Source organism: Paractinoplanes durhamensis, from assembly GCF_016862175.1.
Classification (GTDB): domain Bacteria; phylum Actinomycetota; class Actinomycetes; order Mycobacteriales; family Micromonosporaceae; genus Actinoplanes; species Actinoplanes durhamensis.
In genome coordinates this window covers 56,189-112,610 of sequence record NZ_BOML01000057.1, presented here as the reverse complement: position 1 = coordinate 112,610, position 56,422 = coordinate 56,189, and the positions used below count along the sequence as shown (strand labels likewise).

Here is a 56,422-nt window from a genome sequence, read left to right as displayed (position 1 = left end):
GCCGTGACGGCCCTGCACGAGCTGTCCGCCACCGCCCTGGCCGCGCTCATCCGGGCCGGGTCGGTGACGTCGGCCGAGGTCACCGTGCATCACCTCGACCGGATCGCCCGGCTCGACGGCCGGCTCGGCGCGTTCGCGACGGTGACCGCGGAGCTGGCGCTGAGCCAGGCCCGCCGGGCCGACCGGGTGCTCGCGGCGGCCGGCCCGGAGGGGGTCGGCCCGCTGCACGGCGTTCCGGTGGCGGTCAAGGACAACATCGACGTCGAGGACGTGCCGACCGGCTGGGGGAGTGCGTCCCGCGGCGACGAGGCGGTCGGCGACGACAACGTGGTCACCCGCCTGCGCGCCGCCCACCTGCCGATCCTCGGCAAGACCCACCTGCCGGAGTTCGCGCTGCCCTGCCACAGCGAGAACGCGGTCGGCGCCGCCACGGTCAATCCCTGGCGGTCCGAGTTCACCCCGGGCGGCTCCAGCGGCGGCTCGGCCGCCGCGGTCAGTGCCGGGCTCGCGCCGATGGCGCTCGGCACCGACGCCGGCGGGTCGGTGCGGACGCCGGCGTCCTGCTGCGGGCTGATCGGCGTACGCCCGAGCAACGGCACGGTCAGCAACGGCCCGTCCGATCCGGCGGTCACCGGGCTCTCCACCCCGGGGGTCCTGACGCGGACGGCGCACGACGCGGCCGCCCTGCTCGCCACGATCGCCGGGTCGGTGACCGGCGACATGACCGCTCCGCGTCCGTACGCGGAGCCGCCGTCGCCGCTGCGGATCGGCCTGTCCACCGAACCGATGCTGCCCGACCTCGAGGTCGACCCGGACTGCCGCAAGGCGGCCGAGACACTCGCCGCCCGCCTGGCCGAGGCCGGGCACGAGGTGATCCCGGTCGACCTCGGCAAGGACGTCGCGGTCGCCGACGCGTTCCGGGACGCCTGGTCGGTGGTGGCGGCCGCGTTCGAGGTCGACGACGAGGACGACCTGGAGGCGTTCACCCGCTGGATGCGCGAGCGCGGCCGGGGAGTCTCCGGCGAGCGCCTGCACGAGTGCCTGACCATGTTCCGCGGCGTGGCCCGGATGCTCGACGAGATGGTCTTCGACGCGGTCGACCTGCTGGTCACCCCGACCCTCGGCCAACCGCCGCAACGCCGCGGCGCGTTCCGGGCGTCACCCGACGAGGCGGTCAACTTCGACGCGATGACCCGGTTCATGCCGTTCACCCCGATGTACAACATCGCCGGCATGCCGGCCGTCAGCGTCCCGGTGCTGGTCGCCGACGGCCTGCCGATCGGCGCGATGCTCGGCGGCCGGCACGGCAGCGAATGGCACCTGCTGCGCGAGATCGCCCTGGTCGAGGCGCGTGCGGGCGGCCCGGGCGGGCCGGCGCCGGGATGGGAGTGACCCCACCGGCGGCGGGCGGGGCCGTGCTGCTGCACGGCTTCGCCGGCTCGCCGGCCAGCATGACGCCGTTCGCCGAGGCGCTCACCCCGCACCTGGCGGCGACGCTTGCGGGGAACCGCAAATCCACCTCGGACCATCGACGTGGCCGGAAGTCGATTCCTATGGTGAAGCCCGCAACTCAATGAGGTTGCAGACTCACTCACGGTATCGGGGGATCCTATGTCACGTCTCACTCGTGGCCGGCTGTCAAGACTGCTGGCGGTCGTCGTTGCGCTCACCGGGCTTGCGCTTGTGCCGGCCACGGCCGCACAGGCCGCTACCGTCTGCAAGGACAAGTACGGGTCCTACTGGAACCGCGGGCCCTACACGTACGCCGGGCTCAGTGCCAGCCTCAACCAGGGCCGAAACATGTTCCTGGATGCGGCCTCGCCGTATCCGACCACGGCGCCGGGCAATGTGCACCTGTGGCATGACAACGGGCCCACCACCAACCAGCAGTGGTGTCTCGGGAGGTTCACCTACACCGACGGCTCGTATGCCTATCAGGTGCGCAACTACTACACCGGGTTGTGCCTCGACCCGGACAGCCCGGTCGGCAACTACGTGACCGTGTGGCTGTGGACGTGCAAGAGCTCCACTGACACCACGCAAAATACGCAGATGTGGGAAATCACCGCGAACGGGAGCCGCAGTACGCCCAGTGGTACCCACACCGTCTACTACTTCCGGCGGTCAAGCTCGATCTACTGCCTCGACGTCCGGGACGACGTGAAGACCGACGACGCGAAGCTGCAGACCTGGCAGTGCTCGTACACCAATAACCAGCTCTTCTACTGATCGCCCGAGCCCCGTCGCCCACCGGGCGGCGGGGCTCCGGCCTCACCATTCGGGTAGCTTGGCGGTTATTCACTCGCATTCCGCTAATCACGTCCCGCGCATTGTCGACACCGCAAAGGCAGGCATGGCCGAAACCGACGAGGCGCTTCTGGGCGCGGTGCGTGCCGGTCTGGACGATGCGGTTCGGTCGATTGTCGCCGAGGCCGGTGGTGACACGTGGCGGCATTTCCAGCACCGTCGGCTCGCCGAGCGGATCACCACGCTGGTAGCGGCCTGGCGCGCCGATCCGGGGCGCGAGCCGGAGCTGCTCGGGCACGCATTGCGCCTGGCCGAGCTGTTGCGCGAGCGGCAGGGCCCGACCGGGTTGTTCCGAGGCGGCGACAACGTCGATTCGCCGCCCGACTCGGCCTTCAGCGTCAACGATCTCGCCGACGCGGCGATGCTGTTGGCCGGCGCGGACCGAAACCTCGCGGCGGCGCTCCGGGGGCTGCTGGCCGCCGCCACCCCGGCCTTGCTCGCCGGAGGTGTGCACACCCCCAACCACCGCTGGGAGCTGGCGGCGGCGCTGGGCCGGCTGTACCGGCTCGAACCCCGGCCGGAGCTGGCGGCGCGGGTGTCGGAGTGGCTGGCCGAGGGCATCGACCTCGACGACGGCCTCTACTCCGAGCGCAGCCCCAACTATGCCGCGCACGTCTCGAACCCGTCGCTGCTGCTGATCGCCGCGGTGTTCGACCGGCCGGAGCTGATCACCGCCGTCGAGCAGAACCTCGCGGCCACCCTGGATCTGCTGCTGCCGGACGGCACGGTGGAGACCGTGCTGTCCCGCCGCCAGGACCAGAACCGGCCGTTCCGGCTCGCTCCTTTCCTGCTGCCGTTGCGCCGGGTGGCGTTGCTGCGCGACCGCGGCGACCTGTCCTGGGCGGCTGGACTGGCGCTCGCGCAGGGCATCGACGCGCCGGGTCACGTCGCCGCGCAGTTGTTGCTCGACCCGGAGCTCGCCCGCTTGCTGCCGCCGCCGGTTGCGCCGGCCCGCCCGCGGGTGCGGCATTTCCCGGCGGCCGGCACCCTGGTGGCGCACCATCCGCGGGTGAGCACTGTGGTCTTCGGCGGCTCGGACTACGCCCGGCACCGCCGCATCCGGTCGGGGCTGGCCAATTCGCCGACGCTGCTGCGCATGGTGGCCGGCGCGGCGGTGCTGGACAGCGTCCGGTTGTCCCGGGTCTTCTTCGGACTCGGCCCGTTCCGCGCCGACGGCCTGACGCTCGAGTTCGGCGCGGCCAATCCTGGCGCGGCCAATCCTGGCGCGGCCGCCATCCTGCGAGAGTCGGTTTCTGCCTCGTATTACCAGCCGCTGGCCCCGTCGGACCGGCGCGTCGACGCCCGCTACGAGCTCGGCGACGACGGCCGGTTCAGCGCCGCGATGGCCTTCGACCGGCGCGAGCGGGACGACGTCACCCTGCGCACCGAGATTCGGGTGGAGCCCGGGGAGACCGGCACCGATCTGGTCGTCGAGGTGTCCGGCCCGGCCGTCGAATGGTGCCTGGAGCTGGCATTCCGGCCCGGCGGGAAACTGACCGGGGCGACCCGCCGGCCCGACGGGCGCGGCTGGCAATTGGCCCTGCCGGCTGCCGGGAAGAAGGCCACGGCCCGCTACCGGGTCGGCGACGACGAACTGGTCGTGACCGTCGACGGCCCGCCGGCCGAGAGCGGCGAACCCGGCTATCACCCGGGCGAGGAGTACGAGTTCCTCGGTGGCACCGACGCCGCCTCCGGCGAGCTTCTGTATGTCTGTGCCACCGCGCCGGCCCGGCTGCGAATGCGTATCACAGCAATTTAAGCGGCATTCCTGGGAGCGCTCCCGAAATTGTCGCCAACAAACCTTCCATTTCGGAATCCAAATGAGGGTTATTCAGGACGGTGGAGGCCAAGTTGCTGACCTGCGGCAACCTGCAGCTCCAGGTAGGTCCTGAACAACCCTCATTGAAGAACGTTGACGACGGTAAGCGCTTTCCCGTATGGTCCGACGCCACCGGCCAATGAGTTCTTCCTGCGAGGGGACAGCCATGTCTAATTCCGCATTGCATCGGCGGTGGGCGGTTGCCGCCGCCACGGCCGCTGTCCTCGCGCTCACCTCCGGCTGCTCCGGCGGCGACGACTCCGGCGACGCGAAGAGCATCACCTTCTGGTATTCGACGTCCGCCCAGGACAAGGGCTACGCCGACCTGGCCACCCAGTTCGAGGCCAAGGAGGGCGTCAAGGTCGAGATCGTCAACGTCCCCTACGACGGCTACCAGGACAAACTCAAGCAGGCCGCGCAGGCCAACTCCCTTCCGGACACGGCGAGCGTGCCGTCGCTCGACACCCTCTGGGTCAACCAGCTGCAGGATCTGAGCGCCACCGCGAACAACGCCACCAACAACATCAACAAGGACCTGATCACCGCCCAGGACGGCAAGGTCCTCGCCATCCCGTCCGACGTCACGGCGGCCGGTCTCTTCCTCAACAAGACCCTGTTCGACAAGGCCGGCGTCGCCTACCCGACCGACCCGGCGCAGGCCTGGACCTGGACCGACTTCCTCGCGGCGGCCGACAAGGTCCGCACCACCACCAAGGTCAAATACGATTTGGTGTACGACCGGTCGGCCGCCCGCATCCGCCCATGGATCTACAACCATGGCGGCAAGGGCTTCCAGCTCGGCGCCGACGGCAAGTACGCCGCCCCGGACGCCACCACCGTGCAGGCCCTGGCCGACTTCGCGAAGCTGAACGACGACGTGGTCATGCCCAAGTCGGTGTGGGGCGCGGGCGCCGACCCGAACGCGCTGTTCAAGAGCGGCCAGGTGGTCGCCTACTTCTCCGGCGTCTGGCAGGTCGCCGACTTCGCCGACGGCATCACCAACTTCGAGTGGGTGAGCGCCCCGACGCCGGCCGAGCCGGTGCACGCCACCGACATCAACCTCGGCGGCAAGGTGGTCGCGTTCAACACCAAGAAGGCCGACGCCGCCAAGAAGTGGGTCGACTTCATCTTCCAGCGGGACAACTACACGAAGCTCGCCCAGACCAACGGCTACCTGCCGATCGAGAAGGGCCTCACGCTCACCTACCCGTTCACGAAGAAGGCCGCGCTGGACGCGTTCGCGCTGTACGTCAAGGAGATGGAGATCGCCGACCCGATCTCCGCCTCCGGCCAGGCCAACGGGACCAAGCTGTTGCTGGCCGGCAAGTCGGTCGACGACGCCCTGATCAAGGACGAGATGGGAAAGCTGGTCAACGGCCAGCAGGACGCTCAGAAGACCGCCGACAACATCGTGGCGGGCCTCAACCAGCAGATCGGCTAGCGGGTGGCGCGATGGTGGCCGCGGCGCCGATTCAACCGGTACACGGCGGCGCCGCTGCTGATGATCTCGATCAACCTGGTGCTGTTCCTGCTGTTCTTCGTCTGGCCGGCGGTCATCGGGCTGAACTACTCGTTCACCAGCTACACCGGCGTCGGCACCGCGCCGTACGTCGGTCTGGACAACTACCAGCGGCTGGTGGACGACCCGGCGTTCTACGCGGCGCTGGTCCGCACCGTGATCTACACCGGCAGTGTGGTGCCGCTGACCTTCATCGCCTCGCTGGGTACGGCCTATCTGCTGGTCAGCCCGTACGCAAAAGGCAAGTCGGTGGCCCGGGTGATCTTCTTCCTGCCGTGGCTGATCTCGCCGATCATCGCCGGGGTGATCTGGCGGTGGATCTTCGGGGAGAACTTCGGCCTGGTCAACTTCGTGATCACCGAGCTCGGCGGGAAGGCGGTGCCCTGGCAGTCCGACGCCAACCTCTCCCTGATCGTCGTGATCATCGCGGCGACCTGGGCCAACACCGCGTTCAACATGCTGCTGTTCGTGGCCGCACTCAAGAACGTGCCGACGGCGTACTACGAGGCGGCCGATCTCGACGGCGCCGGTGCCTGGCCGAAGTTCCGGCGGATCACGCTGCCGGCGATCGCGCCCACCTCCTTCATCGTGGTGCTGCTGAGCACCCTGCACACGATGAAGGAGTACGGCCTGATCGTCGCGGTCAACGCCGGTGGCCCGGGCACCGAGAACAACCTGATCGTGCAGTACATCTTCACCACCGGCTTCCGGCGGGCGCAGATCGGCTACGCGAGCGCGGCCTCGTTCGTACTCCTGCTGATCCTGATGATTGTCGCCGTTGTGCAGTTGCTGGCGAGCCGCCGGAAGGGGGCCTGAGATGGCCAAGCCACCCGCCCTGCGCCGCCCGGGACGCGGCCGGAAGGGCGACGTGCCGCGGAGGATCGGCGCCAGCTCGATCATGTGGTTGCTGGCGGTCGTCTACGGCTTTCCGGGCCTGTGGTTCGTGCTCAGCTCGTTCAAGCCGGCCGGCGACCTGTTCTCCTACCCGCTGACGCTGTTCCCGAAGAAGTGGACGGTCTCCGGCTACGCCCAGGCGTGGACCCAGTTCGACGTCGCCCGCTACTTCCTGAACACGCTGATCGTGGCGAGCGCGGCCACCCTGCTGACCGTCGTGGCCAGTGCGCTGACCGGGTACGCCCTGGCCAAGTACCAGAACTGGTGGCTCAAGGCCTTCGCCGTGTGCATCCTGGCGACCACGATGCTGCCGTCCGAGACGATCCTCGCGCCGCTGTTCGTCGTCGTCCGCAACCTCGGGCTCTACAACAGCCTCAGCGGGGTCGTGGTCCCGGCGGTGATCACCGCGACCGGCACCTTCATGTTCCGGCAGTTCTTCGTGACCGTGCCGAACGACCTGCTGGAGCAGGCCCGGATCGACGGCTCCGGCGAGCTGTCGACGTTCGTCCGGATCATGCTCCCGCTGGCCCGGCCGATCATCCTGACCCTCGCCATCTTCTCGTTCCAATGGCGCTGGAACGACTACCTGTGGCCGCTGATCATCCTCAATGACCCGAAGCAGTTCACCCTGCAGATCGGGGTGGCCAGCATCGTCGGGGCGCAGAACGTGAACTGGTCCGTCCTGCTCGGCGCGTCCGTGCTGTCGATGCTCCCGCTGATCGGCATCTACCTGGTCTTCCAGAAGTACGTGATGAACGCCGACCTCAACGCCGGCCTCAAGGACTGAGGGGAAGCCATGACCCTGACCCGCCGCACCCTGCTGCGCGTCTCCGCCGCCGGTCTGGTCGGCGGGCTGCTGCCGCGCCCGGCGCTCGCGTCCGGCACGACGGCGTTCGCCGACAGCTACCGGACCAACCTCATCGCCAATCAAACGGCCGAAACCAACGCTGCCGTACGCATCCTGTCCGGTATGGGGGAGCTGTGGCAGAACGGCGTGGTCCTGGCGCCTGAGCTGCTCCGCGCCAACGTCCGGTTCTGCGAGCGTCGCACCGCGCGTCGCACCGACGACCAGGCAGCCCGTGCGTTCATCGTGGACCGGCAGCACCAGAGCTACTCGATCCTGGCCGGCCTCGGCCCGCTCGCGCCGCGCTACAAGGCCGGCGCCCTCGCCGTCACCAGCATCACCGAGGCCCCGGCCGGCACCCCGCCGACCACGATCAGCGACGCCGTCCCGGCCGATGCACCGCCCGGCTCGGCGATCGGCGCGGGCTCCACCACGTCCGCGCTCGGCCTGGTCGCGACCCTGGTCAACACCGTCCGCGGCGACTACTCGTCGGGCAACCCGAGCAAGTACGCCTACCAGTACCCGCGCCCGTGGCGGATGACCGAGGACAGCGAGGTCGTCGACACCGGCGCGGTCGACGAGTTCGGCTACCCCGTCTACGACTCCCGCGTGATCGTCGCCCCGCAGCTGCTGCGCCAGCGCAGCACGAGCCCGTTCGACGACGGCGGCTTCCCGAGCGGCCACACCAATGCGCTGCACCTGGCCGCGCTGGCCTACGCCTACGCGTTCCCGGAGCGGTTCCAGGAACTGGTCACCTGCGCCTTCGACCTGTCCGACACCCGCATCACGGCCGGCATGCACTCGCCGGTCGACGTGGTCGGCGGCCGCATCCTGGCCACCGCGCTCGCCGCGGCCATCCTCAGCGACCCGGCCAACGCCGAGCTCAAGGCGGCCGCCCGGGCCCAGGCCGCCGCCTACTTCGCGGGTTTCGACGGCGACGGCGACGACGCGTACGCGGACCGGGCCGCCAACCGTGACCTGGTGCGCCCGAAGCTCACCTATGTGCTGCCGCGCGAGGGCCCCGACCGGCCGCTGACCGTGCCCAAGGGCGCCGAGGTGCTGCTGGAGACCCGGCAGCCCTACCTGACCGCGGCCCAGCGCCGGGCGGTGCTGCGCAGCACCGCGCTGCCCGCCGGCTATCCGCTGATCGACGGGCCGGAGGAGTGGGGCCGGCTCGATCTGTTCCGGGCCGCCGACGGCTACGGCGCGTTCGAGACCGACGTGGACGTCACCCTCGACAAGCCCGCCGCCGACAGCTGGCGCAACGACATCACCGGTCCGGGCGGTCTCACCCTGCGCGGCACCGGCCAACTCACCCTCACCGGCCACAACCGCTTCCGCGGCGCCCTGCGCGTGCTCGGCGGCACGCTACGACTGACCGGGACGACCGCGCCCGGCCGCTACCAGCAGGTCTCGGCCACCCTGGCCACCACGGTCCGCGCCGGGCTGCGCGTCGCCGGGACCGCGGAGATCGGCCCCGGCAGCACCCTCGAACTGACCACCGACGGCCGCTGCGGCCTTTTCGAGGTGCTCACCGCGGGCCGCGTCACCGGCCGCTTCGCGACCATCACCGTGCTGGACCCGGGCCTGCGGGCCGATCCGGTCTACACGAGAACCGCGGTACTGGTGCGGATCGTGCGAGGCTGAGCCATGCGGATCACCGTCGAGGACACCGATCTCTTCATCGGGCCGGCCGCGGCACCCCGGCAGGTCGTCCGGGTCACCCTCACCGCCACCGAGGCAACCCCACCGATCCGGGTACGGGTGGAAGGCCCCACCGTGCGCACCCCCGAACCGACGGCCACCGGCGCGTTCGCCGCGGGCGAGGAACGCGTCGTCGAGGTCGGCGTGCAGGTGGCCGCGCCCGCGCCGGAGGGGTCGGTCCACCGGATCACCGTGCTCGCCGAGCACGACGGCGGCCGGGCCACCGTCGAGGGCACGCTGCGGGCCGCCGAGACCGGGTGGACCATGTGGATGATCTCGCACTTCCACTACGACCCGGTGTGGTGGAACACCCAGCGCGGCTTCACCGAGCTCTGGCAGCAACTGCCGGACGTGCCCGGCGCCGACCGGTTGCGAAACCCGTCCGTCCGGACCGCGTTCGACCTGGTCCACGCACACCTGGACGCGGCCCGGATGGACGAGGACTACCGTTTCGTCCTCGCCGAGATCGACTACCTGAAGCCGTACTGGGACGTCTTCCCGCAGGACCGGGCCGACCTGCGGCGGATGCTGCGCGAGGGCCGGGTCGAGCTGGTCGGCGGCATGTACAACGAGCCCAACACCAACCTGACCCACCCCGAGTCGACCATCCGCAACACCGCGCTGGGCGTCGGCTACCAGCGCGACGTACTCGGCGGCGACCCGCAGAGCGCCTGGATGCTCGACGTGTTCGGGCACGACCCGTCGTTCCCCGGCCTGATGGCCGACGCCGGGCTCACCTCCAGCGTCTGGGCGCGCGGACCGTTCCACAACAACGGGATCAAGCGGCACACCGGCGACGTCACCCGGATGCAGTTCCCGAGCGAGTTCGAGTGGATCTCGCCGAGCGGGCTGGGCCTGCCCACCGCCTACCTGGCCAACCACTACGTGGCCGGGTGGGACATGGAACGCAGGGAAACCCTGGCCGAGGCCATGGACGAGGCGTACGCCCAATACCGCGACCTGCGGAAGGTGGCCGCCACCCGCAACGTGTTCCTGCCGGTCGGGCACGACCACAACATCCCGTCCCGCTGGTGCACCGAGATCCACCGCGAATGGGCGAAGCGTTACGTGTGGCCGCGGTTCGTGATGGGCGTGCCGCGCGACTACTTCGCCGCGGTCCGCGCCGAACGGCCGGTCCTGTCGCCGCAGACCCGCGACATGAACCCGGTCTACACCGGCAAGGACGTCTCCTACATCGACACCAAGCAGGCGCAGCGGGCGATCGAGGGGGTGGTGCTCGACGCCGAACGCCTCGGCACGCTGGCCGCGCTGCTCGGCACCCGCTACCCGGCCGAGCTGCTGGACAAGGCGTGGCGGCTGCTCGCCTACGGCGCCCACCACGACGCGGTCACCGGCACCGAGTCCGACCAGGTCTACCTCGACCTGCTGGCGGGCTGGCGGGAGGCGTACGAGCTGGCCGCGACCGCCCGCCGCCGGGCGATCGGCGCCCTCGCCGCCCGGGCCGACACCGCCGGCCCCGGCCGGGCGGTCCTGGTCGCCAACACCCTGTCCTGGCCGCGCGACGACGTGGCCCGGATCAAGCTCGACTACCCGGCGCCGGGCCCGCCCGCGGTCGCGGTCACCGACGAGCACGGCCGCCAACTCCCGGCGGTCGCCGAGGCGGTGACCCGGCACGAAGACGGCACGGTCGCCGCGATCACCCTGTCGGTCGCGGCCGACGACGTGCCGGCGCTGGGCTACCGCACCTGGCACGTGGTGCCGGCCGACGAGGACACCCCCGGCTGGCGGTCCGCCGACGGCACCGTCATCAGCAACGACGCCTTCACGGTCGAGGCCGGCCCGGCCGGCGGCGGCGCCCTGACCCGGATCACCGACCGGCGCACCGGCCGCGATCTGCTGCGCGCCGGCGGCCTGGGCGGCGAGATCGTCGTGCAGGACGAGTACGCCCAGCATCCGCGGATGGGCGAGGGGCCGTGGCACCTGCTGCCGAAGGGTCCCGGCCGTGGTCTCACCGGTCATGTGCACGCCGAACACAGCCCCGCCGGGGAGCGGCTCGTCGCGGTGGCCACGATCGACGAACTGCGGATCGTCCGCGAGGTGATCCTCTGGCGCGGCGCCGACCGGATCGACTTCCGCACCCACGTGGACGGCTCGATCGGCGCGGACCGGCTGCTCCGGGTCCGCTTCGACCTGGACCTGCCCGGCACGCTGCCGGTGTCCGAGGTGGGCTTCGCCGCGATCGGCCGCCCGTTCGGCTTCCCCGAGGCGGACACGGCCGACCACCCGTGGTCCCTGGACCACCCCGCCCACACCTGGGCCGGCCTGTCCGCGACCGTCCGCATCCGGGCCGCCGGGCAGCGGATCGCCGTCGGGATCGCCGAGGTGATCAGCGAGGACGACTGCCGTCCGCTGCTGGTCGCCCTGGTCCGGCAGGGGGTGACCGCGACCGGCTCCCGGCCGGGCGGCCCGCGCTACGGCAGCCTCGACGCCGACTCCAACCTGCCGGACGTTCGGGTGGTGATCGGCGCCGACCACGTGTTCGCCGCCGCCGTCCTCGACTCGGCCGGACCCGAGCACCGCGACCTGCTCGCCCGCACCGGCCGGGTCCTGATTCCCGCCCGGCGTCCCCGCGCCGACGTCTGGATCCCCGGTGCCGACCTGCGCGGCCCGCGCGACCTGCCGGTCCTGATCGTCGCCGCGGACCAACTGGACGCGCTCGTGGCCGACCTCGACGACGCCGTCATCGAGGTCCCGGAGGCCGCCGGTGACCTCGGCCCGGCCTGGACCGGCTACTCGGCCGCGCTGGTCAACCACGGCACCCCCGGCTTCGTCACCGCGCCGGACGGCAGCCTCTACGTCTCGCTGATGCGTTCCTGCACCGGCTGGCCGAGCGGGATCTGGATCGACGGGCCGCAGCGGTTCACCCCGGACGGCGCCGGGTTCCAGCTGCAGCACTGGACCCACACCTTCCAGTACTCCCTGGTCGCCGGCGAGGGGGACTGGCGGGACGCCGGCTTCGTCCGGGCCGGGCAGGAACGCAACCACCCGCTGGTCGCCGAGCCGGTCCCGGCGAGCGGCGGCGACCTCCCGGCCCGGGCGAGCCTCGCCTCGGTGTCGCCGGACGGCGTCGTGCTCACCGCGCTCAAACCGCACGGCGACCGGATCGCCGCGCGGCTGTACGAACCGCACGGCCGGCCCGTCCAGGCCCGGATCCGGCTGCACGGCGGGCTCACCGACCCGGTCGCCGCGAACGTTCTCGAACAACCCCGGCCCGGCCCGGCCGTCACCAGCGACGGCCCGGACGTCGTGGTCGACCTGGCACCGGCCGCTGTGGTCACCGTCCTGGGCCGCCCCGGCCTGCCGGTCGCGACCGAGGGGGAACCCGACGTCGAACCGGTCCAGCCGATCCACACCCGATACTGGATGCACAACAAGGGGCCGGCGCCGCTGGGCAACCTGCCGGTGAGCGTGCACATCGACCCGGCGACCCTCCGCGTCACCGTCGCCACCGACACCGTGGCCGCCCGCGGCCGGGTCGAACTCGACCACCCGGCCGGGCCGTTCGACTACGACCTCGCGCCCGGCGAGCACCGGGACTTCGATCTGCGGATCACCGGCCGTGAACCGGGCCGGCATTTCCTGACCGCTCGCATCCTCGACCCGTACGGTCAGCTCCTCGAAGATGTCGCCGTGCTCGAGCCGCCACCGGACCTCGAAGTCTCGCTCGGCCCGGCCGAGGTTCTTGTCCCGCCAGGCGGGACCGCCGCGCTGACGCTGCGGCTGCACAACCCCGCGGTCGATCCGGTGCACGGCGAGGTCCAGCTGCTTTCCCCGTACGGAACCTGGGCCGATGAGGTAGCCGTAGACCCGTGGATCCAGGGGTATCGACTGGAACCGGGTTCGACCGAGACGCTTCGGTTCACGGTGCGGGCCGCTCCCGAGGCGCGCCCGGGCAGCCGCTGGTGGGCCCTGGCCCGGGTGGTGGGCATGGGCCGGGTCGCCTACACCGCGTCGGTGTCGCTTGCCGTCACGCAAATGAACTCAGCTTCGCCGCCCACCGGCCGATAACTGGTAGAGCAGCGGCGTTTCGATGAACTTTTTCAACATGGCTAGGGCGGCAGGGCCTTGCGCCGCTCAACGCACCGGAACCGCAGGCCCGATGTCAGGTTGAAAAAGGTTCAAAGTGTGAGGGACAGTGCCCGACTCCATCCGGCACGAGGCAGCCATCGAACAGGCCTATCTGCTCGTCGAGGTCGCGCAGGGGCACAACGACGCCGCCCGGGTCGACCGGGCCGATCGCGAGGCCACGGCGAACGGCTGGGACGACGTACGCCTGCTGCTGCATTTCGCTCGTTCGCTGGCCTCGCACGACGCCGGTGACGACGATTCCGGTCATGTCCAGGCGATGTTCGACGCCGCCGCGCGACTGACCGAACCCTCCCTGCTCGCGCTGTCGATCGCCACCAAGGCCGTGCGCAACGCCGACCGCCGGCGCACCACGATCACCGGCGAGTCGGCCGGGAGCCTGTTCGTCGGCGCGGTGGTGCTGCTCGACGACCCCGACCCCGCGGTGCTGCCGCCGCACCGGGCGGCCGCGCTGATCGAGGTCGGCAACGTCGCCCACCAGCTGGGGTTCTGGGAGCTGGCGCTGGAGTACTTCACCCTCGCCGAGCAGACCTCGACCGGCGCGCTCGGCGGCCGGTGGAGCGACATCGCCCGGCGGCAGCTGGTGGTGACCACGATCAACCGGTGCGAGCTCCTCCTCGACTGGGCCTGCGCCCTGGCCGGGATCGGCGAATGGGACCAGGCCGCGAGCCTGGCCGCCTCGGCGCCGGCCGGCGCCGACCCGACCGACTCGCGCTGGCCGCCCAGCTGGGTGGCGCAATACCACGGGCAGATGCACCTGCTGGCCGCGCTGGCCGGCAGCGAACCACACCGAACGGCCCCGGCCAACGTCGCCGCGCTCGGCGAAGCGATCGAGGCCGCCCGGGCCGGCGACGACGTGCGCGCCTGCCGGCTGGCCGAGGCCGCGACCCAGTTCGTCGAGGTGTCCCTGCCGAGCTGCACCCATCTGCTCGCCCTGAGCCTCGCGGCGCGGCGGCCCGGCACGGCGCCCGCCGCGATCCGCTACGGCCAGCAGCTGGCGTCGCTGCGCTGGAACGACCGGGTCGACCGGATGGCCGGCATCCGCGACGCGATCGCCGTCGAGCGCCACCGCCGCGACCACGAACAGCTGCGCCGCGACCTGGTCCTGGACGAGCTGACCGGCCTGGCCAACCGCCGCGGCTACCACGCCTACCTCACCGCCCTCGACGACCCGTCCGGCCCCGCCGCGCACCACAGCACCGAGTACGCCGTGCTGATGATCGACGTGGACCACTTCAAGGCGGTCAACGACGGCTTCGGCCACGACATCGGCGACCTGGTTCTGGCCCGCCTCGGGCACATCTTCGCCGCCCACGTCCGGCAGACCGACCTGGCGGCACGCCTGGGTGGCGACGAGTTCCTGATCATCCTGGCCGACGTCCTCCCCGAGGTCCCCGAGATACGCGCGGAGAAGATCCTGCGCGCCGTGCAGACCTACCCATGGCCGGAGGTGGCCGAGGGCTTGGCGGTGTCGATAAGCATCGGCGTCCAGCACGGCAGCCGCCACGAGCTGCCAACCCTGCTCTCCGACGCCGACCGGAACCTCTACCACGCCAAGAACCACGGCCGGGGCCGAGTCGCCGCCCCCGCCTGAGATCGATCCAGCGGGGTCCACAACCCGGCGCGGAAGTCTGCCCTAACGGGCGGCCTCATCGCCGTGCCTGGATGGCTACTCTCCGGTGGTCGCCCGAGCGCGATCCGACGGGCGATTCGTCGATGAAGGGCACGGTATGAAACGACTTCTGGCGGCCACCGTCGCCACGACTGTCGGGCTGGTGATCGGCGGCAGCATGATTCCGTCGGCAGCCCAGGCCCACAGCGGTACCCCCAGCTACACCCCGCCGCCGATCGCGTGGGGCGTGTGCGCGTCCGCAACCTTGAAGGCCCGCGGCGCCGAGTGCGGATTCGTGACCGTTCCGCTGGACTACGCCCGCCCCGGCGGCACCAAGATCCAGATTGCCGTCTCGCGGATCAAACACAAGACCGCGGACGCCGACTACCAGGGCGTCATGCTGGTCAACCCGGGCGGCCCGGGCGGATCCGGCCTGATCTACTCGGTGTTGCAGACGGCGATCCCCAACGACGCCGGCCTCGACTACGACTGGATCGGTTTCGACCCGCGCGGCGTCGGCTCGAGCATCCCGTCACTGAGCTGCGACGGAAACGTGGCAGGCTACAACCGCCCGTATTACGTGCCGGTCACCAACCAGCTGGAGAAGACCTGGCTGGCAAGGTCAAAGGCCTACGCGCAGGCGTGCGCACGAGCCGGCGGCGCACTGCTCGACCACCTGAAGACCACCGACAACGTGGCCGACATGGAGAGCATCCGCAAGGCGCTGGGTCAAAAGCAGATCAACTTCTACGGCTTCTCGTACGGCACATACCTCGGCCAGACATACGCCACATTGCACCCGGCCCAGGTCCGCCGCATGATCTTCGACGGCGTGGTGGACCCGCGCGGCGTCTGGTACGACGCCAACCTGAGCCAGGACATCCAGTTCGACAAGAACATGGACACCTACTTCGCCTGGGTAGCCAAGTACGACGCGGTCTACCACTTGGGCACAACGGCGAGGGTGGTGAAGGCGAAGTATTACGCCACCCTGGAGAAGCTGCGCAGAGCTCCGGCCGAGGGCAAAATCGGCCCGGACGAGTGGAACGACATCTTCGTCTCGGCAGGCTATTACGTGTACGGCTGGGAGGACGTGGCCACCGCGTTCGCGGCATACGTGAACGACGGCGACGCGTCGGGTTTGCTGGACCTCTACCCGGAGCCCGGCCCCGGCACCGACAACGGCTACGCGATCTACCTGGGCACCCAGTGCACCGACGTCCAGTGGCCGACAAACTGGAACAAGTGGCAGCGGGACAACTGGCAGATCTACGCGAAGTACCCGTTCATCACCTGGAACAACGCCTGGTTCAACGCGCCGTGCGTGTTCTGGAAGGGTGACGTAGGCAGGCCGGTCAACGTCAACGGCAGCAAGGCCCCACCAATCCTGCTGATCAGCGAGACGAACGACGCGGCCACGCCATACGCAGGCAGCCTGGAGATCCGTAAGCGCTTCCCCCGCTCAGTCTTGATCGAGGGCGTAGGCGGCACAACCCACGCAGGTTCCCTGAGCGGCATAGCGTGCACCGACGACACCATCGCGGCGTACTTGGACAACGGCACCCTGCCAACCCGCGTGCGCGGAAACCGCTCCGACAAGCAGTGCGACCCGGTCCCCGCCCCGGACCCAACGGCCGCAGCCGCAAAGTCGGTAGCGTCCACCAGTAGCGGAAGCCTCCGGGCAACGCTGCGCAACGCGGCCCCCGCAATCCGCTGACCCACCCTGACCGGCCCGGGATCCCCCGGGCCGGTCAGCCCCGTCCCCACCAGGCGCAACCGACGTCGTGGCCGACCACGCGAGAGCGCCATGCCATCAACCGGCGGCCTCGCCCAGCGTGCGGTTTGCCCGGCGTGCGGTTTGCCCGGCGTCCGGCTTGCGTGGGGGCCGCGGGGCGTGAGGGCCGGGGGCCAAGCGGTCAGGGCCTACCGACTTCACGGAAGTTGGGGCCTCGCCGCGACAGTCATGGGCCGAGATCCAGGAAAACGGGGTCTCGTCCCATGCGCGAGGCCCCGACGTCAAGAAAATCGAATGCCGGACCGGCGCCGCGCAGTCCCCACTTTCGAGGAAGTCGGGCCGGCCGGCCTCACACCGACAGACGGCCACGGTCATGAGCTGCTGACGGTGGGCGTGACGATCGTCATCGATGGGTTGGCGGGCTGATGTCGGCGTATGACGGGTGGGCAGTGGGAAGGTGACGTCGACACCTCCAAGCCGAGCACCGCTCGCATGTATGACTACTTTCTTGGTGGCAGTCACCACTTCGCTGCCGATCGGGCGGCGGCCGAGCAGGTTCTTGGGGTCATCCCCAACATCCGGGAGATCGCTCGGGCCAATCGTGCGTTTCTGCACCGTGCCGTGCGGTACATGCTGGATCGGGGGATCACCCAGTTCCTCGACGTCGGGTCCGGCATTCCCACGGTTGGGAACGTTCACGACCTCGTCGGTGAATATCGGGGCGACGGCCGCGTCGTCTATGTCGACATCGACCCGGTTGCCGTCACCCACAGCGTCAATCTGTTGCGTGACAACCCGAACGCGGCGGCTGCCCACGGCGATCTGCTCGTGCCGGACGCGATTCTGGGCCACGACGACGTCCGGGAGCTGCTCGACTTCCGGCGGCCGGTCGGGCTGCTGCTGGTCTCGATGCTGCACTTTCTGCCCGACGAGGTCTATCCGGCGGTCGCTCGGCTGCGCGCGGCGCTCGCCCCGGGCAGTTACCTCGCCCTGTCCCACGTGGCCACCGAGGCCGCCGACCCGAGCACGTCCGATCGGGTCGCCGGCATCTACCGGCGAACCTCGGCCTCGGCCGCGGTCACCCGCGACCGTACGCAGATCCTCGAATTCTTCGGCGACTTCCAGGTCACCGCGCCCGGCCTCGTCTGGGCCGGCGAATGGCCTGCGCCGCAGGCCGACGCCGGTGCCGCACCGGATTCCACGCTGATCCTGGTCGGCGCGGCCCGCAAGCCCGATTGATCGTATTGTTTGATCATGCAACTTCCTGAGCAGCTGATCGACCTGCTGCGCCGGCCCAGCCTCTGCTTCCTGACCACGCTGATGCCGGACGGCTCGCCGCAGATCACCGAGACCTGGGCCGACACCGACGGCAAGCACCTCGTGATCAACACCGTCCGAGGCCACCAGAAGGTACGCAACATCGAGCGCGACCCGCGGGTAGCGGTGGCCATCGCCGACCCGGACAACCCGAGCCGCTACTTCGCGGTCCGCGGCCGGGTCCTGGAGGTCGTCGAGCTCGGCGCCGTCGAGCACATCGAGGAGCTGGCCCAGCGTTACCTCGGCCGGTCCTACCCGTGGTTCGGCGGCCGCGACCAGGTCCGCCTGATCCTGCGAATCGAGGCGGACAGGGTCACCGCACCTCGCTGACGTCGGGGCACGGGTATCTTGTGCCTGGTAGCCGATCGCGTTCCAGGGGGTGGGGATGACTGTCGAGATGGTCGCGCCGGCCTGGATGCATCAGCAGGTCACCGCCGAGCAGTACGCGTCGTGGACCGAAGATCAGTGTGCGGGCATCGAGATCGTGGATGGGATGGTCCGTCCGGGTCCGAGCGCGTCCAAGCGGCACAACCGCCTGGCCCGGCTCCTGGCCAACGCCCTCGACGACGCGGCCGGGCCGGATTGGAACGCGGACACCGACTTCGATGTCCGGCTCCAGGACGTGCCGCTGAACAACCGCCGTCCGGACGTGACGGTCTACCGGGCGGACACCATCGACGTCTCGCCGACGCGGCCGGAGCACGTGCTTCTCGTGGTCGAGGTGGTTTCGCCCGGGTCGGAGACGGCCGACCACTACGCGCGGGCCGGCATTCCGTTCTACTGGCGGGTCGAGCAGGCTGCCACCGGGGCACCGCTCGTGTACACCTACGTTCTCGACCCGGCGACCGGCCGCTACCGCGACAGCGAGGTCTTCACCGGCGTCGTGAAGCCGGCCGCGCCCTTCGCCGTCGAGATCGACCTCGGTCAGGTCTGAATGACGTCCACCTACTTCGTCCCGCGGGGCGGGCTTCCGCCGCAGACCGCGCTGACCACCGACCGCGCCCGGTTCACCGAGGCCTATGCCGTCATTCCGGCTCGGACCCTCAGTGACATCACCGCCTCCTACCTGCCGAAATGGGACCGCACCCGGCTGTGGGTCCTGGCCCGGCCCCTCTCCGGCTTCGCGGAGACCTTCAGCCAGTACGTGGTGGAGGTGGCGCCCGGCGGTGGGTCGGCGAGTCCGGAGGCCAACCCGGGCGCCGAGGCAGTGCTCTTCGTCGTCGACGGTGCCCTTGAACTGCGGATCGGCGAGCAGACGCATGCGCTCGAAAACGGCAGCTACGCCTACCTGCCCCCGGCGACCGACTGGTCGCTGCGGAACGCCGGGGAATCGCTCGCCACCTTCCACTGGATCCGCAAGGCCTACCAGGCGGTGGACGGCCTCGCGGTGCCGGAATCCTTCGTCACCCGTGAGCAGGACGTCGCGCCGGTGGAGATGCCGGGCACCGATGGGGCCTGGTCGACCACCCGGTTCGTCGACACCCAGGATCTCCGGCACGACATGCACGTCAACATCGTCAACTTTCAGCCGGGCGGGCCGATCCCGTTCCCGGAGACCCACGTCATGGAGCACGGGCTCTACGTGCTCGAAGGCAAGGCCGTCTACCTCCTCAACCAGGACTGGGTCGAGGTCGAGGCCGGGGACTTCATGTGGCTTCGGGCGTTCTGCCCGCAAGCCTGCTACGCCGGCGGGCCGGGTCCCTTCCGGTACCTCCTCTACAAGGACGTCAACCGGCACGCCGGCCTCTGACCGTCAGGGGGCGAGCTCATCCCGGTGCGCGGCCAGGAAATCGGCCAGGCTCAGCGGCTCCGGGTTGAAGGTGCGGGCCACCTCGAGGTCACGGCGGCCCAGGTAGGACTCGGGGAACTCGGCGTAGTACTGGAACATGTTTCCCAGTTCGTCCGCACCGGGGAAGCCGAAGCTGCGGAACTGGTCGGGGGTCGGCGGGCGATAGGCCACCGGCTCGCCGAGCGCGGTGCTGAGGGCCGCCGCCATCTGCTCGCCGGTCAGCGACTCGCCGACCACCGGGATCGTCGCGCCGATCGTCTCGGCCGGCCGGTGCAGCACGCGCCGGACCACCCGCCCGATGTCGTCGGAGGCGACGCCGGCGATGGGGGCATCGCCGAGCGGGAGATGGAAGGCCAGCGTCCCGTCCGGGTCACGCTGCGGTTTGGCCAGGCCGAGCAGGTTCTCCCAATAGAAAGACATCAGGAGGTACGTCGTGGGCAGGCCGGACTTGGCGAACAGCGCGTCGGCCGCCCCGCCCTTCACGTCGAAGTGCGGCACCCGGTAGCCGTCGCCGATGACCGGCATCCGGTCGTCGCCGGCGGTGATCACCTCGCGGGTGTCCTCCAGCGTCGACCACACGACGTGCCGCAGTCCGGCCGTCTGGGCGGCGCCGATCAGGTTCTCCACCTCGGCGAGTTCCCGGGCCGGGGACCGGTGCTCCCAGTACGGCGTGACGAGGAACGCGCCGTACGCCCCGTCGAACGCCCGGCGCAGGCTGCCCTCGTCGTCGAGGCTCGCCGTCACCACCTCCGCGCCGATCCCGGCCAGGGCCTGCGCCTTGGGCGAGGCGGCGTCCCGCGTCACGGCCCGTACCGAGAAGTCGGCCAGCAACGCACGCGTGACCGCGCCGCCCTGCGTGCCGGTCGCGCCGAGCACGGTGATCACTTTGTCGTGGGACATCAGTTTTCTCCTTCAGAGGAGGCGACGGCGGGGGAAGCGACGGCGGGGGAAGCGACGATGACGGTCTTGCCGTGCAGCGAGCCGGCGGCGGCCTGGGCGTGCACGGCCGGCAGCTCGGCCAGCGGGACCCGCCGGGCGACGTCGACGCTCAGCTCGCCGGAGTCGGCCAGCGCGACCAGGTGGGACAGCTGGGCGGCGTCGCTGCGGACGAACAGGTCGATGCCGCGGACGCCGCGCTTCTCGTCGCTGGGCGCGGGCATCCACACGGTGGTGTTGACCAGCACGCCGCCGTCGACGATCAGGTCGAGCAGCGCGGCCAGCCGGGCCGGGTCGATCGGTGCCAGGTTGAGCACCACGTCGACCGCAGTGGTCACCGCGGCTTTGTCGACGACCTCGTCGGCCCCGGGCGCGCCGCTTTGCGGGCCGGTGACCCCGATGACGTACGCGCCGGCGTTCTTCGCCAGCTGAACCGCGTACCCGCCGACCGCCCCGCCCGCGCCGTTGATCAGGATCCGTTGTCCGGCGGTCAGCTTCGCGTGGTCGAACAGCGCCTGCCACGCGGTGAGCCCGACGGTCGGCAGCGCCGCGGCGTCGGCCGGCGGAACGGTGATGGGCGCCGGCGCCAGGATGTCGGCCGGAGCCACGACGTACTCCGCGGCCGCCCCGTCGGCGGTCATCGGCAGGAAGCCGATCACCCGGTCGCCGGTGGCGAAGCCGGTCACGCCCTCACCCAGCGCCGCGACCGAGCCGGACACGTCGATGCCGGGCGTGTGCGGCAGCGTCACCGGGATCGGGCCCTGCATGAAGCCCGCGCGGATGTTGCCGTCGACGCCGTTGAACGACGTCGCGGCGACCCGGATCAGCACCTGGCCGGCGCCGGGGACGGGCCGCTCGACGTCCTCGTAGCGCAGGACGGTCGGGTCGCCGTACTCGTGGAATCGCACTGCCTTCATGTCGCGCCTCCTTGTTCTTTGCTTCGAGTTCGAAGCACTTTCTGACCATAGCACGCTTCGAATTCGAAGCAAGTGGCGTCCGGTGTGAGCCGGCCGACTACAGCGTGGCGCCGGTCGGGAGGCGGGTGAATGGCGCCGTTATCCGCGGACTACCAGACCATGGATAACGGGGCGGGATCAGGACATGCTGAGGAGGCGTTGCAGCTTCGCTTCGCTCGGCGAGCCGGGTTCGGGCAGGAAGACCAGCAGGTCCTGGCCCTCGTCCGGGTCCGTCAGCCGCCGGCTGTGCAGCTCCAGCTCGCCCAGCTGCGGATGCCGGTACCGCTTGAGCTCGTGATGGTGCGTGACGTCGACCTCGTGCAGGCGCCAGACCTCGGCGAACTCGGGGCTGACCGCCAGCAGCGCCTCGACGATCTCGCCGGCCGTGCCGGACGGATCGGCCGTGTACGCCGCCCGGATGTCGACGGTGAAGACCCGGCCGCGCAGCGAATGGTCCTCGGGCGGATAGATCGCGCGTTGCGCCGGATCGGTGAACCAGCGGTAGACCAGGTAGCGCGACATGCCCTCGAAGCGGGTGAAGTCGCCGAAGAGGGCGATCGCCGCCGGGGTCTGCAGCAGCGCCTCGCCGAACCGGGAGAACACGATCACCGGCGCGTCGGCGAGGCCCTCGACGATGCGCCGCATGGAGGGGCTGGCCTCCTCGTCGCGCTGGACGCGCCGCGGCGCCGAGTGCCCGCCGAGGGCGAACAGGTGCTCCCGCTCGCTCGGGCTCAGCTTCAGCCCGCGGGCCAGGGCGCCGAGCACCTGCTCGGACGGCATCGGGCCGCGCCGCTGCTCGAGCCGGCTGTAGTAGTCGGCGGAGATGCCGGCCAGCACCGCGACCTCCTCGCGCCGCAGCCCGCCGGTGCGCCGCCGCGAGCCGCGGGGGAGTCCCACATCCTCCGGCTGCAATGCTTCCCGGCGCGCCCGGAGGAAGTCCGCCAGCAGTGCCCGATCCATCAGCCGGCTCGGTTGCGACCGGCGCGAGGTTTGGCCGACCGCGGCGGGTTGGCCCGCATGTGGTCGCGGACCCGGCCGAGAACGGCGCTCAGGGCGGCGACGTCCGTGCCGGTCATCGGTTCGATCAGCAGCTGCCGAACGCGGTCGACGTGCCCGGGGAGCACCTGCCCGACCAGGGCCCGGCCGGCGTCGGTGACGGTGACCATGACGCTGCGCTCGTCGTCCGGCGATGGCGCGCGGGTGATCAGGCCCCGCTTGTCCAGCAGGCCGGCCTGGTAGGTGAGCCCGCTGCGGCTGTAGACCACGCCGTCGGCCAGATCGGTCATCCGCAACCGGCCGCCGGGTGCGTCGGTCAGCCGGGCGAGGATCTGGAACTGCACCCAGCTGAGGTCGCCGTCGGCGCGCAGGTGCTCGTCCACCGCGTACTGAAGAAGGCTGCTGACCTCCATCAGAGCGAAGTACGCACCGAGTTGCGCCGAGTTCAGGCCGGGTGCCGGGTCACTCATCCCACGATCTTAGTTGCTTTGAATTCGAAGTCATCCGGAGTCCGGGCCGAGCTTCAGGTGGCTCGTGATCCGGTAGCGGTCGCCGCGGTAGATGGACCGGGTGTATTCGATGATCCGGCCGTCGCCGCTGCGGGTGGTGCGTTCGAAGAGCAGCGCCGGTGAGTAGGGCGGCACGCCGAGCAGCCGGGACTCGGTGGCGTCGGTGACCGTCGGCTCGGTGGTCTGCACCGCGTCGGTCGGGTCCACGCCGTAGTCCTCGCGAAGCCGGCGGTAGAGCGAGCCCGCCACGAACTCGTCGGGGGTGATGCCGGCGACCAGGGCGAACGGCAGCCGGATCTCCTCCAGGGCCATCGGCTCGCCGTCGACGATCCGGCGGCGTAGCACGAAGAGCACCTCCTCGGCGGGGGAGACCTGCAGGCGCCGGCCCAGCCGCGCGCCGGCCGGCTCGGTGCGGAACTCGAGCACCTCGCTGGCCCAGTCGCCCTCGGCCGGCGGGATCGGCTGGCCGGCGGCGGCCGGGACCTCCTGGGAGATCTTGTGCGGGCTGGTGAAGGTGCCCCGCCCGTGCTGCCGGACGAGCAGGCCGTTGCGGGCCAGGTCGTCGATGGCGGCGCGCACCGTCGGGCGGGAGGTGCCCAGGTGCTCGGAGAGCGCGCGCTCGGACGGCAGGGGATCGCCGGGGGCGTGTGCCTCGATCAGCTCGCGCAGCTTGTCCCGCACCTCAGCGCGCCGCATCCCGTCCCCCATCGCAGTTGCCCAGTGGTCAAAGGTTGCCACAACCGGGGTGCGCGAGGGAAACGTCTGGGACGCTCTCTTGACGTATACCACTGGTATGGGCAACGGTGCTCGGACGGCCAATGGCTTTACCACTGGTCAATCCCCGAAGGAGCCCATCCCCATGAGGCTTACCCCAGCCCGCAAGATCGCCATCGCCGGAACCGTCGCGATCGCCGCCGCGGCCCTCACCGGCCTCGGCATCGTCACCGCCCCCAGCAGCAGCGCCGCGACCGCCTGCGGCGTGCTCTTCGACGACTTCAACTACGCCTCGCGCACCGACGCGGCGCTCGGCGGGCGCGGCTGGAGCATCCGGACCGACTCCGGCGGCCCCGGCGTGTCCGGCGCCCGCTGGCTCGCCGACAACGTGTCCTTCCCGACCGTCGACGGGCAGAAGGTGGCCCAGCTCAAGGCGGTCACCGACGGCACCGCCGCGGGCACATCGCACGCCGAGTTCTCGCAGCGTAACCGCCGCTTCTTCGAGGGCACCTACCTGGCCCGGATCAAGTTCGCCGACGCCCCGGCGAGCGGCTCCGACGGCGACCACGTGAACCAGACCTTCTACACGATCTCCCCGCTGGCCGCCCCGATGGACCCGACCTACTCCGAGATGGACTTCTCCGAGTACCTGCCGAACGGCGGCTGGGGCGAGGCGGGCCCGATCAACTACCAGACCACCTGGTACACCTACGTCGCCGACCCGTGGTACGCCGACAACCAGCACAGCCAGCAGGCGCGCAGCATCAACGGCTGGCACGACGTGATGGCCACCGTCGCCGGCGGGCACGTGAAGTACTACATCGACGGCGCGCTGGTCGGCGACCATTCGGGCAAGGTCTATCCACGGCAGAACATGTCGATCGACTTCAACCAGTGGTTCATCGACCTGGCCGGGCACGCCGGCGGCACCGGCACCAGCACCTACCTGCAGTCGGTCGACTACCTCTACCACGCCAAGAAGCAGGTCCTGACCCCCGCGCAGGCGACCGCGGCGATCAACGGCTACCGGTCCGCGGGCACCACGTTCACCGACAACGTGGTGGCGGCCAACGACTGCGACGGAGGGACGCCACCGCCGGCCGACGGCGCCACCATGCTCCAGTCCAACTTCAGCGGCCGCTGCATCGACATCCCGACCGCCCAGGCGACGGCCGGCGCGCTCCTGCAGACCTGGGACTGCAACGACACCGACGCGCAGAAGTGGTCGTTCCCGGTCGACGGCACCCTGCGGGCCATGCGCAAGTGCATGGACCCGGCCGGCGGCGCCCTGGCCAACGGAACCCGCATCCAGCTGGCCGACTGCAACGGCAACGCCGTCCAGCGGTTCACCCTGACCGCCGCCCGGACGCTGGTGAACGTGTCCTCCGGCCGGTGCGTGGACATCAAGGACTGGGTCGGCAGCAACGGCGCCGCACTGCAACTGTGGGACTGCGCGGCCACCGCCAACCAGATCTGGGGCCAACTCTGACCCTGTACGGATTTGTCGGTTTCTGGTCGGACCGGATCGAAAGATCGCGCCGCCCCGCCCATTGTCCTACCAAGGAGGCATGACCCTCCGTCGTGTTCTTATCAGCGCCCTGGCCGCGGTAATCCTGATCCCCATCGCCGCGGTCAGTGGTGCGTCACCGGCCGGCGCCGCCACCAACCAGTTCAAGGGCATGAACTGGGCCCGGGTGGGCGACAACTTCACCACCGGCACCCACGTGCTCGAAGGTTTGAGCAGCTCCGACAGCTACAGCACCGTGGTGGCCAAGGCCAACGCGATCTACAACGGCATGGCCGCCCTGGGCGTCAACACCGTCCGGCTGCCGATCAACACGCAGGACACCGGCACCAGCTGGTGGAGCGCCTACCGGGGGACGATCGACGCCGCCACCGGGCGCGGCTTCAAGGTCATCCTCGCCTACTGGGAGGACGGCGCCGCGTCCGGCGGCAAGATCACCAACACGAGCGCCTTCACCACGATGTGGAACACCGCGGTCGCCGCGTACGGCGCGAACAGCCTCGTCTACTTCGAGCCGATGAACGAGCCGCACGGCTACAGCTCGGCCGACTGGCGCACCTTCGCCGCCGCCTGGCTCACGGCGCACTCGTCGGTCCCGAAGGGCCGGGTGCTCATCGGCGGCGTCGGCTACAGCCAGGACCTGCGCGACCTCTGCACCGACACCCGCTTCACCGGCACCCTGCTCTCCTACCACTACTACGCGTTCTTCTACGGCACCAAGACGTACGCGCAGTGGCTCGCCGACTTCGACACCCGCCTCGGCAGTTGCGCCGCGCGGGCGGTGCTGACCGAGTACGGCGCCCAGATGGACAACGCCCTCGACTACGGCAACGCGAACGGCACGGACAACTTCGTCCGCTACCTCCGCGCCGTCACCGAACGCCAGCGCGCCCTCGGGATGGGCGGGGTCTACTGGCCGGCGATCGGCGGCAAGATCGCCACCGGGAAGACCTGGGATCCGTACTCGATGTATTCCCGGACCGGCAGCGGCACCAGCCAGACCCTGACGGTGCGCAACACCAGCGGCGCCAACCGGATCAGGTACGGCTGGGGCCTCTAGAAACGACGAAGCGGCACCTTGGCCCAGTCCGTGTCCGAAGCCAGATAGAAACTCGGGTACGACGGCTGGTTGTAGGTGGTCTGCTGGCGGGCCACCTCCACCCGGTACTGCGGGTCGTGCATCAGCGTGTAGAGCTTGTGGCCGGTCAGCTCGGTGCTCAGGTAGATCCGGATCGCCGAGCTGTCGGTCGTCCGCAGCAGCAACTCCTCGCGCCAGTCGCCGAAGATGTCGGCGATCAGCGACGCGGTGCCCTTGGTGCCGTTGTTCGCGAGCGTGCCGCTGGCGGTCAGCACCAGGCCCCGCGTCCAGTCGTTGATGGTCGGTGTGACGTCGATGGCGCCGTTGAGGATCTGGGTGGTCCCGTCGCCGGCCCAGCGGATGCTCTGGTTGGTGCCGGGGATCGCGGTGCCGAGCACCTCGCCGGTGGCCTTGTGCAGGCCGAGCGCCTCGGAGCCGCCGGGCAGGCTGGCCCAGTTCTCGATGCCGGGGATGTCCGGCCGCACGTCGCCGATCATCGCGCGGCCGGTGTCGCGGCCCGAGTAGGCGCCGAACAGCACCTCGCCGGTGGCGGCGTCGCGCATCGCCATCCCGTACGGCGCGTAGGTCGCCCCCTCGTGCGCGGTGAAGATCTCCAGCCCGGGCCGGTCCGGGTCGATGTCGGTGACGTGCATGGCGTCGCCGTGGCCGAGCCGGACGTAGTCGCCGGGGGCGGCGCTGCCGGCGGGCAGGGTGTCGAACGACGAATAGAGCAGGGAGCCGTCGTTGTCGATGGTCGCGCTGCCGTAGACGATCTCCTGTTTACCGTCGCCGTCCACATCGGCCACGCTCAGCGAATGGTCGCCCTGGGTGGTGATGGTGGCGAATTCCGGGTTGGTCCCGTCCCGGCCGTGCGGCGAGTCGTTGAACGGGTTCGTCATCGGCACCCAGCCCGAGTCCACGTACCAGTTCTCGGTGAGGCGGTGACCGTTCCAGCCGTACGCAATGATGGTTGTTCTTGTGTAATAGCCGCGAGCGAAGATCGCCGACGGGTGCCGGCCGTCGAGATAGGCGACGCCGGACAGGAAGCGGTCGACCCGGTTGCCCGGCTCGATCCGGGCCATCGCGTAATCGCCCCACATGAGACCGTCATCGGTGCGGCCCGGCTTGTAGTGAACGGTCTGCAATTCCCGGCCGGTCGCCCCCTCGAAGACCGTCAGGTATTCCGGGCCGTCCACGATGAATCCCTCGAAGTTGCGCAACGCGTTGCGCGTGCTGCGGGCCGGGGCGTAGACGTCGATGAAGTAGTCGACCAGTGCCCGCGCGTCGCCGTATCCGGGCGCGAGACCCAGTGCCGCCTCCACCGTCGCGGGCCAATGACCGGCCACCACCTCCGGATGCTCGCGCCAGCCCTCGAACATCCGCACCAGGTGCTCGTAATAGTCGGCGGCGCTCATCCGGTAGTCGTCGGTGTTGCGGTAGCCGGCTTTGAGGTCAGCGGCCGGCATGGTGATGTATTTCGAGGAGGCCACCGAGCCGTCCGGCCGGTAGCGGGTGATCCGGGTCCCCGGAGCGGTCTTGAACATCATCTCCGAGCGGCCGTCGCCGTCGAAGTCATAGACCAGGAACTGCGTGTAGTGCGCGCCGGCCCGGATGTTCACGCCGAGATCGATGCGGTAGAGCTGGGTGCCGTCGAGCTCGTACGCGTCGATGTAGACGTTCCCGGTGTAACCGACCTGGGAGACGTCCTTGGAGTTGGACGGGTCCCATTTGACGATGTATTCGTATTGGCCGTCCCCGTCGACGTCACCGACGCTCATGTCGTTGGCGGAGTAAATGTCGCCGGGTTTGTTCAGCGGCAGGTCGACATGGTTGGAAGGCCACGGGGTGGCGGTCGCGCTGCGGCCCCCGTGCACCGGCGCGACCTGATATTTCGAGGTCGCGGTGCCGGCCCGGTCGAGATAGTTGGTGCTGTCGGTGACGGTGGCGATCCGCCGGCCGTCCCGGTAGACCTGGAAGGCGGCGCTGGTCAGACCAGTGGTCGAGTGGCCGGTCGCCTCCGGGCCGAGCAGTCGCCAGCTGAGGAAGACGCCCTCGCTGGTGGCCGCGGCGACCAGGCCGCGGTCGAGCCGTTCCAGCTCGATGCCGCGGCGGCCGCCGGCCTGGGCCGGTGCCTGCGAGCCGGCCAGGAGCAGGGCGGCCACCAGGGCGATACGACGAAGCCTCATCCAGGTCTCCACATGCCGGAGGTAAGCGCTTTCCAGCGAGTGTCCATCGACCTCCATCTCTGGTCAACCCGTCAGGCGACCAGCTTCGGACCCGCGGGGCCGGTGCGGGTGTCGACCTTGCCGGTGAAGCGCAGCCCCGGCACGAGATCGCGGACCTCGGTGGCGTTCACCGGCACCAGGACCAGGCGCAGGAAGCCGGGCGCGGCGGTGTCGGCCGACCCGGTGACGCGCGGCACGACCCGCTGGACGGCGGCCCGGACCGTACGGTCGAGGCCTTTCGCGGTCAGCTCGGCGACCATTCCGGAGCTCAGGTCCGGGAGGTCGGCCACCGCGATGTCGGTCACGAAGGTCAGCTCCGACGGGTCGTAGAGCTCGACGAACGGCTGTCCCGGCTGCAGGTGCTGCCCATGGTGGCCGGTCGGTCGACGACGATGCCGGCCCGCGGAGCGACCAGGGTGATCTTGCGGAGCACCGGCTTGCCGTCCGAGTCGGTGGTGGTGACCTCGATGATGCCGAGCTTGGTGCCGGCCGTGACGGCCTGCTCGGCCTTGACCGCGACCTCGGTGATCTGGCCCGGCTGGGGCGTCTCGACCGGGATGGGCTGGGCGGTCAGCGTGACCGTACCCAGGTCGACGAGGGACGCGTTGGTCTGGCGGATGCTGGTGAGCCGGATGAAGACGACGACCGCGGCGGCCAGCATGACGAGGACGATCAGCCGGGCTCGCCATTTGCGGGGGGATCGCCGGACCGGCGGTTGCGGAAGCGGCGGGGCCTGCGCCGGCGGGGGATCGGTGACGCGGGGGCTGTCCATGGGTTCCCCTCAGGAGGTCGGTGGGGTTTCGGCCGCATCGGCCATCGCGGAGCTGATCAGCTCGTCCGATTCCGCCCAGCGGGTCGGCCAGGGCAGGGCCCGGGACAGCATGGCTCCGGCCGTACGCCGCTCCAGACGTTGCTTGATGACCTGGGGAGCGATCACCGCCTCGGCGATGATCCGGCCGAGCACGAGCACGTAGATCGAGGCCCAGGCGATGGAGAGCCAGACCGCCGGCACGTCGGTGTCGCGCAGCGGCAGGGTGCTCACCCCGACCGCGATGGCCAGGGCGTTGAGCAGGAACAGGCCGACGTGCGGAAGCACCAGCTCGACGCCGGGCAACCCCGGCCGGGCCGGCGTTACTGCTGCTTGAAGTGCGGCAGGAGGCTGTCCGGGGCGAGTCCGCGAGCCAGCACCTCGGGTACGAAGAACGAGCGCCAGCCTCGCTTGTGCAGCTCGATCGAGGTCCAGATGTCCTCGGAGTTGCTGGCCGTGTGCATGCCGACGATCTCGCGCAGGGCGGTCCGCCGGAAGATGACGTTGGTGCCCACGCAGAAGACCGCGTTGAAGTGGTTGCGGCCCGGCAGGACGAGCTCGTAGAAGATCCGCTGCGACTCGGAGGCGCCCTCGGCCACCAGGCCCCGGGCGCTCGGGAAGGCCTGCGGCGTCTGGACGAAGGCCACCTTCTCGTCCTGCATGTGCGGCAGCGCGCGCAGCAGGAAGTCGGGGCTGGGCACGTGATCGGCGTCCAGTGCTCGCGGCTCCGGCGGAGCGGGCTCCGGCGGAGCGGGCGAATGGGCAGCCGAGGTCTGGGGCTTCGGGACCGACCGTATCGACAACGGTGCCCGTCCGCAGTGCGGGGCGGTGTGCGTACAGATGGCGCGAGGATTTTGGAGTTGCTTTCGCATTCGGCATCCGGATCGAGTGATACCGCCCTAATGTCTCGTTCATGGCTCTTGCTGGTACTTCACGCTGGGGAATGGTGCTGACCGGGGTGCTCGCCCTCGCCGGAATCGGCACGGGAACACCGCCGGCGTTCGCGGGGAGCATCCCGCTCGTGTCGCCGACACCCGAGTCCACGGTCGGGTTCGACGGGGTGGTGTACGCCAGCACGCATGTCGGCACCACGGTCTACCTGGGCGGCAACTTCACGCACGCGATCGTCGGCGGGAAGCCGGTGGCTCGTAAGCGGCTCGCCGCGGTGGATGCCCGGACCGGCAAGCTGCTGTCCTGGGCCCCGCTCGCCGACGACACCGTGATGGCGCTGACCGCCGTCGGCGCCACGCTCTACGTGACCGGCGAGTTCACCGCGGTCGGTGGTGCGCCCCGCGCCGGGCTGGCCGGCATCGACCTGAAGACCGGCGCGGTCGGACCGCTGCGGCACACCGTCAAGGGCACCGGCCAGGCCCTCGCCGCCGCGGACGGGCGGCTCTACCTGGGCGGCAGCGTCACCGCGGTGGACGGGCGGCCGGTCCGCAACCTGGCGGCGTTCCGCCTCGACGGCGGCGCGCTGGACGGCGGCTTCCGCGGCGGCGTGAGCGGGAAGGTCCGGGTACTGAGCGCGGCCGGATCCCGGCTGTACGCCGGTGGCGACTTCAAGGGCCACCTCGCCGCGCTGCGGCCCACCGACGGGCAGGTCGACACGAGCTTCCGGCCGGCCACGCCGTACGGGGTCATGGCGCTCACGGTCGCCGCCGGACGGGTGTTCGCCGCCCTGGCCGGCCCGGGTGGCCGGGTGGTCGCGTACCGGCCGGACGGCTCGCTGGTGTGGAGCAGCGTCACCGACGGTGACGTGCAGGCGATCACTTACCGCGACGGCGCCGTCTACGCCGGTGGGCACTTCACCACCGCCTGCTCGGGCCCGTCGCGGTCGGCGACCGCGTGGTGCCCGACGAAGCAGCGCAGCCAGCCGAAACTGGCCGCCTGGGACCCGGCCACCGGCCGGCTGCTCAGCTGGAATCCCCGCAGCAACGGCCGGTGGGGAGTGCTCACGCTGAGCGTCAACCCGGCCACCAGCGCCATCACGGTCGGCGGCGACTTCACCGCGTTCGGCGGAACGGGCCGTCCGAGGTTCGCGCAGTTCGGTTCCTGAGCGGTCACTACGCTGAGGACATGAAGGTTCTGTCCATTCAGTCGGCGGTCGCGCACGGTCATGTCGGGAATTCCGCGGCGGTGTTCCCGCTGCAGCGGATCGGGGTCGAGGTCATCCCGGTCCCGACGGTGAATTTCTCCAACCACACCGGGTACGGCGCCTGGCGCGGGCCGCTGATCCCGCCGTCCGATGTCGCCGAGATCCTGCTCGGGGTCGAGGAGCGCGGCGTGTTCGCGCAGGTCGACGCCGTGCTCAGCGGCTATCAGGGCGGGGTCGGCATCGGCGACGTCATCGTCGACGCCGTGCGCCGGGTCAAGGCCGCGAACCCGGCGGCGCTCTACGCGTGCGACCCGGTGATGGGCAACGCCAAGTCCGGGTGCTTCGTCGCGCCGGAGATTCCCGGCCTGCTGCGCGACCGGGTGGTGCCGGTGGCCGACATCATCACGCCCAACCAGTTCGAGCTGGGCTACCTGACCGGCACCGAGCCGGCGAGCGTCGAGTCGACCCTGGTCTCGGCCGACCTGGCCCGGGCCGCGGGCCCGTCGACCGTGCTGGTCACCAGCGTGGAACGCCCGGACCGGGCAGCGGACACGATCGAGATGCTGGCGGTGGACGACGCCGGCGCCTGGCTGGTGACCACCCCGCACCTGCCGTTCAAGGCGAACGGGTCGGGGGACGTCACGGCCGCCCTGTTCACCGCCCACTACGTCGCGACCCGGGACGCGGCGGTGGCGCTGGAGCGGACCGCGTCCAGCGTGTTCGACCTGATCGACACCACGTTCCGGTCCGGCGAGCGCGAGCTCCAGTTGGTGCAGGCCCAGGAGTTCTACGCGAACCCGCGGATGCAGTTCAAGGCGGAGCGAGTGCGCTGAGCTTGGCACGGATTGGGCTTGACGGATTTTGGGAGCGCTCCCAATATAGACATTCCTCAATTAATCGGAGGGATGCGGATGTCTCGCCTACGGAACAGTGTCGCCGGGTGCGGGCTGGCCGCGCTCGTCGGTGCAGTGGCGTTGGTGCCGGCCACCAGCCACGCCGAAGAGATGCCACGCGAGGTCACCTTGCTTACGGGGGAGCGCGTCCTGGTCGATCACGGCGTCGTCCGGGCGGTGGAGACGGCCCCGGCCGCGGGAAAAGACCCGGTCCGGATCCACAGCATGGCGGTCGGTGAGCACTTCTACGTCGTACCCGACAAAGCCTTGCCTTTTGTCGGACGGCAACTGGATCTCGCATTGTTCGACGTGCTCGCCCCACCGGCCGCGCTCCAGGTGGAGTGGGCGGCCGGCGCGACACCGCACGACATCCCGGGCCTCGACCTGGCAACCGGCCGGCTCACCGACCCGGCGGCGTTCGGTGCCGGCGCGGCCGGCGTCAAGGAGATCCGCCCGGTGGGGGCCGCCGAACCCACCGCCGACCCGCAGTACCCGATCGCCACCCTCACCGTGCGGGGCCTCGACAAGCTGGGCGCGAAGGCGATCAGCGGCGGCGTCTCGATCACCAACGCCGAGGACGTCCAGCGGTTCAGCAGCCTGCAGTCGTTCGTCGACGGTCAGGTGTCGTTCAGCGTCCCGGTCGGGCACTACTCGCTCGAGGTCTCCATCACCACGTACGACGCCGATGGGGTTTATCAAGGTGACGCGCTGCTCTTCTATCCCGAGCTGGCGGTCACCGGCACCGAGATGACGGTGACCGCGGATGCCGCCACCGCCACCACCGTCGTGCCGGTGCCGGCCACGCCCAACCCGTCCGGGCTGGAGCAGATGCAGGCCACCTACTCGCGGCTCTCGGCGGCCGGCAACGACTCGACCACCGCGATCATGATGATCGGCGGCTCGCCGTCACTGTCCGTCACGCCCACCGATCCGGTCGCCCTCGGTGACGTCCGCTGGTACACGTACTTCCGGCTGACCTCGCCGGCCGATGCGTACCTCTATGACCTGGTCTTCCCGGCCGACGGCGCGGTGCCCGCCGATTTCGCCGAGAAAGTTCCGGCCAGTGGTCTAGCCACACTGGACGCGACCTACGCGGCCGAGGGCGACACCTCCCGGATCAGCACTTACCGCACGTCGTTCCAGCCGTGGGAGCAGTTCCCGATCCGCTTCGCCAGCACCGCGGTGGCACCGCTGCGGCGCACCGAGTACGTCTCGGCGGTGCCCGGCGTCGGCTGGATCGGCTCGGCCGTCGCCCGCCCGGACGAGTTCAACGGCTCCGCACAGTCACCGATGGTCGAGTACCGGCCGGGGCAGCGCACCACCGACAGGTACTTCGCGGCCCCCGGCGTGCCCGGCGTCGACCGCACCACGCTGCGCAGCCTGCCGTGCCCCGCCTGCCGCCAGAGCGACCAACTCCTCCTCGACCTCCAGCCGCGAACCGACGCCGGCGGCCACGCCGTGCGGTTGACCACCAGCGAAACCGCCAAGATCAAAACCGAGTTCCGGGTGTACGCCGATGAAGCGCTCGCCGCCGACGGAACCGACCCGGTGGGCCGCATCGCGATCCCGGCCGACGCCACCCAGCTGCGGCTGGAGTTGGACAGCTCCGCGTCGGCGTCGTGGTTGACCACCGCCGACCGGGTGCAGACTGCCTGGTCGTGGCGAACCACGCCGCCGGGCGGGTCGCTGCCGGCCGGCCGCACCTGCGCCGACCCGTGCGCGTTCTTACCACTGGTCTTCGCCGACTACGGCATCGCGGTGGACACCGCCAACGCGGTCCCGGCGGGCGTGGCCACCCCGCTGTCGGTGACGCTGCGCCGGCAGGCCTTCGACCCCACCCCGGTCACCGAACACCTCACCCTCGACGTGTCCGCCGACGACGGTGCCACCTGGAGACCGCTGCCGGTGGCGTCGGCCGGGGGCGGCCGGTTCACGGCGACCGTGACCCCGGCCGCCGGCTACCTCTCGCTGCGCATCCACGCCACCGACCCGGCCGGCGCGACCCTCGACCAGACCGTCATCCGCGCCGTACGCGTGGCCGCCTGATCCCCCCTTCGGAGGCAACTATGCGTATCCGTACACCCTTGATCGTCCTTGGTGTTGCCGGCATTGCCGCGGTTTTTGCCGGAACCAGCGCCGGGATCGCGACGGCGGCTGAACTGGTGGTGCGGGACGCTTGTCCACTGGTCGCACCACCGAAGGCAACCTGCTTCGCCAAAGTCGTGGTCGGCGGCGGCCCGGTCGGCACCCTCGCCGCGCCGGCCGGGCTCGCCCCCGCCGACCTGGTCTCGGCCTACAGCATCCCGGCCGGCGGCACCGGCCGGACCGTCGCCATCGTGGACGCGTTCACCGACCCCACCCTCGAAGCCGACCTGGCCGTCTACCGCAGCACCTACGGCTTGCCGGCGTGCACGGTGACCGGTGGCTGCCTGCGCATCGTCAACCAGGACGGCGCCACCACGCCGCTGCCCGCCCCGGACCCGGGCTGGGCCCTGGAACAGGCGCTCGACGTGGACATGGTCTCGGCCGCCTGCCCGGCCTGCAAGATCCTGGTGGTGCAGGCCGTCTCGAACGGCTTCGACGACCTCGGCGCGGCGGTCGACACCGCGGTGGCGATGGGCGCGGACGTCGTCTCCAACAGCTACGGCACCGGCGTCGAGTTCGCCGGCCAGACCGCGTTCGAGTCGCACTACATCCACCCCGGCCACCCGATCGTGGTCAGCGCCGGCGACATCGGCTACTCGGTGTCCTTCCCGGCCGCGTCCGCCCACGTCACCTCGGTCGGCGGCACCACGCTGACCAGGAGCACGACCGGCGCCTGGACCGAATCGGTGTGGGCGCTGACCGGCTCGGGCTGCTCGGCCTACATGGCGAAGCCGGCCTGGCAGACCGACGCCAACTGCCCGAAGCGCATGCTCAACGACGTGTCCGCGGTGGCCGACCCGGCGACCGGGGTGGCGGTCTACCACTCCTATCAGGGCGGCACCTGGCAGATCGTCGGCGGCACCAGCGCCTCGGCGCCGATCATCGCCGCCATGTACGCCCTGACCGGCGCGACGGCCCGCGTCAACGACGGCTCGGTGCCATGGCTGAAGCACAGCGCCACCGCGTTCCGCGACGTGACCACGGGCAGCAACGTCCCCGGCCCGAACTCCGCCACCTGCGGCGGCGACTACCTCTGCACGGGCGTGGTCGGCTACGACGGCCCGACCGGCTGGGGCACCCCGACCGGCCTGACCGGCCTGACCCCCTCCTGACCGTTGGTTGCGGGAGCGGAGGCCGGGGTAACGCCTACGCATGACGGACTACGGAATCCATGCCTCCCACGAGCAGATCCCGCCCGCCGACCTCCTCACCGCCGTGATCGCGGCCGAACGGCACGGCTTCGAAGCCGCGATGTGCTCCGACCACTTCTCGCCGTGGAGCAGCCGGCAGGGCGAATCCGCCTTCGCCTGGTCGTGGCTGGGTGCGGCGCTGCAGGCCACGAACCTGTCGTTCGGGGTGGTCAACGCTCCCGGCCAGCGCTACCACCCGGCGATCATCGCGCAGGCGATCGGCACCCTCGGCGCGATGTTCCCGGGCCGGTTCTGGGCCGCGCTGGGCAGCGGCGAATACAGCAACGAGCACATCACCGGCGGACCGTGGCCGCGGAAGGAGGTCCGCGAGGCGCGGCTGCTCGAGTCGGTGGACGTCATCCGCGCGCTGCTGGCCGGCGACGAGGTCACCCGGGACGGCCTGATCACGGTGGACCGGGCCCGGTTGTGGACCCGGCCGGCCGAGCCGCCGCCGCTGATCGGGGCCGCGGTGAGCACGAAAACCGCGGCCTGGTGCGCGGGCTGGGCCGACGGGCTGGTCACGGTCAACGCCCCGGACGAGCACCTGCGCGCGATGATCGCCGCCTACCGGGACGCGGGCGGTCGCGGGCCGGTCTGCCTGCAGGTGCACCTGAGCTGGGCGCCGACCGAGGCCGAGGCCGAGGCGATCGCCCACGACCAGTGGCGCAGCAACGTCTTCCGGCCGCCGGTCTGCTGGGACCTCGAGACGGTCGAGCAGTTCGACGTGATCAGCGAGAACGTGACGCTCGACCAGGTACGCCAGGTGGTCAACATCTCGGCCGACCTCGAGGCGCACACCGAGCGGCTCCGCGGGTACGCGTCACTCGGCTTCGACCGCATCTACCTGCACCACGTCGGCCAGGACCTGATGCCGTTCATCGAAGCCTTCGGCGCCAAGGTGCTGCCTGCCCTCCAGACCGGGGCGCGATAGCCTGGCCCGCTGTGGAAGCTGGGGGGCCTCGGGCCGCGACGATCGCGGCGGCGGCGGTGGCGCTCGGCGGGCTGGCTTTCCTGGCCGACGGCGTCGACGGCGTGGCCGGGCGAATCATGGTCACCCTGGTCAGCAGCGGCCTGGCCTGGGGCCAGCGACATGCCGGTGCCCGCCGCGGCACTGGCCGCCGGTGTCGCATGCGGATTGCTGGCCGGCCAGGGCTGGCAGGAGACCGCCACCTACGGCTCCCGCACCCTGGCCGGCGTCGCCACCGGGGTCGGCGCCACGAAACTCGTCGAGCTCCTGCTCCCGTTCGCCGTCCTGGCCTGGCTGGCCACGAGCCGCCGCCTCTGGCGTGCCTGGCCCATCCTGCTCACCGCGATGATCCTCACCGCGACCCTGGGTGCGCTGGGCTGGCAGCTGCTCCGCACCAGCGCCGACCGGCTGGGCTGACCTATCGCGCGACGGCGTCGGCCGGTGGCCGCAGGTCCGGGTACAGGTCGAAGGCTTTCGTGATCTCGGCGTCGGCCGCGAGCCCGGCGAGGACGTCGAGTGACGCGTCGAGTTCCTGGTGCGGCTGATCGAGGGGCTCGACGTGGAGGCGGTCGCACCAGTACCACCCGGCGACCTCGACCTTGTTGAGCGCGGCCACGTCATTGATCAGGCTGCCGCGCAGCTCGTCCCAACCCCAGAGCTCACCATTGCCGTACGCCTCCGACTGCGAAGCACCACCGCGACAGAGGTTCCAGGCGGTGACGCCGTCCTGGAAGTCGTCCGCGGTCAGGTCGCTGCGCCCGGTCTGGGAGTCGGTAATTACCCAGCGGGAACCGTCCCAGTACTCGACTACCCAGTGGTCTATCCAGTGGTCCGCGACGAAGTAGCCGGCGAAGCCACATCGGATCCGGGCCGGCGTGCCGGTCGCCCGCAGCAGGGCACAGTGCAGCAGCGCAAAGTGATAGCAGAAGCCAAACATCCGCTGCTCAGCGTCCCGCTCACGATCCAGGGCCGCCGCATCGATGCCTACCACGTTGTCCAGGATCGCGGCGGCGCCGACGGTCTCCATGTGCGACATACGCGCGTCCGAGAACCGCAGACCTTGAACACTCGCGGTGTAGTTGTGAATCAGCAGACCGCGCACGACCGCGCCGAGCGCCTCCGGCTCAGCCGGAAGCCCGGCCAATCGCTCGCGGTGGCGCCCGAGGTCGGAGGTCGCGCTTGGCTGCCGGTAGAAGTCCATAGGGAGCGAGGGTACAAAATTCACCGGCACTCGGGGGGTCATGCTAACTATCATGCTTACGGCCGTCGTTAGCATGATAGTGAGCATGACCGCCAACCGGGCTGGCCTATGGAACGGCGTCAGTGCAGGGCCGCGGCCTTGCGGAGCAGGACCGAGCGTTCTCGGGTGTTCGTGCACAAGCGGGCGGCCAACTCCAGTTCGGCTCGGGCCTCGGCGGTGCGGCCCAGGCGGGTCAGCAGCTCGCCGCGGACGGTCGGCAACAGGTGGGAACCCGCCAAGCGGTCGGTGGCCACCAACTCGTCCACGATGGGCAGGGCCGACGCCGGTCCGGTCGCCATTGCGACGGCGACGGCCCGGTTGAGCTCGACGATCGGGGACGGGGCCACCCGGCCCAGGGCTTCATACAGCAGCACGATCCGCTCCCAGTCGGTCTCGGCCACCGACGGGGCCAAGGCGTGACAGGCGGCGATCGCGGCCTGTAGCCCGTACGCTCCCAAGCCTCGTCCCAACTCCGCCGCCCGCCGGATGGCGGCGAGGCCGCGCCGGATCGCCGAGGAGTCCCAGAGCCGGCGGTTCTGATCTTCGAGCAGCACCGGCTCCCCGTCCGGGCCGGTCCGCGCGGCGAAGCGGGCGGCGGTCAGCTCGCACAGGCCGAGCAGCCCGTGCACCTCCGGCTCGTCGGGCATCAGCGCGGCCAGCATCCGGACCAGCCGGATCGCCTCGGCCGCGAGATCGACCCGCAGCAGTTGCTCGCCGGCCGTCGCGGTCGAGCCCTCGGTGAAGATCACGTAGAGCACGCTCAGGATGCCGCCCAGCCGTTCCCGGCGCTGCTCGGCCGGCGGCAGCTCGAACGGCACCCCGGCCGCGCCGATCGTCTTCTTCGCCCGGGTGATCCGCGCCTGGATGGTCGGGACCGGCACCAGGAACGCCCTTGCGATCTCCTCGCTGGTCAGGCCGCCGACCGTACGCAGGGTCAGCGCGACCCGGGCCTCGGCGGAGAGCACCGGGTGGCAGGCGATGAACATCAGCGCCAGCACGTCGTCGTCGATCCGGTCCGGATCCCACGACAGCTCCTCGGAGCCGGTTTCGTCCGCGGCGATCAGGGCGTACTTGTCGTCCTGGACGGCCCGGCGGCGGAAGCTGTCGATCGCTCGCCGCCGGGCCACCGTCATCAGCCAGGCCCGCGGGTTGGCCGGGACGCCGTCGACCGGCCAGGAGACCAGCGCCTCCGCGACCGCCTCCTGCGCGACGTCCTCGGCCAGCGCGAAATCCCCGGTGTAGCGGGCCAGCGCGCTGACGATCCGCGCCGACTCGATCCGCCACACCGCCTCGATCGGGCCCGGCGCGACCATCAGAGCTGGCCGGTCCGCTCGCGCCATGCGCGCTCCCGGACGACCCACTCGTTGTCCTGCGGGAACTCGTCGATCGCCGGCACCCGCCGGACCTCACACTTGGATCCGCTCATCGCCGGGATCCGCTTGGCCCACTCGACCGCCTCCTCCTTGGTGGCGACGTCGAGAAGGTAGAAGCCCCCGAAGAGCTCCTTGGTCTCCCCGTACGGCCCGTCGGTGACGACCGGGGTCTCGGCGCTGAAGTCGACCACCACGCCCTGGCCCGGGTCGTCGAGGCCCTCGCAGGCGACGAGCACGCCCGCCTTGATCAGCTCGTCGTTGAACCGGCCCATGGTCTCGAGCATCTCCTCGAACGGCGTAGACATCATCTTCGCCATCGACTCGTCGGTGCCCCGCAGGATCAGCATGTACTTGGCCATCGTGATGTCCCCTTGATTCGATTTCCGGTCGCTTCCCGACCTTCTCACCCTCAGGTCGAACGGCCCGGCACCGGATCGACAGGACGGGACAGAAAATTCTCGACGGGTCCGCCAGGATGTCCGGATGCCAGATGACTCCGCGGTGCGGACCGGCGACGACGACTACGACGCCGCCCACGGCGCCGTGTACTCCAGCAGGCTGGTGCCGCAGCTCTGGGCGGAGGCGTACGGCGACGAATACCCGGCCGAGGTCGAGCCGTTCAGCTCGTGCACGTGGTGGCTGCTCGGCCGGTTGATCGGTGGCCTGCGGCTGCGGCGCGACAGCGTGCTCGTCGATCTCGGCTGCGGGCGCGGCGGTCCGGGGTTGTGGCTGGCCCGGGCCTGTTCGACCCGGTTGATCGGCGTCGACTTCAGCGAGGTCGCGACCAGGCTCGCGGGGGAGCGGGCGGCGACGTTCCTGCGGCCGGGGCGGGCGGAGTTCCGCCGGGCGGCGTTCGCCGACACCGGCCTGCCGAGCGGGGGAGCGGATGCCGCGGTCAGCGTCGACGCGCTGCCGTTCGCCCCGGATCGGCCCGCGGCGCTGGCCGAGGTGTTCCGCATTCTGCGCCCGGGCGCCCGCTTCGCGATGACCGCGCGGGTGCGGCCGGAACCGGAGGGCGACTGGCCGGCCCTGGCGGCCGCCGCCGGCTTCGAGGTGGAGCAGTCGATCAAGAACGAGAACCACGACAAGCACTGGATCTGGCTGTACGAGTTGTGGCTGCGCAACGAACCGCAGCTACGGGCCGAACTCGGCGAGCGGGTCACCGCGAACCTGATCCGCGAGGCCCGAGCCGGCCTGCAGCGCCTGCCCGACCCCGACCCGGCCGAGCTGCTGATCCTCCGCCGCCCTTTGCCGGGTCAGCATTTGCAGGAATTTGCAGAATCGCTGCAACAAAAGCGGCCTTGAATGCATGGCTTAAGGCTCTCTTAAATGATTCACAGGATTCAATGCATTTTCGTACGTGTTACGGCGGCTTACGCTCCAGTTCAGCCCCCCAGCTGAAAGGAACGTTTGTCATGAGAACAGTGCGGAACGTCCTCGCCGCATCGACCGTCGCCGCGGTCGGCCTCGTCCTGCTCGCCGCCCCGGCCTCCGCCGCCACCGTGGTGGTCAGCAACGTGACCGACCTGTCGAACGCCATCAAGAATGCCACCGCCGGCACCGTCATCCAGGTCCGGGCCGGCACCTACTACCCGACCGCCACCCTGCAGTCGACGGCCAACGGCACCTCGTCCTCGCCGGTCACGCTCACCGCGTACGGCTCGGAGGTGGTGAAGATCAGCGGCACGAGCCTGCCCTCCGGCTCCTGGATCTTCAAGCTGACGGCCGACTACTGGAACGTTTCAAACATCACCTTCCAGAACTCGCCGGACAGCGCGGTCGTCTGCCAGTCGTGCACCGGCACCAACTGGAACAACATCAAGACGATCAACGGCGGTGACTCCGGATTCACGCTCACCGGCGACGGCACCGCGAACAACACGGTCAAGAACATCGACTCGTACGGCAATTACGACGCCGCCGAGCACGGGGAGAATGCCGACGGTGTGGCCATCAAATTCGGCTCGGGAACCGGGAATCTGGTCACCGGTGCCCGCCTCTACAACAACTCCGACGACGGCATCGACCTGTGGTCCTTCTCTTCGCCGGTCACCATCGAGCACACCTGGTCGTTCGGCAACGGCAAGAACCGCTGGAGCGACTCCGCCTTCGCCGGCGACGGCAACGGCTACAAGCTCGGCGGTGACGGCGAGACGGTGGCGCACGTGGTGAACAACTCGGCGGCCTGGGACGACGCGGGCAACGGCTTCACCGAGAACTCCAACAAGGGCGCGATCGTCATCAACCGGACCACCGCCTACGCCAACGGCAACTACGGCTACTACTTCAGCACCAGCTCGGCCAAGCTCGGCAAGAACCTCGCGGTCAGCAACGGCAGCGGCTCGGTGACCAAGGGCTCCTCGGTCACCTCGTCCGGCAACAACTGGGACAGCGGCATCAGCACCCCGTCGTTCGTCTCGACCGACGCCACCACCTGCTACAACGCCAGGTCGTCCAGCGGCACGCTGCCCGCCACCACGTTCCTGACGACCGGCAGCAGCACCATCGGTGCCACCATGAACTAGCCCTCGGATCCGTTCAGGACCGCGCTGAGCTGGGCTCGGTTGGCGATGCCCAGCTTCGGGAAGATTCGGTAGAGGTGTGAGCCGACGGTGCGCGGTGACAGGAACAGCCGCTCGCCGATCTCCCGGTTGCTCAGGCCCTCGGCGGCCAGACGGGCGATCTGCAGCTCCTGGGCGGTCATCGCGGCCGGGCCGCCCCGGGGTGCGGTGCCCTTGGCGCCGGTCGCCCGCAGCTCGGACCGGGCCTGTTCCCGCCACGCCGTTGCGCCGAGCCGTTCGAGGATCTCGGCGGCCAGGCGTAACGGTGCCCGGGACTGCGTCACCCGCAGCCGGCGGCGCAGGAACCGGCCGTATGCCAGGTTGAGCCGGGCCCGCTCGAACGGCCACGCTGCGAGGTCCTCGGCCAGCGCGGCCTCGAACAGCGGCTCGGCGTGATCGTCGGTGGCGAGAAGCGCGCGGGCGACGCCGAGGGCGATGCGGACCGAGCCGATCGGCTCGGCGACCTGGTCCAGGGCAGCGAGGATCGCGCGAGCCCGGTCGAGCTGGCCGGCCGCGCGGGCGGCCTCGGCCAGGTCCGTCAGGGCCCAATACTGATACATCCAATGGTGGTGGGCGTCGGCCGGGTCGTAGATGGACAGCACCCGCTCCATCGCGTCGGCCGGTCGGCCGGCGGCCAGCGCGACCATGGCCCGGCCCTTCTGGGTCGCGGCCAGAACCGCCCGGTTGCCGGGCAGGGCCGGGTCGGCCAGGGTGGCCGCGATGCAGGCCTCGGCCCGGTCGAGCTCGCCGCGGGCGGCCGCGAACATCGCCTGAGTGGCCGACGCCAGCAGATAGATCGACGGGTCGTGCAGCTCGCGGCCGAGCCGTTCGGCCTCGGTGGCCTCGGCGAGGCCCGCGTCCCAGGCGCCGGCCCAGAAGGACGTGCCCGACTGGACGGCGAGCCACCGGGCGGTCAGCAGGACTTGGCCGTTGCCCCGGGCGGTCGCGATCGCCGCCGGGGTGATGGTGGCCGAGACGGCGAAGTCGCCGGTCAGGGCGTAGACGCCGATCGCGAACCGGCGGCGGGCCGGGTCCGGGTCGGCGAGTACCCGGCCGGCCCGGTCGAGCAACAGCGCACCCCGTTCCGGCTGCGACGCGTAGGCGTGCACGGTCAGGCTGGGCGGATTGTGCAGGTCCGGGTCGAACCGGTCGGCCGCCTCCTGGACGAGCGCGCGCAGCTCTGGCGGGGCGCCACCCCACCAGCAGCGGATCGCGGCCGCCAGCAGCAGCGAGTAGGCCAGGGCGCGGTCCTGTTCCCAGATCATGGTGGCATGCTCGACCAGCCCGGCGATCGCCTGCGTGTCCGGGATCGGCGCCAGCACCGCCTCGACCTGCATGCGCCGGGCCGCGTCGCGCCCGGTCGGCTCGCCGGCGCGGATCTGCTCGAGCAGGGTGGGCAGGCGCTCCCGGGCCTGGCCGGTCTCGCAGGACAGCTCGGCCGCGCGCAGCAGCAGGTCGATGCGGTCGGCTCCGGCGCTGAACGAGGCGGCCCGCTCCAGCGCGGCGACCGCCACCGACGCGGCGCCGCGCAGCGCCGCCCGGCCGGCGAAGACCCGCAGGTCGGCCGCTACCTCCGGATCCGGGCCGGTCGCGGCGGCGCTGCGGTGCCAGATCGCCCGGTCGGGCTGGTCGGCGAGGGCGGTGGCGAGGGCCGCGTGCATGGCGATCCGGTCGCTCGGCGCGGCGGCCTGGTAGACGGCGGAGGCGACGAGCGGATGCCGGAACCGCAGTTGCAGCCCGTGCGACCGGACCAGGCCGGCCGCGGCAGCCGGGTCGAGCACGTCGATCCCGACCGGCTCTCCGCTGACTGCCGCCACCACCGTGAGCAGCTGAGCGAGGGTGCACGATGGCTCGGCCGCGGCCGCGAGCAGCAGGGTGCGGGTCAGCCCGGGCATCTCCGGCAGCCGGGCCGTGAAAGCGCTCTCAAGGCGGGCGTTCATCGGCACGACGGTCGAGAACGAATCCTCCCGGACCGAGGCCGGCAGCTCCAGCAGGGCCAGCGGATTGCCGCTCGCGGCGGTCAGGATGCGCTCGCGCAGGCCGGCCGGCAGCTCGGTCGCGGCCCGGTCGAGCAGGGCGCGGGCGTCCTCCTCGGGCAGCGGGCCGAGTGGCAGATCCGGCAGCCCGGCCTCGCCGAGCGCATCGACCGGAGTGGTGTCGTCGCCGCCGCGAACCGCCGCGACCAGGGCGATCGGCGCCGAACCGGCCCGGCGGGCGACGAAGGCGAGCACGTCGGCACTGGACCGGTCGAACCAGTGGGCGTCCTCGGCGACGACCAGGATCGGGTTCCGGTCGGCCGCCTCGACCAGCAGCTCCAGCGTGGCCACGGCGATCGCGTAGAGGTCCGGCGCAGCGGCACCGGCCGCGCCGAGCGCGGAACGCAGCAGCTGGCGTGGCGTCTCCGGCAGCCGGGGGTCCCGGAGCAGCGGCCACAGCAGCTGGTGCAGGACGCCGAACGGCAGCAGGGTCTCCGAGGCCACGCCGCGGGCCGCCACCACGGTCATCCCCTTCGCGTGGGCCTCGTGCTGGGCCGCCTCGATCAGCGCCGATTTGCCGATGCCGGCCGGGCCGCGCAGGACCAGGGCGCCGCCGGTGCCGCTGCCGGCCCCGGTCACGAGGTCGTGCAGCACTACGAGTTCGGCCTCCCGGCCCACCAGCCAAACCATCCCGCTATCGTGGCGGCCGCGGGCGGCGACGTCCAATGATCTCGTCAGTCGATCGACTGAGTCTGCGTGACGAAAGCGCCCATAGCGTTCCTCGCATGATCAATCCCACCATCGCCGCCGAGCCGTTCTGGTTCCTGGGTGGCAAGGCCAGCATCCTCATTCCGGGTGCGGCCACCGCCGGCGCCATCAGCGTCATGCAGTTCGAGGACGTGGAAGGTCACGCTCCGCCGCTGCACGCGCACGACAACGAGGACGAGGTCTGGTTCGTGCTCGACGGCGAGGTCAGCTTCTACCTCGGCGACGACCGGCACGACCTGCTGCCCGGCGCGGTCGCCCTCGGGCCGCGCGGGGTTCCGCACTCCTACCTGGTCCGGTCGCCGTCGGCCCGAATCGCGGTGGCGTTCGCGCCGGCCGGCATCGAGAACTGGTTCAAGGACAACGGGTCCCCGGTCCTCGCGACGGACAGCGGGGCCGCGCCCTTCGACGTCGGCGCGATCGTCGCGGCGGCCGAGGCCTACCGGCTGCGCGTGGTCGGACCCCCGCCGACCCTGGCCGGCTAAGGGGTCGGACCCCTGCCGGCGCTAGGCGGCTGACCGGGCGACGACCTCGCGGATGAACGGGCCGAGCACCCGCATCACGTCGCGCACGCTGGTCTGCGGGTCGGCGGCCGGGCCGGTGGCGTGGCTGATCGCCAGCCGCACGATGGTCTCGGCGAACAGCAGCACGTCACCGGCGTCGAGGGCCGGCCAGTGCACGCCGATCGCGGCGACCAGGTGGTCGATGGCGACCTGACGCACCACCAGGCCGGCCGTGGTGACCAGGGGGAGCAGGTCGTCGTCGCCGGCCAGGATGCCCTTGATCATGATGTTGTCGGCGGCGCCGGTGAGGAACGCCTCCAGCGCGGCGGCCGCGGCGGCGAAGGGGTCGTCGCGGTTGGCGGCCAGGGCCGAGTCGACCGCCCCGAGCAGCCGGGCGACCTCGCGCAGAACGTACTCCTGGGCGAGGTCGTCGCGGTTGCCGAACTGCTGGTAGACGGTCTGCCGGCTCACCCCGGCGGCATCGGCGACGTCGGCCATCCGGGTGCGGTGCCAGCCGCGATCGAGCACGAGGCGTTCGACGGCGTCGAGGATCGCGTCCCGCATGCCGGCCCGGGCCCGCTCCGCGTAACTCTGGTTCACCCTGCCAGTCTGGCGCGCGCCGGTTCGTGCACGTTGGCCAGGCTCACGTCGCCGCCGTAGTGGGCGATCACCCGCGGGTCCATGATCCGCCGCCAGATCGGCGGGAACAGCGCCACCACGATCATCGTGGCGTAGCCGGCCGGCAGCTGCGGGGACGTGTCGAACGTACGCAAGATCTGATAGCGCCTAATGGGGTTGGCGTGGTGATCGCTGTGGCGTTGCAGCTGGTAGAGAAAGATGTTCGTGATCAGCCGGTTGCTGTTCCAGCTGTGCTGCTCGTCGACCCGCTCATAACGGCTGCCGGTCCATTCCCGGCGCAACCCGTAGTGCTCCAGATAGTTGACCACCTCCAGGAACGAGAACCCGATCACCGCCTGAAAGATCAGGAACGGCAGGACGCTTATTCCGTACGCGATGAGCAGCGCCCCGAAGAGCACGACCGTCATGGCCCACGCGTTGAGTACGTCGTTGCGCAGCGTCCACGGATTACGATGGCGCAGCCGGAACCGGGACATCTCCAGGTGCCAGGCCGAGCGCAGGCTGCCGGCGACGGTCCGCGGCCAGAACCGCCAGAAGCTCTCGCCCAGCCGCGAGCTCGCCGGGTCCTCGGGGGTGGCGACCCGGGTGTGGTGCCCGCGGTTGTGCTCCACATAGAAGTGGCCGTAGCCGGTCGGCGCCAGCGCGATCTTGGACAGCCAGCGCTCGGCGCTCTCCCGCTTGTGACCGAGCTCGTGGGCGGCATTGATGGCGATCCCGTTGACCGCGCCGATCGTCACCAGCACGCCGAGCCGCCCGGCCCAGCCGAGCCCGCCGTCGGCCCACTGCCAGGCGCCGAGCACCAGGCCGCCCAGCTGTAACGGCAGGTAGAGATAGGTGAGCCGGCGGTAGTAGCGGTCCGACTGCAGCGCCTTGGCGATGTCCTCGGGCGGGTTGCCGACGTCATCGCCACCGAAGATGTCGATGATCGGGATGATCACGAAGACGACCGCCGGGGTGAGCCACCACCAGCCCTGGAGCCCGGTCCGCGCGACGATGCCATAGCTGACGAAGGGAAGCAGCGGCACGACGATCGCGGACGGCCAGAGGTAGCGCCGCGCGTCCCGCCAGACGGATCGATTCTCGGACATGGCCTGACTGTGACACCGCTCACCGAGACTTACAAGAGGGCAGCTTTTGTAAACCTGACGGTCACGGTTCCCATTTTTGTCAAGCACGGTTAGCGTACGACCATGAAGAGGGGAAAGCCGTCCGGCCGATGGCTGGGCGCGTTGATCACCGCCTGCCCGCTGCTGGCCGCGGCCTGGCTGCTCGCCTACACGCTGCTGCGATTGCCGTTCCTCGAACCGCTCGGCGGCTGGAACTACGCCGGCCCCCTGGCCCTGATCCTCGCGGTCGGCGTCCTCGGCCGGGCCTGGCACGGCGAGGAATACGTCCGGCCGACCAGCACCTCACGCCTGTGACGGGCGGCCGGCCGGCCGGGAAGAACTAGGCGACGAAGCGGGTGGTCCGGCGCCGGCGGACGTGCAGGAAGACGAGCCCGGCCGCCGAGAAGAGCATCAGCGCGGCACCGGCCCACGGGGCGAGGCTGGAGCCGGTCAACGGCAGCCCGCCGGTGTCAGCCGCGGCCGCCTCGGTCGTAGCCGTCGTCGAGTCGGCCGGGGCCGGAGCGGCCGGGGCCGCGCTGGTGGTGCGGGAACCGGTCGGGACCGGCTTGGCGATGTCCGTGACCGGGTCGCTGGTCTGGGTGTCCGGAATGTCCTGGGGCTTGGTGGGCACGCCGGGGGAGGTCTTGATGGTCGGCACCTCCTTCGGTCCGGTGGGGACGGACGGCGGCGGGAACCGCACCCCGGCCGTGCCGTTCGCCGATCCGTCCGACCCGGTCAGCGCGGTGCTCGCCTTGAGGTGCAGCACGCCCCCGGTGCCGCGCACCGGAGTGCCTTCGGTGCTCGCGAGCCGCTCGGCGCCGCCGGAGTCACCGGTCAGCCACTGGTGGGTCAGCAGACCCGTCGCCAGCCCCGGCGAGGCGGACCCGGCCGGCGCGGCCACCGCGAGACCGTCCAACTCGTACGACTTACCCACCTCCGTCGCGTCCGGCAGCGAGCACCACGCACCGGTACGGCTGAAGTAGAAGCAGTTCGTGAACGACTTCGGCAGATCCAGGTTCGACGTCACCGACAGCTTCACCACCACCACGGTGCCCGGCGCCGAGGGCCCGATCACCTTGACCCCGGCCCGCACCACCGCCGTGCCGCCCGGCCGGATGTCCGAGTACTGCAGCCCACCGAACTCGTCGGAGTTGCTGAGCGCGACCACCGGAAGCGGCGTGGTCGCCGACGCCACCCCCGGCGCCGCGAACCCACCGGCCGCCGCCGCTGCGAAGAGTACGGCCGCGTGCTTCTTCATCGTCGAAGTCCCCCAGGTCATTGGATGAGCCGCACCACCGTATGGATCGACACCGTCACCGTTAATCCCCCGACCGGGTGAGGGGGCGGTCACTGCTGGGCTGTTGTTGCTCCTAAGCCGCTGATCTGCCACTTCTCCCGGGCCTGGGTGGCGATGGTGGTCGAGGCGCCGGGGTTCTGTGGCCGGATGGCGTAGCCGTTGCGGATGACGCTTCGGTGGGTGAACGCGTCCTGGGTCCACGGGATGAACTCCAGCAGTGGGGCGGACTCACTGAGGAACGTGCCGGCCAAGTGCTGGTGGACCTGCATCATGTCGCCGGCGTGCGGGACCACGCGCAGGCCGTTCGCCGCGGCGTGCTGGGCTGTCTGGAGCCACTCGGTCACGCCGCCCACCCTGGTCACGTCGACCTGGATCACGCGCAGGGCGTCGGCGGCGATGAAGTTCGCGAACGCGTGGTACGTGTACAGGCTCTCGCCGGCCGCTATGTCGAATGGGGCCGCCGCCTGCAGACGGCGGTGGGCGGGCACGTCGTCGGCGTGCACCGGCTCCTCGAACCAGTCCATTCCGGCCTCGGCCAACACCGGCAGCATGCGGTTCGCGGTGCTGAGGTCCCAGCGCTGTTTCGCGTCCTCCCGCCAGTCCGGTTTGCCGATCTTGACCTTCAGGCGTTGCCAGCCCTGGTCGGCGAGGGCGCTCAGGTCGCGCACCACGTCGGCCTCGTCCAGCTCGGCGCCAAGGACGGCCGGGACAAGCAGTACGACGCCGTCCCGCCGCTGACCGGGCCGTCCGGCAAGAGCTACACCGGCTACAACAACCCGACCTCGATCGGCTACACCTTCATGCTGACCAACAAGTCCAGCAAGCAGGCCCGGGTCGCGGCGATCAAGATGCTCGACTACATCTACACCGACGAGGGCCAGATCATCGTCAACGGCGGCCCGGAGGGGACCGGCTGGGAGAAGCCGAAGGCCGGCGACGTCGCCCTCGACACCAAGGTGCAGCTGGCGTTCATCACCGGCACCAAGAACATCGACACCGACTGGGACAGCTGGGTGCAGGGCTTCGACGGCATCGGCCTGAAGCGCTACCTCGAGCTCAACCTAGCAGGCATACGACAAGTACACGTCGAGCAAGTAGATCAGGGTGCCCGGCCGGCCCTCGCCGGCCGGGCTCAGCCCGTGCGCACCTCGAGGTCGGCGAAGGACACCTCGGCCGGCTTGGTCTTGTCGGTGCCGGTGACGCCGAGCTGGACCTGGCCGGAGGACAGGTCGGGGTCGGCGGCGGCGCCCTGCACCGCGGCCTTGTCGTCGATCGAGACGGTGGCGTGGCCGCCGGTGATGACGATGGACAGGTCGTGCGGCGTGCCCGGGGTCAGGGCCACCGAGGAGTTGCGGCCGACCATGCTCAGCACCGCGCCGTTCAGCTCCTCGAACTCCAGCACGTCGGCGCAGGCGGTCAGTTGGTAGCCGCGGGTGTCGTGGTGCCGGAACCAGATCATGGCGCAGGCGTCGGCGCCGGCCAGCGTGACGTTCACCGAGATCGTCTGGTCGCCGGCGAACGCGTCGGTCGGGCCGGGGCACCGGAGGGTCGACCGGCCGGCCACCCGGGCGTGCAGGCGTTCGTCCTGGAAATCGCAGCGGCCGACCTCGCTGGTGCTCTCCTGGAAGCGGCCCGGTGCGCTCAGCGGATCGGAGAAGGACGGGCCGCGCGGCGGCACCGAGACCGGCACCGACTTCGGCGAGAGCGTCGTGGTCGTGGTCGCCGACGGCTTGTCGTCGTTGCTCTGGGCGTAGGCCAGGGTCACCCCGGTGGCCGACGCCACCAGGACCGCGGCCGCCGCGTAGAGCACCCGCCGCCAGCGGCCACTGTGGGGCTTCGCCGGGCGCGGATTCGCCGGGCGGGAGCGCCGTGCCGCGCCGAGCCGGCGCTCGACCGAGCGGGACATCGGCGACACCCGGTACGGCGACGCCGGGGGGTTCTCCGCGATGATCTGTTCCAGCAGGTCGCGCGCGTCGAAACGGCCGTTGTCCCGGCCTTGGCGGAGCTGCGGTGGGGCAGGAGTCTCGACCGCGATCGGGCTCGGCGTGTCCACCGTCAGGAGGCGCGGCGTCTGCACCAGGAGCAGCCGCGGCAGCAACTCCTTCGCCGAGGGCCGTCGGCGCGGGTCCTTCGCGAGGGCGTCCGCGACGATCTCGGCCAGCGACGGCGGCAGGCCGGACAGGTCGGGTGGCTTGGTGAGGATCTGGGTCGCGATGGCGAGCGGGTTGTCGCCGCGGAACGGGATGTGCCCGGTGCCGGCGAAGGCGATCACCGCGCCCCAGGCGAAGATGTCGGCGGCCGGTGTGACCGGCCCGATGGTGTTGTCGAGCCGTTCCGGGGCCATGTAGTCGACGGTGCCGATGTACCGGCCCGGGCGGGTGTGCTGAGCGGTCTCCTCGAGCGCGCGGGCGATGCCGAAGTCGATCACCTTGGGCAGGCCGAGCGAGAGCAGCACGTTGGCCGGTTTCAGGTCGCGGTGGATGACGCCGGCGCCGTGGATCGCGGTGAGGGCGGCCGCGACGCCGACCGCCACGCTGTGCAGGTCGCCCGGCGGCATCGGGCCGCGCTCGTCGACCATCTCCTGCAGGCTCGGCCCGTCGACGTACTCCACGACCAGGTAGGGCGTCTCGCAGCCGGCGTCGGCGGCCAGGACCGCGGCGGTGCAGAACGACGGCACCTCGCGGGCGCGGTTGACCTCGCTGCGGAACCGGGCCCGGAATTCTTCGTTCCCGGCGTACTCCGGTTTGATGACCTTGACCGCCACCGACCGGCCGTCCGCGGCACGGCCGAGGAAGACGGTACCCATGCCGCCTTCGCCGAGCCGGGCCAGCAACTGGTATTCACCGAGCCGCCTGGGGTCCCCCGGCCTCAAGGGCCTACTGGCCATGTTGGAGCGCTCCCGCTTCTGGTAATGCAGATCTGTCTGGTCATCACCGTGCCCGGATACGGGAGCATACTCATCGATCGCTACCGCAGAGGCCAGCGCTCTGCCATCTTTCCGACGCGGGTGAGCGGCCGGGCGGCCACCGGCACTTGCGCACGTCACGACCGGCAGGCAAGCGCATTCCGGTTACTCGCCGGTACCCGCTGGTCTCCACCAAGAACAGACAATAAAGAAAGGTTCACATTCTTATATCCGTCGATTGATCGCGGTGCTATGTCGCGCATTGTCCGACCGCCAACAACGTGTGATGTTTGCCATACGGCAGCGGATCAGAAGGCGACGATGACCTCGTCGGCCGGGGAGCAGGCGACGTCGATGGTGGTGTCGCGGTAGCGCAGGCGGGTGCGGCGACTACCGGTCCCGCACCCGCCGGCTCGGGCATCGGCTGCGGCCTGATCGTCGGCGGCAAGCTGGTCTCCGGCGCGCAGGGTGTGGCCGGCGAGATCGGCCACGTCAGCTTCGACGCGAACGGGCCGGCCTGCCACTGCGGCAGCCGCGGCTGCGTGGAGGCGATCGCCGGCACCGACGCCATCGTCGCGCAGGCCGGGCTCCGCTTCGACGACGCGGTGGCCGCGGCGCGGGGCCGGTGACGAGCGGATCCGCGCCATCTTCGCCCGGGCCGGCGAGGCGATCGGTGCCGGCATCGCCGCGGTGGCGAACCTGGTCGGCCCGGCCCACATCGTCGTCTCCGGCGAGGGCCTGTCCGCCTACGACCTGTTCGAGCCGCACATCCGGGCGAGCTTCGAGCGCCAGGCCTTCGGCGCCGCCGCCCAGTGCCCGCTGTCCGTCCGGCCGCTGCCCTTCGAGGAGTGGGCGCGCGGCGCCGCCACCGTGAGCATCAAGGCGCTGGTTGCCGCTTGACTATTTCGGGTAAACCCGAAATAGTCGACCGGGTGACCACACTCGCCGAAGAGGACGCCGACGAGCTGCTGCGGGCCCTGGCCCATCCGGCCCGGCGGGAGATCCTCCGGCGGTGCTGGGATCAGCCGATGCCGGCCGGTGCGCTGGCCGACGCGCTGGACCTGGCGCCGGCCAGCGTTTCCGAGCACCTCAAGGTCCTGCGCAAGACCGGCCTGGCGGTGCTGACCCGGGAGGGCACCTTCCGGTGGTACCGGGCCGACCCGGCCCGGGTCGCCGCGCTGACCGGGTGGCTGGCCACCTTCCCGACCTCCCTGACCGAAACCTCCTGAGGAGCATTCCCATGCAGAGTCCCGTCGTGCACTTCGACATCGCCGGCCCGAACGAGAAGGAGCAGCACCACTTCTACGCCGGCCTGCTCGGCTGGCAGGTCGACGCCAAAGGCCCCGGCTACGCCCTGGCCAGGACCCCGGACGGCGGCCCGGACGGCGCGCTGATCGAGGCCGACACGGCCACGGTGACCATCGGTATCGCGGTCGCCGACCTCGACGCCGCGCTCGCCCGCGCCGTCGAGCTCGGCGGCACCGTGCTGATGCCGCGCACCGACAACGGCTGGGTGGTCAAGGCCCAGGTGACCGACCCGGCCGGCAACGTCCTGACCCTGATCCAGCAGTAGCGGCGGGTCAGTCGAAGACGTCAGGCCGGACCGCTGGGCCGGTGATGCGGTGCTGGAAGGTGGAGATGAGGGCGAGGGTGGACTCGGCGCCCTGATTCAGGTTCGGCCCGTGCAGCGTCAGGCCGTCGTAGCCGCCGCCGGTGGCCGGGTCCCACATCACCTGGCCGACGTCGTTGTGGCCGAGGAACCAGTCGATCGCATGCCGTACGCCGGCGTGCCAGGCCTCGTCGCCGGTGACGTCGGCGGCGGTGGCGCACGCGTCGGCCAGGGCCGCCACCTCGATCGGTTGCTGGTCGTGGGACAGCCGGGGGCCGCCGCGCTGCCAGCCCGCCGACGGGAGGACCGACAGGTGGCCGTCGCTGATCTGGATCTCCAGCAGCCACGTCAGCATCCGCAGGCCGGCCGTCCGGGCCGCCGGGTCGCCGAGGAGGTCGCCGGCCACGATGAGTGCCTCGGCGAGGGCGGCGTTGGCGTAGCTGAGCCGCTCCTCCGGCCACGGCCAGCGTGGATCGGGGTCCGGGCGCCCGATCATGCCGGCCGCCGCGGCCAGCAGCTCCGCGGCGCGCTCGTGGCCGGGGTCGGCGCGGAGCAACTCGGCGGCGCCGAGCGCGGCGAAGGCCATGGCCCGCGGCGCGGGGGACCGGCGGGTGGCGCCCCGGGTGAACGCGAGCAGGGCGTCCTGCCGGATCCACGGGACCGGGCAGCGGGCGGCGGCGGTGCCGAGGCCCCAGAGGGCGCGCCCCCACCAGTCGCCGAGGCTCGGCTGGTCGGCCCATTCCCGGTTGAAGCCGAGCCGGTTGCGGAAGGCACCCCGGGCGTCCTGCGCGTGGGTGAGGAAGGTCAGGTAGCACTCCGTGAGCCGGATCACCTCGGCCGACGGATCGGTCTCGCGGCTGGTGACGACCAGTCCGCGGGCGACGTCGTCGGTGCAGTAGCCGTGCTCGCGGCGCGCGGTGGCGTGCCGGGCGTGCTCGAAGAGCCCGGTGTCGTCGGTGAGCCGGACCAGATGCGCGAACGGGGTGCGCACGGCCCGGTCGGGGGCCGGCGTGACGGTGGTGGTGATCACGAGCCGGCGACCGCGACCCGGTCGGCGGTGACCAGGGTCGCCGCCAACTCGTGGTAGCGCTGCGCGACGGCCGGCCACCGCAGCGCCGGTCCGGCGTGGCCGTTGCGGGCGAGCAGGGTGGTGGCCAGGCTGGGCTTGGTGACGATGCGCCGGATGGCGGTCGCGAGGGCGGCCGGGTTCCGGTGCGGCACGAGGATGCCGGGCCCGTCGGTGAGCAGCTCCACGGCGTGCGGGAAGGCGGTCGCGACGACCGGGATGCGGGCCGCCACCGCTTCGACGAGGACGCCGGAGGTCACCTGCTCGGTGGAGTCGTACGGCAGCACCACGACATCGGCGGAGCGGATGAGTTCGCCGAGCGCCATTTCGTCGAGGTAGGCCGACTCGTAGCGCACCCGGTGCGCGATGCCGAGGGTCGCGCCGAGCTGATGCAGACCGGCCCGGTAGGCCTCGCCGTGCAGCTCGAGGACCTTCGGGTGGGTCCGGCCGGCCACCGTGTAGATCGGTGCGGGCTCCAGATTCCGCACCATCGCCATGGCGCGCAGCGCCCACTCGATGCCCTTGCCCGGCCCGAGCAGGCCCCAGGTGAGCAGATGCGGCTGGACGTTCCGGGGTGCCGCGGTGCCGGTGAAGCCGGAGGCGCCGTGCGGGATCACCGAGACCTTCGCGGCGTCGACGGCGTAGCCCAGGAGCAGCCGGTCGTGCGCGGCGTTGGTGATGGTGACGACCGCGCCGGCCGCGGCCACGATCTCCTCGAGGAGCGCCTTCTGCCCCGGGGTCGGGCGGGTCAGGACGGTGTGCAGGACGACGATGCTCGGCACGGTGAGCCGGCGCAGCACCGACAGGACCTCACCGCCGTCCCGACCCGGGTAGATGCCGTACTCGTGCTGGACGACGGCGATGTCGAAGGTGTTGAGCACCTCGGCGCTGTCCCGCCAGCCGCCCGGTGTCGTGGCCGTCCAGGTGTGCACCACGTCGGGTGCGGGTGTCAGGTCGTCGCCGGCCGCGGCGACGCGAACGATGCCGCCCGGGATGCCCTCCTCGCCGAGATGGGCGGCGAGCGCGGAGTTGAAGGTTGCCAAGCCGCAACGGGTGGGCGGGTAAGTGCTGAGAAATCCATATCTGATGGTCATGAACCGTGCCTTCCGAATGTCACGCGGTACGGCTCCGACCTGCCAGCGTGTATGGCGGGCTACGAGCCGGCGCCTCGATGCGCCGGCCATGCCGGTGAAACCGGTCAGTCCCGGCGTTTGCCGATGACCTGCTCGTAGACGGTCAGGTAGTCGGCGACCATGCGGTCCGCGTCGAAGCGCGCGCAGGCCCGCGCCCGGCAGCCGGCCCGGTCGATCGCCCGGGCCGCGGCCACCGCCGCGACGGCCTGGTCGACGTCGCGGACCAGCCCGGGCCCGCCGGACGCGGTGAACGGCAGTCCGCCGGTGTCCACCCCGTGGTGCACCGTCGCCACGTAGTCGAGATCCGGGCTGCGGTCGGTGTCCGAGATCGACACGAACGAGGAGTTGCTCGCCCGACAGGCCGGCCGGATCCGGGAGCTGGAGAACCCGTGCACCGTGGCGAAGAGGTCACGTCGATCCCCGCCGCCACCAGGCCGTCCGCGAGCAGACCGGTGACCTGTTCCCACGGGCCGTAGGCGCGTGGCAGCGTGCGCCAGGCCACCGGGCCCAGGAGCCCGACTCTCACGCGTAGCTGGTGGTCATCGTCTGCTCCTTGGAGTTGGCTGCCGTCGGTGAAATCGAGGCCGCCGAAGTCTGGAGCGACAGCGCTCAGCCTACGCCTGCCGCCGGACCGCCGACGGCGGCGTGACCTCCGCCACGGCCGGCCGCCTCCTCGGCGTCGAGGTGGTCGTGCAACTTGCCCAGGGAACGCATGATCAACCGGGACACGTGCATCTGCGAACAGCCGACCCGCCCGGCAATCTCCGCCTGGCTGAGATTGCCGTAGAAGCGCAGCGTCACGATGGTGCGCTCCCGATCGTCGAGGGCGGCCAACGCCGGCATGAGCGCGATTCTGTCCTCGACCACTGCGTACTCGTGGTCCTCGCCGCCGAGGGTCGCGCCGAGCTCGATCGACTGGCCGGGGACGGCCGGCGCGGACAGTGACCGCGCGTTGTAGGCGCGAGCGCCCTCCAGCCCGTCCAGCACCTCCTCCTCGGTGATCCCGAGATGGGCGGCGATGTCGGCCACCGTGGGCGCCCGGCACAGCACGTTGGTCAGTTCGTGGTTCGCCGCGGCGATCATGATCCGCAGTTCCTGGATCCGACGCGGCACCCGGACCGCCCAGGTCCGGTCGCGGAAGTAGCGTTTGATCTCACCGACGATGGTGGGGATGGCATAGCCGCCGAAGCCGACGCCGTAGCCGGGGTCGAAGTGGTCGATGGCCTTGATCAGACCGACGGCGGCGGTCTGGGCAAGGTCCTCGCGAGGCTCGCCCCGCACGGCGTATCGGCCGGCGAGTCGCTGGGCCAGCGGCAGCCACGCCACGATGGCCTGTGCTCGCAGCTCCGGGCGGGCGGGGTGGCCCAGCGGGACCGCGGCCATCGCTCCCAGGGCCTCGATCGGCGACAGCGACGTCACGGCGACGAGCAGCGCCGGCGACCCGGCCGACCTGGCCGCGGAGGAGCCCGCCGACGAGGCTGTTTAGGAAATGGGCGGCCGGGCATCCCCCACGCGTACGCGATGTTTTTCGCCCCCGGGTTCGCGCCGGCCGGCATGACTCGAGG

General features: G+C 70.9%; 55 protein-coding genes (1 of these 55 only partly in view). 32 read left to right on the top strand and 23 right to left on the bottom strand.

Features of this window, described 5'->3' with window-relative positions; translation table 11 throughout:
- The 16 genes from Adu01nite_RS34710 to Adu01nite_RS34635 form a co-directional block, all read left to right on the top strand.
- Positions 1 to 7, top strand: the end of a protein-coding gene (locus tag Adu01nite_RS34710; protein ID WP_203733465.1) for a hypothetical protein. It extends 896 nt beyond the left edge of the window; only the last 7 of its 903 coding nucleotides appear in the window; its start codon lies off the left edge, out of view; it ends in the stop codon at positions 5 to 7.
- Positions 4 to 1,392, top strand: a complete 1,389-nt coding sequence (locus Adu01nite_RS34705) for an amidase (protein ID WP_203733463.1) — start codon at positions 4 to 6, stop codon at positions 1,390 to 1,392. The genes Adu01nite_RS34710 and Adu01nite_RS34705 overlap by 4 nt, the downstream gene beginning before the upstream one ends.
- Positions 1,393 to 1,415: 23 nt before the next feature.
- Entirely contained in the window at positions 1,416 to 1,577 is a 162-nt protein-coding gene (locus tag Adu01nite_RS34700) for a hypothetical protein (RefSeq protein ID WP_203733461.1), read from the top strand.
- Positions 1,578 to 1,611: 34 nt separating this feature from the next.
- Entirely contained in the window at positions 1,612 to 2,229 is a 618-nt protein-coding gene (locus Adu01nite_RS34695) for an RICIN domain-containing protein (protein WP_203733459.1), read from the top strand.
- A 124-nt stretch (positions 2,230 to 2,353) separates the two neighbouring features.
- Positions 2,354 to 4,066, top strand: coding sequence for a hypothetical protein (locus Adu01nite_RS34690; RefSeq protein WP_203733457.1), 1,713 nt, complete (start codon positions 2,354 to 2,356; stop codon positions 4,064 to 4,066).
- A gap of 226 nt (positions 4,067 to 4,292) precedes the next feature.
- On the top strand, positions 4,293 to 5,567 hold the full coding sequence (locus Adu01nite_RS34685) for an extracellular solute-binding protein (RefSeq protein ID WP_203733456.1): 1,275 nt from the start codon (positions 4,293 to 4,295) through the stop codon (positions 5,565 to 5,567).
- A gap of 3 nt (positions 5,568 to 5,570) precedes the next feature.
- Positions 5,571 to 6,461, top strand: a complete 891-nt coding sequence (locus Adu01nite_RS34680; protein WP_239132922.1) for a carbohydrate ABC transporter permease — start codon at positions 5,571 to 5,573, stop codon at positions 6,459 to 6,461.
- Between the two features lies 1 nt (position 6,462).
- Positions 6,463 to 7,326 (top strand): carbohydrate ABC transporter permease, encoded by an 864-nt coding sequence (locus tag Adu01nite_RS34675; RefSeq protein WP_203733454.1) that lies wholly within the window; start codon positions 6,463 to 6,465, stop codon positions 7,324 to 7,326.
- Between the two features lie 9 nt (positions 7,327 to 7,335).
- Complete coding sequence (locus tag Adu01nite_RS34670; RefSeq protein ID WP_203733453.1) at positions 7,336 to 9,030, top strand: phosphatase PAP2 family protein; 1,695 nt, start codon at positions 7,336 to 7,338, stop codon at positions 9,028 to 9,030.
- 3 nt (positions 9,031 to 9,033) lie between these two features.
- Positions 9,034 to 13,116 (top strand): glycoside hydrolase family 38 N-terminal domain-containing protein, encoded by a 4,083-nt coding sequence (locus Adu01nite_RS34665; protein ID WP_203733445.1) that lies wholly within the window; start codon positions 9,034 to 9,036, stop codon positions 13,114 to 13,116.
- A 127-nt stretch (positions 13,117 to 13,243) separates the two neighbouring features.
- A complete protein-coding gene (locus Adu01nite_RS48615; RefSeq protein WP_203733443.1) occupies positions 13,244 to 14,788 on the top strand; it encodes a GGDEF domain-containing protein in 1,545 nt (514 codons plus the stop codon).
- A 136-nt stretch (positions 14,789 to 14,924) separates the two neighbouring features.
- A complete protein-coding gene (locus Adu01nite_RS34655; protein WP_203733441.1) occupies positions 14,925 to 16,523 on the top strand; it encodes an alpha/beta hydrolase in 1,599 nt (532 codons plus the stop codon).
- A gap of 453 nt (positions 16,524 to 16,976) precedes the next feature.
- A complete protein-coding gene (locus Adu01nite_RS34650) occupies positions 16,977 to 17,780 on the top strand; it encodes an SAM-dependent methyltransferase (protein WP_275414734.1) in 804 nt (267 codons plus the stop codon).
- A 15-nt stretch (positions 17,781 to 17,795) separates the two neighbouring features.
- A complete protein-coding gene (locus Adu01nite_RS34645; RefSeq protein ID WP_203733433.1) occupies positions 17,796 to 18,188 on the top strand; it encodes a PPOX class F420-dependent oxidoreductase in 393 nt (130 codons plus the stop codon).
- A 55-nt stretch (positions 18,189 to 18,243) separates the two neighbouring features.
- A complete protein-coding gene (locus Adu01nite_RS34640; protein ID WP_203733432.1) occupies positions 18,244 to 18,792 on the top strand; it encodes a Uma2 family endonuclease in 549 nt (182 codons plus the stop codon).
- Complete coding sequence (locus Adu01nite_RS34635) at positions 18,793 to 19,608, top strand: bifunctional allantoicase/(S)-ureidoglycine aminohydrolase (protein ID WP_203733430.1); 816 nt, start codon at positions 18,793 to 18,795, stop codon at positions 19,606 to 19,608.
- Positions 19,609 to 19,611: 3 nt separating this feature from the next.
- Here the strand turns inward: Adu01nite_RS34635 and Adu01nite_RS34630 are convergent, their stop codons facing one another.
- The 5 genes from Adu01nite_RS34630 to Adu01nite_RS48610 form a co-directional block, all read right to left on the bottom strand.
- The gene (locus Adu01nite_RS34630; protein ID WP_203733429.1) at positions 19,612 to 20,547 is read right to left on the bottom strand and encodes an NmrA/HSCARG family protein; all 936 of its coding nucleotides are present in this window, start codon (positions 20,545 to 20,547) and stop codon (positions 19,612 to 19,614) included.
- Entirely contained in the window at positions 20,547 to 21,500 is a 954-nt protein-coding gene (locus Adu01nite_RS34625) for an NADP-dependent oxidoreductase (RefSeq protein WP_203733427.1), read from the bottom strand. The genes Adu01nite_RS34630 and Adu01nite_RS34625 overlap by 1 nt, the downstream gene beginning before the upstream one ends.
- Positions 21,501 to 21,677: 177 nt before the next feature.
- Positions 21,678 to 22,499 (bottom strand): helix-turn-helix transcriptional regulator, encoded by an 822-nt coding sequence (locus Adu01nite_RS34620; protein ID WP_203733425.1) that lies wholly within the window; start codon positions 22,497 to 22,499, stop codon positions 21,678 to 21,680.
- Positions 22,499 to 23,005: a MarR family winged helix-turn-helix transcriptional regulator gene (locus Adu01nite_RS34615; protein WP_203733424.1), complete on the bottom strand. Its 507-nt coding sequence runs from the start codon at positions 23,003 to 23,005 to the stop codon at positions 22,499 to 22,501. Before Adu01nite_RS34615 ends, Adu01nite_RS34620 begins: the two co-directional genes overlap by 1 nt.
- A 30-nt stretch (positions 23,006 to 23,035) precedes the next feature.
- Positions 23,036 to 23,740 (bottom strand): GntR family transcriptional regulator, encoded by a 705-nt coding sequence (locus Adu01nite_RS48610; protein WP_275414732.1) that lies wholly within the window; start codon positions 23,738 to 23,740, stop codon positions 23,036 to 23,038.
- A 163-nt stretch (positions 23,741 to 23,903) separates the two neighbouring features.
- Between Adu01nite_RS48610 and Adu01nite_RS34605 the strand changes: the two genes are divergently transcribed.
- Positions 23,904 to 25,247: a ricin-type beta-trefoil lectin domain protein gene (locus Adu01nite_RS34605; protein WP_239132921.1), complete on the top strand. Its 1,344-nt coding sequence runs from the start codon at positions 23,904 to 23,906 to the stop codon at positions 25,245 to 25,247.
- A 79-nt stretch (positions 25,248 to 25,326) separates the two neighbouring features.
- A complete protein-coding gene (locus Adu01nite_RS34600; RefSeq protein ID WP_203733419.1) occupies positions 25,327 to 26,343 on the top strand; it encodes a glycoside hydrolase family 5 protein in 1,017 nt (338 codons plus the stop codon).
- On the opposite strand, the gene Adu01nite_RS48605 is transcribed toward Adu01nite_RS34600, so the two are convergent.
- The 5 genes from Adu01nite_RS48605 to Adu01nite_RS48145 all read right to left on the bottom strand — a co-directional run bounded on the left by Adu01nite_RS48605 (position 26,340) and on the right by Adu01nite_RS48145 (position 30,095).
- Positions 26,340 to 28,547, bottom strand: coding sequence for a rhamnogalacturonan lyase (locus Adu01nite_RS48605; protein WP_203733418.1), 2,208 nt, complete (start codon positions 28,545 to 28,547; stop codon positions 26,340 to 26,342). The two genes, Adu01nite_RS34600 and Adu01nite_RS48605, sit on opposite strands and share 4 nt — an antisense overlap.
- A gap of 71 nt (positions 28,548 to 28,618) precedes the next feature.
- Positions 28,619 to 28,891 carry a hypothetical protein gene (locus tag Adu01nite_RS48160; protein WP_498371278.1) on the bottom strand — a complete coding sequence of 91 codons (273 nt, stop codon included), beginning with the start codon at positions 28,889 to 28,891 and terminating at the stop codon, positions 28,619 to 28,621.
- A 5-nt stretch (positions 28,892 to 28,896) separates the two neighbouring features.
- A complete protein-coding gene (locus tag Adu01nite_RS48155; RefSeq protein WP_239132939.1) occupies positions 28,897 to 29,358 on the bottom strand; it encodes an HlyD family secretion protein in 462 nt (153 codons plus the stop codon).
- Positions 29,359 to 29,367: 9 nt separating this feature from the next.
- Complete coding sequence (locus tag Adu01nite_RS48150; RefSeq protein ID WP_239132920.1) at positions 29,368 to 29,682, bottom strand: hypothetical protein; 315 nt, start codon at positions 29,680 to 29,682, stop codon at positions 29,368 to 29,370.
- Positions 29,683 to 29,717: 35 nt separating this feature from the next.
- The gene (locus tag Adu01nite_RS48145; RefSeq protein WP_239132919.1) at positions 29,718 to 30,095 is read right to left on the bottom strand and encodes a glycosyltransferase family 2 protein; all 378 of its coding nucleotides are present in this window, start codon (positions 30,093 to 30,095) and stop codon (positions 29,718 to 29,720) included.
- A gap of 212 nt (positions 30,096 to 30,307) precedes the next feature.
- Between Adu01nite_RS48145 and Adu01nite_RS34580 the strand changes: the two genes are divergently transcribed.
- From Adu01nite_RS34580 to Adu01nite_RS34555, 6 genes are all read left to right on the top strand, one after another.
- On the top strand, positions 30,308 to 31,450 hold the full coding sequence (locus tag Adu01nite_RS34580; RefSeq protein ID WP_203733416.1) for a PQQ-binding-like beta-propeller repeat protein: 1,143 nt from the start codon (positions 30,308 to 30,310) through the stop codon (positions 31,448 to 31,450).
- A gap of 20 nt (positions 31,451 to 31,470) precedes the next feature.
- Complete coding sequence (gene pdxY / locus Adu01nite_RS34575; protein WP_203733415.1) at positions 31,471 to 32,322, top strand: pyridoxal kinase PdxY; 852 nt, start codon at positions 31,471 to 31,473, stop codon at positions 32,320 to 32,322.
- A gap of 78 nt (positions 32,323 to 32,400) precedes the next feature.
- Positions 32,401 to 34,428 (top strand): hypothetical protein, encoded by a 2,028-nt coding sequence (locus Adu01nite_RS34570; protein WP_203733413.1) that lies wholly within the window; start codon positions 32,401 to 32,403, stop codon positions 34,426 to 34,428.
- A gap of 20 nt (positions 34,429 to 34,448) precedes the next feature.
- Positions 34,449 to 35,639: a S53 family peptidase gene (locus Adu01nite_RS34565; RefSeq protein WP_203733411.1), complete on the top strand. Its 1,191-nt coding sequence runs from the start codon at positions 34,449 to 34,451 to the stop codon at positions 35,637 to 35,639.
- A 40-nt stretch (positions 35,640 to 35,679) separates the two neighbouring features.
- Positions 35,680 to 36,648, top strand: a complete 969-nt coding sequence (locus Adu01nite_RS34560) for a TIGR03885 family FMN-dependent LLM class oxidoreductase (protein WP_203733410.1) — start codon at positions 35,680 to 35,682, stop codon at positions 36,646 to 36,648.
- Positions 36,649 to 36,807: 159 nt separating this feature from the next.
- Complete coding sequence (locus tag Adu01nite_RS34555) at positions 36,808 to 37,101, top strand: hypothetical protein (RefSeq protein ID WP_203733403.1); 294 nt, start codon at positions 36,808 to 36,810, stop codon at positions 37,099 to 37,101.
- Position 37,102: 1 nt separating this feature from the next.
- On the opposite strand, the gene Adu01nite_RS34550 is transcribed toward Adu01nite_RS34555, so the two are convergent.
- The 3 genes from Adu01nite_RS34550 to Adu01nite_RS34540 form a co-directional block, all read right to left on the bottom strand.
- Positions 37,103 to 37,885, bottom strand: coding sequence for a transglutaminase-like domain-containing protein (locus tag Adu01nite_RS34550; protein ID WP_203733402.1), 783 nt, complete (start codon positions 37,883 to 37,885; stop codon positions 37,103 to 37,105).
- Between the two features lie 119 nt (positions 37,886 to 38,004).
- Positions 38,005 to 39,264 carry an RNA polymerase sigma factor gene (locus tag Adu01nite_RS34545; RefSeq protein WP_239132918.1) on the bottom strand — a complete coding sequence of 420 codons (1,260 nt, stop codon included), beginning with the start codon at positions 39,262 to 39,264 and terminating at the stop codon, positions 38,005 to 38,007.
- Positions 39,237 to 39,656, bottom strand: a complete 420-nt coding sequence (locus Adu01nite_RS34540; RefSeq protein WP_203733401.1) for a YciI family protein — start codon at positions 39,654 to 39,656, stop codon at positions 39,237 to 39,239. Before Adu01nite_RS34540 ends, Adu01nite_RS34545 begins: the two co-directional genes overlap by 28 nt.
- 124 nt (positions 39,657 to 39,780) lie before the next feature.
- Here Adu01nite_RS34540 and Adu01nite_RS34535 point away from each other — a divergent pair, with 124 nt between their 5' ends.
- Together Adu01nite_RS34535 and Adu01nite_RS34530 are read left to right on the top strand one after the other, a co-directional pair.
- Complete coding sequence (locus Adu01nite_RS34535; RefSeq protein ID WP_203733400.1) at positions 39,781 to 40,602, top strand: class I SAM-dependent methyltransferase; 822 nt, start codon at positions 39,781 to 39,783, stop codon at positions 40,600 to 40,602.
- A 110-nt stretch (positions 40,603 to 40,712) separates the two neighbouring features.
- On the top strand, positions 40,713 to 41,822 hold the full coding sequence (locus Adu01nite_RS34530) for a right-handed parallel beta-helix repeat-containing protein (protein ID WP_203733399.1): 1,110 nt from the start codon (positions 40,713 to 40,715) through the stop codon (positions 41,820 to 41,822).
- Here Adu01nite_RS34530 and Adu01nite_RS34525 read toward each other — a convergent pair.
- Positions 41,819 to 44,524, bottom strand: a complete 2,706-nt coding sequence (locus Adu01nite_RS34525; protein WP_203733398.1) for a helix-turn-helix transcriptional regulator — start codon at positions 44,522 to 44,524, stop codon at positions 41,819 to 41,821. The genes Adu01nite_RS34530 and Adu01nite_RS34525 overlap by 4 nt on opposite strands.
- A 95-nt stretch (positions 44,525 to 44,619) precedes the next feature.
- On the opposite strand from Adu01nite_RS34525, the gene Adu01nite_RS34520 reads away from it, so the two are divergent.
- A complete protein-coding gene (locus Adu01nite_RS34520) occupies positions 44,620 to 45,084 on the top strand; it encodes a cupin domain-containing protein (protein WP_239132917.1) in 465 nt (154 codons plus the stop codon).
- A gap of 21 nt (positions 45,085 to 45,105) precedes the next feature.
- Here the strand turns inward: Adu01nite_RS34520 and Adu01nite_RS34515 are convergent, their stop codons facing one another.
- Positions 45,106 to 45,702, bottom strand: coding sequence for a TetR/AcrR family transcriptional regulator (locus tag Adu01nite_RS34515; protein WP_203733397.1), 597 nt, complete (start codon positions 45,700 to 45,702; stop codon positions 45,106 to 45,108).
- Positions 45,699 to 46,829 (bottom strand): alkane 1-monooxygenase, encoded by a 1,131-nt coding sequence (locus tag Adu01nite_RS34510; protein WP_203733396.1) that lies wholly within the window; start codon positions 46,827 to 46,829, stop codon positions 45,699 to 45,701. Before Adu01nite_RS34510 ends, Adu01nite_RS34515 begins: the two co-directional genes overlap by 4 nt.
- A 102-nt stretch (positions 46,830 to 46,931) precedes the next feature.
- Here Adu01nite_RS34510 and Adu01nite_RS34505 point away from each other — a divergent pair, with 102 nt between their 5' ends.
- Positions 46,932 to 47,162 carry a cell division protein CrgA gene (locus Adu01nite_RS34505; protein WP_203733395.1) on the top strand — a complete coding sequence of 77 codons (231 nt, stop codon included), beginning with the start codon at positions 46,932 to 46,934 and terminating at the stop codon, positions 47,160 to 47,162.
- 25 nt (positions 47,163 to 47,187) lie between these two features.
- Here the strand turns inward: Adu01nite_RS34505 and Adu01nite_RS34500 are convergent, their stop codons facing one another.
- The 3 genes from Adu01nite_RS34500 to Adu01nite_RS34490 form a co-directional block, all read right to left on the bottom strand.
- A complete protein-coding gene (locus Adu01nite_RS34500) occupies positions 47,188 to 48,105 on the bottom strand; it encodes a hypothetical protein (protein ID WP_203733394.1) in 918 nt (305 codons plus the stop codon).
- 89 nt (positions 48,106 to 48,194) lie between these two features.
- Positions 48,195 to 48,815 (bottom strand): enolase C-terminal domain-like protein, encoded by a 621-nt coding sequence (locus tag Adu01nite_RS34495; protein WP_239132916.1) that lies wholly within the window; start codon positions 48,813 to 48,815, stop codon positions 48,195 to 48,197.
- Between the two features lie 461 nt (positions 48,816 to 49,276).
- Positions 49,277 to 51,031, bottom strand: coding sequence for a serine/threonine-protein kinase (locus tag Adu01nite_RS34490; RefSeq protein WP_203733393.1), 1,755 nt, complete (start codon positions 51,029 to 51,031; stop codon positions 49,277 to 49,279).
- 308 nt (positions 51,032 to 51,339) lie between these two features.
- Between Adu01nite_RS34490 and Adu01nite_RS48140 the strand changes: the two genes are divergently transcribed.
- The 4 genes from Adu01nite_RS48140 (at position 51,340) to Adu01nite_RS34475 (ending at position 52,622) form a co-directional block, all read left to right on the top strand.
- A complete protein-coding gene (locus tag Adu01nite_RS48140) occupies positions 51,340 to 51,678 on the top strand; it encodes an ROK family protein (protein ID WP_239132914.1) in 339 nt (112 codons plus the stop codon).
- Between the two features lie 61 nt (positions 51,679 to 51,739).
- The gene (locus Adu01nite_RS48135; protein ID WP_239132913.1) at positions 51,740 to 51,949 is read left to right on the top strand and encodes a hypothetical protein; all 210 of its coding nucleotides are present in this window, start codon (positions 51,740 to 51,742) and stop codon (positions 51,947 to 51,949) included.
- Between the two features lie 32 nt (positions 51,950 to 51,981).
- Positions 51,982 to 52,278, top strand: a complete 297-nt coding sequence (locus tag Adu01nite_RS34480) for an ArsR/SmtB family transcription factor (protein WP_203733392.1) — start codon at positions 51,982 to 51,984, stop codon at positions 52,276 to 52,278.
- An 11-nt stretch (positions 52,279 to 52,289) separates the two neighbouring features.
- Entirely contained in the window at positions 52,290 to 52,622 is a 333-nt protein-coding gene (locus tag Adu01nite_RS34475) for a VOC family protein (RefSeq protein ID WP_203733391.1), read from the top strand.
- A gap of 7 nt (positions 52,623 to 52,629) precedes the next feature.
- On the opposite strand, the gene Adu01nite_RS34470 is transcribed toward Adu01nite_RS34475, so the two are convergent.
- From Adu01nite_RS34470 to Adu01nite_RS34455, 4 genes are all read right to left on the bottom strand, one after another.
- On the bottom strand, positions 52,630 to 53,688 hold the full coding sequence (locus Adu01nite_RS34470; protein WP_239132912.1) for a glycosyltransferase: 1,059 nt from the start codon (positions 53,686 to 53,688) through the stop codon (positions 52,630 to 52,632).
- A complete protein-coding gene (locus Adu01nite_RS34465) occupies positions 53,685 to 54,767 on the bottom strand; it encodes a glycosyltransferase (RefSeq protein WP_307836670.1) in 1,083 nt (360 codons plus the stop codon). The genes Adu01nite_RS34470 and Adu01nite_RS34465 overlap by 4 nt, the downstream gene beginning before the upstream one ends.
- Before the next feature lie 155 nt (positions 54,768 to 54,922).
- A complete protein-coding gene (locus Adu01nite_RS48130; RefSeq protein ID WP_239132911.1) occupies positions 54,923 to 55,192 on the bottom strand; it encodes a hypothetical protein in 270 nt (89 codons plus the stop codon).
- A 274-nt stretch (positions 55,193 to 55,466) separates the two neighbouring features.
- Entirely contained in the window at positions 55,467 to 56,276 is an 810-nt protein-coding gene (locus Adu01nite_RS34455; RefSeq protein ID WP_379133325.1) for a SigB/SigF/SigG family RNA polymerase sigma factor, read from the bottom strand.
- Between the last annotated feature and the right edge of the window lie 146 nt (positions 56,277 to 56,422).

Excerpts from the sequence above, each read along its gene's own strand:
- Adu01nite_RS34670 (WP_203733453.1), top strand. The coding sequence starts at position 7,336 with ATGACCCTGACCCGCCGCACCCTGCTGCGCGTCTCCGCCGCCGGTCTG.
- Adu01nite_RS34645 (WP_203733433.1), top strand. The coding sequence starts at position 17,796 with ATGCAACTTCCTGAGCAGCTGATCGACCTGCTGCGCCGGCCCAGCCTC.
- Adu01nite_RS34615 (WP_203733424.1), bottom strand. The coding sequence starts at position 23,005 with ATGAGTGACCCGGCACCCGGCCTGAACTCGGCGCAACTCGGTGCGTAC.
- Adu01nite_RS34530 (WP_203733399.1), top strand. The coding sequence starts at position 40,713 with ATGAGAACAGTGCGGAACGTCCTCGCCGCATCGACCGTCGCCGCGGTC.
- Adu01nite_RS34635 (WP_203733430.1), top strand. The coding sequence starts at position 18,793 with ATGACGTCCACCTACTTCGTCCCGCGGGGCGGGCTTCCGCCGCAGACC.
- Adu01nite_RS34665 (WP_203733445.1), top strand. The coding sequence starts at position 9,034 with ATGCGGATCACCGTCGAGGACACCGATCTCTTCATCGGGCCGGCCGCG.
- Adu01nite_RS34640 (WP_203733432.1), top strand. The coding sequence starts at position 18,244 with ATGACTGTCGAGATGGTCGCGCCGGCCTGGATGCATCAGCAGGTCACC.
- Adu01nite_RS34675 (WP_203733454.1), top strand. The coding sequence starts at position 6,463 with ATGGCCAAGCCACCCGCCCTGCGCCGCCCGGGACGCGGCCGGAAGGGC.
- Adu01nite_RS34475 (WP_203733391.1), top strand. The coding sequence starts at position 52,290 with ATGCAGAGTCCCGTCGTGCACTTCGACATCGCCGGCCCGAACGAGAAG.
- Adu01nite_RS34600 (WP_203733419.1), top strand. The coding sequence starts at position 25,327 with ATGACCCTCCGTCGTGTTCTTATCAGCGCCCTGGCCGCGGTAATCCTG.
- Adu01nite_RS34630 (WP_203733429.1), bottom strand. The coding sequence starts at position 20,547 with ATGTCCCACGACAAAGTGATCACCGTGCTCGGCGCGACCGGCACGCAG.
- Adu01nite_RS48610 (WP_275414732.1), bottom strand. The coding sequence starts at position 23,740 with ATGCGGCGCGCTGAGGTGCGGGACAAGCTGCGCGAGCTGATCGAGGCA.
- pdxY (WP_203733415.1), top strand. The coding sequence starts at position 31,471 with ATGAAGGTTCTGTCCATTCAGTCGGCGGTCGCGCACGGTCATGTCGGG.
- Adu01nite_RS34550 (WP_203733402.1), bottom strand. The coding sequence starts at position 37,885 with ATGGACTTCTACCGGCAGCCAAGCGCGACCTCCGACCTCGGGCGCCAC.
- Adu01nite_RS34540 (WP_203733401.1), bottom strand. The coding sequence starts at position 39,656 with ATGGCCAAGTACATGCTGATCCTGCGGGGCACCGACGAGTCGATGGCG.
- Adu01nite_RS34560 (WP_203733410.1), top strand. The coding sequence starts at position 35,680 with ATGACGGACTACGGAATCCATGCCTCCCACGAGCAGATCCCGCCCGCC.
- Adu01nite_RS34620 (WP_203733425.1), bottom strand. The coding sequence starts at position 22,499 with ATGGATCGGGCACTGCTGGCGGACTTCCTCCGGGCGCGCCGGGAAGCA.
- Adu01nite_RS34505 (WP_203733395.1), top strand. The coding sequence starts at position 46,932 with ATGAAGAGGGGAAAGCCGTCCGGCCGATGGCTGGGCGCGTTGATCACC.
- Adu01nite_RS34510 (WP_203733396.1), bottom strand. The coding sequence starts at position 46,829 with ATGTCCGAGAATCGATCCGTCTGGCGGGACGCGCGGCGCTACCTCTGG.
- Adu01nite_RS34625 (WP_203733427.1), bottom strand. The coding sequence starts at position 21,500 with ATGAAGGCAGTGCGATTCCACGAGTACGGCGACCCGACCGTCCTGCGC.
- Adu01nite_RS34570 (WP_203733413.1), top strand. The coding sequence starts at position 32,401 with ATGTCTCGCCTACGGAACAGTGTCGCCGGGTGCGGGCTGGCCGCGCTC.
- Adu01nite_RS34655 (WP_203733441.1), top strand. The coding sequence starts at position 14,925 with ATGAAACGACTTCTGGCGGCCACCGTCGCCACGACTGTCGGGCTGGTG.
- Adu01nite_RS34490 (WP_203733393.1), bottom strand. The coding sequence starts at position 51,031 with ATGGCCAGTAGGCCCTTGAGGCCGGGGGACCCCAGGCGGCTCGGTGAA.
- Adu01nite_RS34545 (WP_239132918.1), bottom strand. The coding sequence starts at position 39,264 with ATGGCGCGAGCGGACCGGCCAGCTCTGATGGTCGCGCCGGGCCCGATC.
- Adu01nite_RS34650 (WP_275414734.1), top strand. The coding sequence starts at position 16,977 with ATGACGGGTGGGCAGTGGGAAGGTGACGTCGACACCTCCAAGCCGAGC.
- Adu01nite_RS48155 (WP_239132939.1), bottom strand. The coding sequence starts at position 29,358 with ATGGACAGCCCCCGCGTCACCGATCCCCCGCCGGCGCAGGCCCCGCCG.
- Adu01nite_RS34555 (WP_203733403.1), top strand. The coding sequence starts at position 36,808 with ATGCCGGTGCCCGCCGCGGCACTGGCCGCCGGTGTCGCATGCGGATTG.
- Adu01nite_RS34535 (WP_203733400.1), top strand. The coding sequence starts at position 39,781 with ATGCCAGATGACTCCGCGGTGCGGACCGGCGACGACGACTACGACGCC.
- Adu01nite_RS34685 (WP_203733456.1), top strand. The coding sequence starts at position 4,293 with ATGTCTAATTCCGCATTGCATCGGCGGTGGGCGGTTGCCGCCGCCACG.
- Adu01nite_RS34520 (WP_239132917.1), top strand. The coding sequence starts at position 44,620 with ATGATCAATCCCACCATCGCCGCCGAGCCGTTCTGGTTCCTGGGTGGC.
- Adu01nite_RS48605 (WP_203733418.1), bottom strand. The coding sequence starts at position 28,547 with ATGAGGCTTCGTCGTATCGCCCTGGTGGCCGCCCTGCTCCTGGCCGGC.
- Adu01nite_RS34695 (WP_203733459.1), top strand. The coding sequence starts at position 1,612 with ATGTCACGTCTCACTCGTGGCCGGCTGTCAAGACTGCTGGCGGTCGTC.
- Adu01nite_RS34580 (WP_203733416.1), top strand. The coding sequence starts at position 30,308 with ATGGCTCTTGCTGGTACTTCACGCTGGGGAATGGTGCTGACCGGGGTG.
- Adu01nite_RS34500 (WP_203733394.1), bottom strand. The coding sequence starts at position 48,105 with ATGAAGAAGCACGCGGCCGTACTCTTCGCAGCGGCGGCGGCCGGTGGG.
- Adu01nite_RS34565 (WP_203733411.1), top strand. The coding sequence starts at position 34,449 with ATGCGTATCCGTACACCCTTGATCGTCCTTGGTGTTGCCGGCATTGCC.
- Adu01nite_RS34605 (WP_239132921.1), top strand. The coding sequence starts at position 23,904 with ATGAGGCTTACCCCAGCCCGCAAGATCGCCATCGCCGGAACCGTCGCG.
- Adu01nite_RS34525 (WP_203733398.1), bottom strand. The coding sequence starts at position 44,524 with ATGGTTTGGCTGGTGGGCCGGGAGGCCGAACTCGTAGTGCTGCACGAC.
- Adu01nite_RS34690 (WP_203733457.1), top strand. The coding sequence starts at position 2,354 with ATGGCCGAAACCGACGAGGCGCTTCTGGGCGCGGTGCGTGCCGGTCTG.